Annotated in this window: 52 protein-coding genes, 4 pseudogenes, 2 riboswitches and 3 other annotated features (1 of these 61 running past the window's edge); of the genes and pseudogenes, 16 read left to right on the top strand and 40 right to left on the bottom strand. The window is 27.9% G+C overall.

The annotated features are described in order from the left end of the window. Positions 1-23 carry the 5' portion of a pur operon repressor gene (gene purR / locus ACUN06_RS00605; RefSeq protein ID WP_291732607.1) on the bottom strand. 793 nt of this gene lie to the left of the window's left edge, so 23 of the gene's 816 nt are visible here — the first part of the coding sequence; it begins with the start codon at positions 21-23; its stop codon lies off the left edge, out of view. A gap of 281 nt (positions 24-304) precedes the next feature. Between purR and murC the strand changes: the two genes are divergently transcribed. Both murC and ACUN06_RS00595 read left to right on the top strand, forming a co-directional pair. After that, positions 305-1681: a UDP-N-acetylmuramate--L-alanine ligase gene (gene murC / locus ACUN06_RS00600; RefSeq protein ID WP_291732609.1), complete on the top strand. Its 1377-nt coding sequence runs from the start codon at positions 305-307 to the stop codon at positions 1679-1681. A gap of 211 nt (positions 1682-1892) precedes the next feature. Then, positions 1893-2711 carry a purine-nucleoside phosphorylase gene (locus ACUN06_RS00595; RefSeq protein WP_291732611.1) on the top strand — a complete coding sequence of 273 codons (819 nt, stop codon included), beginning with the start codon at positions 1893-1895 and terminating at the stop codon, positions 2709-2711. Positions 2712-2849: 138 nt separating this feature from the next. On the opposite strand, the gene ACUN06_RS00590 is transcribed toward ACUN06_RS00595, so the two are convergent. Continuing rightward, positions 2850-3926 carry a M24 family metallopeptidase gene (locus ACUN06_RS00590; protein ID WP_291733962.1) on the bottom strand — a complete coding sequence of 359 codons (1077 nt, stop codon included), beginning with the start codon at positions 3924-3926 and terminating at the stop codon, positions 2850-2852. 179 nt (positions 3927-4105) lie between these two features. On the opposite strand from ACUN06_RS00590, the gene ACUN06_RS00585 reads away from it, so the two are divergent. After that, positions 4106-4807, top strand: a complete 702-nt coding sequence (locus ACUN06_RS00585) for a metallophosphoesterase family protein (RefSeq protein WP_291733958.1) — start codon at positions 4106-4108, stop codon at positions 4805-4807. A gap of 146 nt (positions 4808-4953) precedes the next feature. On the opposite strand, the gene ACUN06_RS00580 is transcribed toward ACUN06_RS00585, so the two are convergent. Further along, the gene (locus ACUN06_RS00580; protein ID WP_412192616.1) at positions 4954-5586 is read right to left on the bottom strand and encodes a cytochrome b5 domain-containing protein; all 633 of its coding nucleotides are present in this window, start codon (positions 5584-5586) and stop codon (positions 4954-4956) included. A 98-nt stretch (positions 5587-5684) separates the two neighbouring features. Continuing rightward, positions 5685-5920: a binding site (T-box leader), on the top strand. Positions 5921-5991: 71 nt separating this feature from the next. Here ACUN06_RS00580 and asnS point away from each other — a divergent pair. After that, positions 5992-7386, top strand: a complete 1395-nt coding sequence (gene asnS, locus ACUN06_RS00575) for an asparagine--tRNA ligase (protein ID WP_294126309.1) — start codon at positions 5992-5994, stop codon at positions 7384-7386. A gap of 227 nt (positions 7387-7613) precedes the next feature. Here asnS and nrdG read toward each other — a convergent pair whose 3' ends face one another. The 4 genes from nrdG to nrdD all read right to left on the bottom strand — a co-directional run bounded on the left by nrdG (position 7614) and on the right by nrdD (position 14042). Then, entirely contained in the window at positions 7614-8123 is a 510-nt protein-coding gene (gene nrdG / locus ACUN06_RS00570) for an anaerobic ribonucleoside-triphosphate reductase activating protein (protein WP_291733950.1), read from the bottom strand. A gap of 23 nt (positions 8124-8146) precedes the next feature. Beyond that, positions 8147-10432: a hydratase gene (locus ACUN06_RS00565; protein ID WP_294369152.1), complete on the bottom strand. Its 2286-nt coding sequence runs from the start codon at positions 10430-10432 to the stop codon at positions 8147-8149. Between the two features lie 2 nt (positions 10433-10434). Beyond that, positions 10435-11604 carry a homocitrate synthase gene (nifV, locus tag ACUN06_RS00560; protein ID WP_294126306.1) on the bottom strand — a complete coding sequence of 390 codons (1170 nt, stop codon included), beginning with the start codon at positions 11602-11604 and terminating at the stop codon, positions 10435-10437. A gap of 329 nt (positions 11605-11933) precedes the next feature. Further along, positions 11934-14042, bottom strand: coding sequence for an anaerobic ribonucleoside-triphosphate reductase (nrdD, locus tag ACUN06_RS00555; protein ID WP_294369154.1), 2109 nt, complete (start codon positions 14040-14042; stop codon positions 11934-11936). Between the two features lie 233 nt (positions 14043-14275). Here nrdD and ACUN06_RS00550 point away from each other — a divergent pair, with 233 nt between their 5' ends. From ACUN06_RS00550 to thiT, 4 genes are all read left to right on the top strand, one after another. After that, complete coding sequence (locus tag ACUN06_RS00550) at positions 14276-15121, top strand: DegV family protein (protein WP_331892797.1); 846 nt, start codon at positions 14276-14278, stop codon at positions 15119-15121. A gap of 3 nt (positions 15122-15124) precedes the next feature. After that, a complete protein-coding gene (locus ACUN06_RS00545; RefSeq protein WP_291733941.1) occupies positions 15125-15580 on the top strand; it encodes a PadR family transcriptional regulator in 456 nt (151 codons plus the stop codon). An 87-nt stretch (positions 15581-15667) separates the two neighbouring features. After that, positions 15668-15871 carry a hypothetical protein gene (locus ACUN06_RS00540; protein ID WP_291733939.1) on the top strand — a complete coding sequence of 68 codons (204 nt, stop codon included), beginning with the start codon at positions 15668-15670 and terminating at the stop codon, positions 15869-15871. 22 nt (positions 15872-15893) lie between these two features. Next, positions 15894-15993: riboswitch (TPP riboswitch) on the top strand. A gap of 57 nt (positions 15994-16050) precedes the next feature. Continuing rightward, the gene (gene thiT, locus ACUN06_RS00535; protein WP_449389964.1) at positions 16051-16698 is read left to right on the top strand and encodes an energy-coupled thiamine transporter ThiT; all 648 of its coding nucleotides are present in this window, start codon (positions 16051-16053) and stop codon (positions 16696-16698) included. A 47-nt stretch (positions 16699-16745) separates the two neighbouring features. Here thiT and ACUN06_RS00530 read toward each other — a convergent pair whose 3' ends face one another. The 8 genes from ACUN06_RS00530 to metG (ACUN06_RS00495) form a co-directional block, all read right to left on the bottom strand. Next, a complete protein-coding gene (locus ACUN06_RS00530) occupies positions 16746-17570 on the bottom strand; it encodes a hypothetical protein (protein WP_291734328.1) in 825 nt (274 codons plus the stop codon). Between the two features lie 161 nt (positions 17571-17731). Further along, on the bottom strand, positions 17732-18907 hold the full coding sequence (locus ACUN06_RS00525) for a DUF7922 domain-containing protein (RefSeq protein ID WP_449389963.1): 1176 nt from the start codon (positions 18905-18907) through the stop codon (positions 17732-17734). 110 nt (positions 18908-19017) lie between these two features. After that, on the bottom strand, positions 19018-19860 hold the full coding sequence (gene rsmA, locus ACUN06_RS00520) for a 16S rRNA (adenine(1518)-N(6)/adenine(1519)-N(6))-dimethyltransferase RsmA (protein ID WP_291734334.1): 843 nt from the start codon (positions 19858-19860) through the stop codon (positions 19018-19020). Beyond that, a complete protein-coding gene (rnmV, locus tag ACUN06_RS00515) occupies positions 19861-20415 on the bottom strand; it encodes a ribonuclease M5 (protein ID WP_291734346.1) in 555 nt (184 codons plus the stop codon). Positions 20416-20582: 167 nt separating this feature from the next. Next, positions 20583-21632 carry a G5 domain-containing protein gene (locus ACUN06_RS00510; RefSeq protein ID WP_291734336.1) on the bottom strand — a complete coding sequence of 350 codons (1050 nt, stop codon included), beginning with the start codon at positions 21630-21632 and terminating at the stop codon, positions 20583-20585. Between the two features lie 228 nt (positions 21633-21860). Then, positions 21861-22646 carry a TatD family hydrolase gene (locus ACUN06_RS00505; protein WP_449389962.1) on the bottom strand — a complete coding sequence of 262 codons (786 nt, stop codon included), beginning with the start codon at positions 22644-22646 and terminating at the stop codon, positions 21861-21863. A gap of 354 nt (positions 22647-23000) precedes the next feature. Next, positions 23001-24629: a methionine--tRNA ligase gene (gene metG / locus ACUN06_RS00500; RefSeq protein WP_294398761.1), complete on the bottom strand. Its 1629-nt coding sequence runs from the start codon at positions 24627-24629 to the stop codon at positions 23001-23003. Positions 24630-24788: 159 nt separating this feature from the next. Then, entirely contained in the window at positions 24789-26732 is a 1944-nt protein-coding gene (gene metG, locus ACUN06_RS00495; RefSeq protein WP_301953699.1) for a methionine--tRNA ligase, read from the bottom strand. Between the two features lie 257 nt (positions 26733-26989). After that, positions 26990-27227: a binding site (T-box leader), on the bottom strand. Positions 27228-27413: 186 nt separating this feature from the next. Between metG (ACUN06_RS00495) and ACUN06_RS00490 the strand changes: the two genes are divergently transcribed. After that, positions 27414-27911, top strand: coding sequence for an FUSC family protein (locus ACUN06_RS00490; RefSeq protein ID WP_449389961.1), 498 nt, complete (start codon positions 27414-27416; stop codon positions 27909-27911). A 395-nt stretch (positions 27912-28306) separates the two neighbouring features. Here the strand turns inward: ACUN06_RS00490 and ACUN06_RS00485 are convergent, their stop codons facing one another. The 5 genes from ACUN06_RS00485 to ACUN06_RS00465 all read right to left on the bottom strand — a co-directional run bounded on the left by ACUN06_RS00485 (position 28307) and on the right by ACUN06_RS00465 (position 33386). Beyond that, complete coding sequence (locus ACUN06_RS00485) at positions 28307-30022, bottom strand: Na+/H+ antiporter NhaC family protein (RefSeq protein WP_291734386.1); 1716 nt, start codon at positions 30020-30022, stop codon at positions 28307-28309. Between the two features lie 116 nt (positions 30023-30138). Further along, a riboswitch (Lysine riboswitch) is annotated at positions 30139-30315 on the bottom strand. A 73-nt stretch (positions 30316-30388) separates the two neighbouring features. Beyond that, positions 30389-31645 (bottom strand): aminopeptidase P family protein, encoded by a 1257-nt coding sequence (locus tag ACUN06_RS00480; protein WP_294369178.1) that lies wholly within the window; start codon positions 31643-31645, stop codon positions 30389-30391. Positions 31646-31675: 30 nt separating this feature from the next. After that, positions 31676-32116, bottom strand: a complete 441-nt coding sequence (locus tag ACUN06_RS00475; protein WP_291734382.1) for an ACT domain-containing protein — start codon at positions 32114-32116, stop codon at positions 31676-31678. Positions 32117-32267: 151 nt separating this feature from the next. Beyond that, positions 32268-32792 carry a spore maturation protein gene (locus ACUN06_RS00470; protein ID WP_291734380.1) on the bottom strand — a complete coding sequence of 175 codons (525 nt, stop codon included), beginning with the start codon at positions 32790-32792 and terminating at the stop codon, positions 32268-32270. 18 nt (positions 32793-32810) lie between these two features. Then, complete coding sequence (locus ACUN06_RS00465; RefSeq protein WP_449389960.1) at positions 32811-33386, bottom strand: nucleoside recognition domain-containing protein; 576 nt, start codon at positions 33384-33386, stop codon at positions 32811-32813. A 181-nt stretch (positions 33387-33567) separates the two neighbouring features. Between ACUN06_RS00465 and ACUN06_RS00460 the strand changes: the two genes are divergently transcribed. Beyond that, positions 33568-33753 carry a hypothetical protein gene (locus ACUN06_RS00460; protein ID WP_291734377.1) on the top strand — a complete coding sequence of 62 codons (186 nt, stop codon included), beginning with the start codon at positions 33568-33570 and terminating at the stop codon, positions 33751-33753. Positions 33754-34202: 449 nt separating this feature from the next. Here the strand turns inward: ACUN06_RS00460 and ACUN06_RS00455 are convergent, their stop codons facing one another. Together ACUN06_RS00455 and ileS are read right to left on the bottom strand one after the other, a co-directional pair. Continuing rightward, on the bottom strand, positions 34203-35201 hold the full coding sequence (locus ACUN06_RS00455; RefSeq protein ID WP_291734376.1) for a LacI family DNA-binding transcriptional regulator: 999 nt from the start codon (positions 35199-35201) through the stop codon (positions 34203-34205). 178 nt (positions 35202-35379) lie between these two features. Continuing rightward, positions 35380-38490 carry an isoleucine--tRNA ligase gene (ileS, locus tag ACUN06_RS00450; protein ID WP_449389959.1) on the bottom strand — a complete coding sequence of 1037 codons (3111 nt, stop codon included), beginning with the start codon at positions 38488-38490 and terminating at the stop codon, positions 35380-35382. A 92-nt stretch (positions 38491-38582) separates the two neighbouring features. Beyond that, positions 38583-38827 (bottom strand) — a binding site (T-box leader). 334 nt (positions 38828-39161) lie between these two features. Here ileS and ACUN06_RS00445 point away from each other — a divergent pair. After that, positions 39162-39374, top strand: a complete 213-nt coding sequence (locus ACUN06_RS00445; protein ID WP_291734373.1) for a (2Fe-2S)-binding protein — start codon at positions 39162-39164, stop codon at positions 39372-39374. 76 nt (positions 39375-39450) lie between these two features. Here ACUN06_RS00445 and ACUN06_RS00440 read toward each other — a convergent pair. After that, positions 39451-40450: pseudogene (locus ACUN06_RS00440) on the bottom strand (IS1182 family transposase); the annotation flags it as partial. A 599-nt stretch (positions 40451-41049) separates the two neighbouring features. Between ACUN06_RS00440 and ACUN06_RS00435 the strand changes: the two are divergent. Then, the gene (locus tag ACUN06_RS00435) at positions 41050-41487 is read left to right on the top strand and encodes a globin domain-containing protein (protein WP_412345116.1); all 438 of its coding nucleotides are present in this window, start codon (positions 41050-41052) and stop codon (positions 41485-41487) included. A gap of 42 nt (positions 41488-41529) precedes the next feature. Here the strand turns inward: ACUN06_RS00435 and ACUN06_RS00430 are convergent. Further along, positions 41530-41829, bottom strand: a pseudogene (locus ACUN06_RS00430) (transposase); the annotation flags it as partial. Positions 41830-41849: 20 nt separating this feature from the next. Here ACUN06_RS00430 and ACUN06_RS00425 point away from each other — a divergent pair. Further along, positions 41850-41984: a hypothetical protein gene (locus ACUN06_RS00425; protein ID WP_291734604.1), complete on the top strand. Its 135-nt coding sequence runs from the start codon at positions 41850-41852 to the stop codon at positions 41982-41984. Between the two features lie 227 nt (positions 41985-42211). Here the strand turns inward: ACUN06_RS00425 and ACUN06_RS00420 are convergent, their stop codons facing one another. From ACUN06_RS00420 to ACUN06_RS00385, 8 genes are all read right to left on the bottom strand, one after another. Then, a complete protein-coding gene (locus ACUN06_RS00420; protein ID WP_221697797.1) occupies positions 42212-43141 on the bottom strand; it encodes a 1-phosphofructokinase family hexose kinase in 930 nt (309 codons plus the stop codon). A gap of 76 nt (positions 43142-43217) precedes the next feature. Beyond that, complete coding sequence (locus ACUN06_RS00415) at positions 43218-44072, bottom strand: tagatose bisphosphate family class II aldolase (protein WP_195954068.1); 855 nt, start codon at positions 44070-44072, stop codon at positions 43218-43220. A gap of 13 nt (positions 44073-44085) precedes the next feature. Then, positions 44086-45513, bottom strand: coding sequence for a 6-phospho-beta-galactosidase (gene lacG, locus ACUN06_RS00410; protein ID WP_195954067.1), 1428 nt, complete (start codon positions 45511-45513; stop codon positions 44086-44088). Between the two features lie 53 nt (positions 45514-45566). Next, positions 45567-47243 (bottom strand): lactose/cellobiose PTS transporter subunit IIB, encoded by a 1677-nt coding sequence (locus ACUN06_RS00405; RefSeq protein ID WP_195954066.1) that lies wholly within the window; start codon positions 47241-47243, stop codon positions 45567-45569. 48 nt (positions 47244-47291) lie between these two features. Beyond that, entirely contained in the window at positions 47292-47606 is a 315-nt protein-coding gene (locus ACUN06_RS00400; protein WP_195954065.1) for a PTS lactose/cellobiose transporter subunit IIA, read from the bottom strand. Positions 47607-47645: 39 nt separating this feature from the next. Continuing rightward, complete coding sequence (gene lacB / locus ACUN06_RS00395) at positions 47646-48164, bottom strand: galactose-6-phosphate isomerase subunit LacB (protein WP_291734593.1); 519 nt, start codon at positions 48162-48164, stop codon at positions 47646-47648. A gap of 11 nt (positions 48165-48175) precedes the next feature. After that, positions 48176-48601, bottom strand: a complete 426-nt coding sequence (gene lacA, locus ACUN06_RS00390) for a galactose-6-phosphate isomerase subunit LacA (RefSeq protein ID WP_291734596.1) — start codon at positions 48599-48601, stop codon at positions 48176-48178. A 2-nt stretch (positions 48602-48603) separates the two neighbouring features. Then, a complete protein-coding gene (locus ACUN06_RS00385) occupies positions 48604-49371 on the bottom strand; it encodes a DeoR/GlpR family DNA-binding transcription regulator (protein ID WP_291734598.1) in 768 nt (255 codons plus the stop codon). Between the two features lie 461 nt (positions 49372-49832). Here ACUN06_RS00385 and ACUN06_RS00380 point away from each other — a divergent pair, with 461 nt between their 5' ends. Together ACUN06_RS00380 and ACUN06_RS00375 are read left to right on the top strand one after the other, a co-directional pair. Continuing rightward, positions 49833-51392 carry a glycosyl hydrolase 53 family protein gene (locus ACUN06_RS00380; RefSeq protein WP_449389958.1) on the top strand — a complete coding sequence of 520 codons (1560 nt, stop codon included), beginning with the start codon at positions 49833-49835 and terminating at the stop codon, positions 51390-51392. A 189-nt stretch (positions 51393-51581) separates the two neighbouring features. Continuing rightward, positions 51582-52370: a subtype B tannase gene (locus tag ACUN06_RS00375; RefSeq protein WP_449389957.1), complete on the top strand. Its 789-nt coding sequence runs from the start codon at positions 51582-51584 to the stop codon at positions 52368-52370. Here the strand turns inward: ACUN06_RS00375 and ACUN06_RS00370 are convergent. The 6 genes and pseudogenes from ACUN06_RS00370 to ACUN06_RS00345 all read right to left on the bottom strand — a co-directional run. Further along, a complete protein-coding gene (locus tag ACUN06_RS00370) occupies positions 52350-52460 on the bottom strand; it encodes an IS3 family transposase (protein ID WP_442879620.1) in 111 nt (36 codons plus the stop codon). The genes ACUN06_RS00375 and ACUN06_RS00370 overlap by 21 nt on opposite strands. A 50-nt stretch (positions 52461-52510) precedes the next feature. Continuing rightward, positions 52511-52666, bottom strand: coding sequence for a hypothetical protein (locus tag ACUN06_RS00365; protein WP_449389956.1), 156 nt, complete (start codon positions 52664-52666; stop codon positions 52511-52513). Between the two features lie 356 nt (positions 52667-53022). Continuing rightward, positions 53023-53380: pseudogene (locus ACUN06_RS00360) on the bottom strand (transposase); the annotation flags it as partial. 101 nt (positions 53381-53481) lie between these two features. Continuing rightward, positions 53482-53733, bottom strand: a complete 252-nt coding sequence (locus ACUN06_RS00355) for a GIY-YIG nuclease family protein (RefSeq protein WP_449389955.1) — start codon at positions 53731-53733, stop codon at positions 53482-53484. Between the two features lie 53 nt (positions 53734-53786). Further along, positions 53787-53951, bottom strand: a complete 165-nt coding sequence (locus tag ACUN06_RS00350) for a hypothetical protein (RefSeq protein WP_294369611.1) — start codon at positions 53949-53951, stop codon at positions 53787-53789. A 37-nt stretch (positions 53952-53988) separates the two neighbouring features. Further along, a pseudogene (locus ACUN06_RS00345) lies at positions 53989-54504 on the bottom strand (ABC transporter substrate-binding protein); the annotation flags it as partial. Between the two features lie 622 nt (positions 54505-55126). Here ACUN06_RS00345 and ACUN06_RS00340 point away from each other — a divergent pair. Continuing rightward, a complete protein-coding gene (locus tag ACUN06_RS00340; protein ID WP_291734496.1) occupies positions 55127-56302 on the top strand; it encodes a class I SAM-dependent rRNA methyltransferase in 1176 nt (391 codons plus the stop codon). 59 nt (positions 56303-56361) lie between these two features. Here ACUN06_RS00340 and ACUN06_RS00335 read toward each other — a convergent pair whose 3' ends face one another. Then, positions 56362-57078 carry a hypothetical protein gene (locus tag ACUN06_RS00335; RefSeq protein WP_449389954.1) on the bottom strand — a complete coding sequence of 239 codons (717 nt, stop codon included), beginning with the start codon at positions 57076-57078 and terminating at the stop codon, positions 56362-56364. Continuing rightward, on the bottom strand, positions 57071-57616 hold the full coding sequence (locus ACUN06_RS00330; protein ID WP_291734492.1) for a sigma-70 family RNA polymerase sigma factor: 546 nt from the start codon (positions 57614-57616) through the stop codon (positions 57071-57073). The genes ACUN06_RS00335 and ACUN06_RS00330 overlap by 8 nt, the downstream gene beginning before the upstream one ends. Positions 57617-57671: the final 55 nt, after the last annotated feature.

Here is a 57671-nt window from a genome sequence, read left to right as displayed (position 1 = left end):
TTATTTCTACTTAATTTTTCCACCAAGCTCACCTTCCTTATTTTCTCAAAAACACAAATTATTTCAACTTCCCCTTATCTAATATTCATATTTTATTCTAAAATCCTTACATTATCAATAGTTTGTTACTTATTTCTTAATTTAAATAACAAAATCCATTCTCTTTTACATTAGTTATTTATTCCTTCAATATAATTTTGTTCTTATTTATAACAAATTATTTTTTATTTTTTGTGTTCAACCTAGCAAATTTGTATATAATTATAAATATATATTATTAACAGAAATTAAAGGGGTTGATATCTTGTCTTTCGATTTAAACACAGATAAAAATAAAAAGGTGCATTTTATTGGAATCGGCGGAGTAAGTATGAGTGGACTTGCTGCTGTCCTATTAACAAAAGGATATAAGGTATCTGGTTCTGATGCAAAGGAATCAGAGGTTTTAAATAAATTAAGAGAAGCTGGAGCTGAAATTTACATAGGTCATAAAAGTGAAAACCTAAAAAATGTTGATTTAGTAGTATATACTGCAGCAATTCCTTCTTCTAACCCTGAAATAATAGAGGCAAAAAATAAAAATATAGAACTTATGGATAGAGCTGAATTCTTAGGTTATATAATGAAAGGACATAAGTATAATGTAGCAGTTGCTGGCACTCATGGTAAAACAACAACAACTTCAATGCTTTCTAATATAACTTTAAGTGCTAACTTAGATCCAACTATTTTAGTAGGTGGAGATGTTGATGCAATTCACGGTAATTTTAAAATTGGAGAAAGTGAATACTTTGTTACAGAAGCCTGCGAATATAAAGCATCATTTTTAAAATTCTTTCCTTATATAGGAATAATCTTAAATATAGATGCAGATCATTTAGATTATTATAGAGATATAAATCATATTGAAGATACTTTTAAAAAATTCTCTGATTTAATTCCTACTAATGGATATTTAATTGGTTGTGCAGAAGATAATAGAGTTCTAGAAGTATTAAATTATGCTAAATGTAATACTATAAGTTATGGTATTACTAAAGGTGATGTTACTGCTTCTAATATTTCTTTTAATAATAAAGGCTGTGCATCATTTACTGTTTGTAAAAACGGTGAACCATTATTTGAAGTTACTTTAAACACAACTGGTAAGCATAATATTTTAAATGCACTTGCTTCAATTTGTACATCATTGGTTTTAAATATTCCTAAAGAAGCAATTATTAAGGGCTTAAATGATTGTAAGGGAGCTCATAAAAGATTTGAATATAAAGGTGAATTTAATGGTGCTACTATAATAGATGATTATGCTCATCATCCTGTTGAAATTAAGGCTACACTTGCTACAGCAAAACTTATTAAACACAATAAAACTTATTGTGTATTCCAACCACATACTTATACTAGAACTAAAACTCTTTTTGATGAATTTACTACATGTTTTGGTTCAGCATATGAATTAATATTAATGGACATTTATGCTGCCCGTGAAAAGGACACTGGATTAGTATCTTCTAATGAACTTGGTGATGCTATAAGAAAAACAGGAATGAACTGTATTAATGTTCATAGTCATGAAGAAGCAGTTAACTACTTATCTTCTAAAGTTGTTCCAGGAGATTTAATCCTTACTGTAGGTGCAGGTGATGTTGTTAAAGTAGGAGAAATGCTTTTAAATAAATAACTAAGTTAGTGACAAGGGGAGTAAGTGGCAAGTGACAAGTTGAGGATGAAATTCCTTGGGGAATTTCTGAGAATATATTTTCTTAAATTCAGCCTAAGCTGAATTTATACCTAAATTATAAACTACTAACCATAAACTACAAACTAATTTCAGCCTAAGCTGAATTTATACCTAATAAATAATACAATATATAAAAAACGAGGTGATTTTAATGGATTTATTAACAAAAATTAAAGCTTCTGCTGATTTTATTTTAAAGCAAAGCAAATATAAACCTGAAATTGGATTAATACTTGGCTCTGGATTAGGATCATTAGCTGATTCTATAGAAAACCCTGAATATTATAACTATAGTGATATCCCAAACTTCCCAACTTCTACTGTAGAAGGTCATGCTGGACGTTTAGTAATAGGTACACTTGGAAATAAACAAGTTATTGCTATGCAAGGAAGATTTCATTATTATGAAGGATATTCATTAGATAAAGTAACTTTTCCTGTAAGAGTAATGAAATTATTAGGTATTTCAAAACTTATAGTAACTAATGCTTGTGGTGCTGTTAATGAAAACTTTAAAGTTGGAGACTTAATGGTAATCACAGATCATATTAATTTTTCTGGTTCAAATCCTTTATTTGGTCATAATTTAGATGAATTTGGTCCTAGATTCCCAGATATGTCACAAGCATATAATTTAGAACTTAGAAATAAAGTTTTAGATGCCGGCAAAGAATTAGGAATTAATTTACAACAAGGAATATATGTAATGTTCTCTGGACCTACATATGAAACTCCTGCTGAAGTTAAGTTTGCTAGAATTATGGGTGGAGATGCTGTTGGTATGTCTACTGTTCCAGAAGTAATTGTTGCAAATCACTGCAATATTAAAACTGTTGGTATTTCTTGCTTAACTAATATGGCTGCTGGTATATTAGATCAGCCATTAAATCATGAAGAGGTTATTGAAACTTCTGCTAAAGTTAAAAATGATTTTATAAAATTAATGAATAGAGTAATTGAAATTATATAAATCAAATAGGGGCTGTCGCACTAAAACTTTTATACACAATATATTGTTTTAAAAAATAAAAATTAATACAATATATTATAGTATTTATTCTTAATGCGACATCCCCCTTTTTCTATACACTTAAAATAAAATTTAAAATTATAATACAGTTATTTCTTTAGTTACAGAATTTAATACTTCACAACCATCTTTAGTTACAAGAACTAAATCTTCAACTCTAACTCCAATATTATCTTTTAAATAAATTCCTGGTTCAACTGAAAATATCATTCCAGCCTTAACTTCATCATCATTTACTGAACTAACATTTCCAAAATCATGAATTTCAATTCCTATACTATGTCCAGTTCTATGAGTGAAATATTGGCCATATCCAGCATCTGTAATTAAATTTCTTGCTGCCTTATCTATATCTGAAAATTTAACGCCTTCTTTTATTATAGAAATTGCCTTTTCATTTGCACTTTTTACTATATTATATACATGGGCATGTTCCTTGCTTGGTTCCTTACCTATAAATACAGTTCTAGTCATATCTGAGCAATAATTTTTATATACTCCTCCAATATCTAAAACTATACTATCACCATTTTTCACTTTATCTTTACCTGTTCCATGATGTGGATCTGCTCCATTAGGGCTTGTTGCAACTATTGGTGGAAATGAAAAACCAGATGCTCCTTCTTCCTCATAAAGTTCTGCTAATAAATTGGCATAATATTTTTCTGAATAACCTTCTTTTAAATTACTCCAAAGCTTTAACATTACTGAATCATTTATTCTTGAAGATTCCTTCATTAATTGAATTTCCTCTTCATCTTTTATCATTCTTAATCTATCAATTATAGGTGAAGAATTTAAAAATGCCTTAACAACATTTCTTCCCATTAAATCTATTAAAAAATGTGATGGTAAATTCTTATCTATCCCTAAAACTTCACCACTTCTTACGATTTTTTCTAACTTATCAATTGGATTTTCAATATCGTCATACCATACTATTTCTATACCCAAATCTTCATGAATTGGGAATAGCTTATTTACAAGGAATTTATGATTTCCATTAATATCTAAGTATAATGCAATTAATCTTTCTCCTGAATGAATCATTTTTCCTGTTAAATAAAAAATTGATTGCGCTGAAGTTACAATTAATTGTGGAATTTTATTTTCTTCCATATGCTTTAAAACATTTTTAAGTCTTGAAGTCTTCATTCTTTGCCTCCATGTTGTATTTTAATCTTTTTATTTTTATCATAACTTAATTTTCTTATATTATCCATAATATTTATAACTTGTATCGTCTTTTTTATGCTTATAGTGATATAATTAATTTATAAAATTAACTTTAATTTTAAACTACACATAAATTTTAAAAATGGAGGCTACTCATAATGAAAATAGCAGTTATGTCAGATATTCATGGAAATATATATGCATTAATGAAAACACTTGAAGATATAGATGAACAAAGGGTTGATAAAATAATATGTCTTGGAGATTTAGTAGGATACGGTCCTCATCCTAATGAAGTTATAGCATTAATAAGAAGAAGAGAAATTCCTTGTATAAGAGGAAATTATGATGCCTCTGTAGTAGATGGTGATTTTACTTTTATTAGAAATACAGCTATTAATTCTTTTGCATTACCTTGGACATGTGAAGAGGTTAGAGTATCTAATAAATACTATCTTGCTTCTCTTCCAACTTCATTAAAATATACCTTTAATGGTATAAATATTCTTTTTACTCATGGAAGTCCAAATGCAATTAATGAATATCTTTTTGAAGATGCTGAAAATACAAAAAAAGTAATGACTGAATACGAAGGTGATGTATTAGTATGTGCTCATACCCATATACCATTTACTAAGAAATTCAATAATAAAACTTTAATCAATGTTGGAAGTGTTGGAAAACCAAAGATAGGTAAGCCTAACCCAACATATACTATTATTGAAATTAAAGACAACGGAGAAATTGTTGTACAAGTTAGATACTTAGAATATGAATATAAAAGAATTATGAAAGATTGTACTATGTTAAACTTTCCAACAGCAATTACATCATCATACGAAACTGGAAAAGAATCTTAATTAGTTTGGAGTTTTTAGTTTGTAGTTAGTAGTTTAGGTGGAAACTCCTCAGGGGTTTTTCTAAATTATATTTTCTAAAATTCAGCAACAGCTGAATTTTTTCCTTAAGTACTAACTCCTAACTACTAACTATTCACTCCTAACTCCTAACCATTCTCAATTTTGCCTACAATCTTTAATTTTTTTAAAATATTTTTTTCACTTTTATGACAACTATTGAAATACTCTGTTAAATCTTTTCCTGCTGTTAATCCATAATGCCTTCCATTAAACCATTGTTTTATTGAAGTAACATCATAAACTCTTCCATTAATAACAACATAAGCTAAAGTGCCATCCTTTCCATCAAATTTAGATATTTCCTCCATAGTATATCTTTTTAATTCATATTCCCTATTATCATCTTGCCTTTTTTTATCACATTTATTATGCTTTTGTTTTGATTTTTCTTTATGCTTTTTGCACTGCTTATCTTCTTTGTCTTTTTCTTCTTTTTTACATTTAATTTGATTTATATTTATATTTTCATTTCCTATTATTTTATTTCCTAAATCCCCTATTTTTTTATCTAAACCATTAACTTTACTTTCTATGCTATCAATTTTCGTTACTTCTTTAATCTTGTTAGATTCCTTATTTAAATATTCACTTATTTCATCAAAAACTTTTTCCATTACCTTAATTATAGTTTCACAATACTCCTTAGGATATGTTTGTAATAAATTCTTTAGTTGATTTATTTCACAATATTTTTGTTCTAAAAAATCCTTTTTATACATGATTTCCTCCTAAAAACCTTCTTTAAATATATATTATGAAATTAAGTTGCAAATGTTAGCAAAGTATTGTAAAATCATATTAATAAAATTTCAAATATTTATTAACTGTGATGAGAAGAGTAACTTTTGAAGATAGTTTTAGCGAGTAAGGGATGGTGTAAGCCTTATACGATATCAATTGTGAAGAACATCTCTGAGTTTCTAACTGAACTTTAAGTAAATATTTATTTGCTTAAATATTAGGCTTAGACGGCTAAATGTCGTTATTAATTTACTAAGTGGCCTTTTTAGGCAATTTGGGTGGTACCACGTAAGTAATCCTTTCGTCCCATATATTTTTGGGAATGAGAGGTTTTTTTATTTTCTATTTTAAATTATTAAACATTTTATTAACAGGAGGTTATTATGGAAAAAGTAGTTTTAGTAAAATCACTTTATAGAAACACATCAGAATATCTATCTAAAGAAGTAGCAATTTCTGGTTGGATAAGAACTCTTAGAGCTTCTAATGCCTTTGGATTTATTGAAGTAAATGATGGGTCTTTCTTTAAAAATATTCAAGTTGTTTTTGATAACAAATTAGAAAACTTTAAATATATTTCAAAGTTACCAATTAGCTCATCAATAAAAGTTATTGGTACTTTAGTTGAAACACCAGAAGCTAAACAACCATTTGAAATTCAAGCAAAAGAAATTATCATTGAAGGAATGTCTGATTCTGATTATCCATTACAAAAGAAAAGACATACTTTTGAATACTTAAGAACAATTGCTCATTTAAGACCAAGAAGTAATGCTTTTTCTGCAGTATTTAGAGTTCGTTCAGTAGCTGCTTATGCTATCCACAAATTCTTCCAAGATCAAGGTTTTGTATATACACATACACCTATCTTAACAGGAAGTGACTGTGAAGGTGCAGGTGAAATGTTCAAAGTTACTACTTTAGACTTTGACAATATTCCAAGAACTGAAGATGGAAAAGTTGATTATAAGGAAGATTTCTTTGGTAAAGAAACTAATCTTACAGTTTCAGGACAATTAAATGGTGAAACCTTTGCTTTAGCATTTAGAAATATTTATACATTTGGACCAACTTTCAGAGCTGAAAATTCAAATACAGCTAGACATGCTGCTGAATTCTGGATGGTTGAACCTGAAATAGCATTTGCTGACTTAGAAGATGATATGGAATTAGCAGAAAATATGTTAAAGTATGTTATTAAATATGTTATGGATGAATGTCCAGAAGAAATGGCATTCTTTAATCAATTTATTGAAAAAGGTTTATTAGATAAATTAAATAACATAGTAACATCAGACTTTGGAAAAATTACTTATACTGAAGCAGTTGAATTATTAAAGAACTGTGGTAAATCATTTGAATATCCAGTTGAATGGGGAATTGACCTTCAAACTGAGCATGAAAGATATTTAACTGAAGAAATATTCAAAAAACCTGTATTTGTTACTGATTATCCAAAGGATATAAAAGCATTTTACATGAGACTTAATGATGATGGAAAGACTGTTGCAGCAACTGATTGCTTAGTTCCTGGAATAGGTGAAATCATTGGTGGTAGCCAAAGAGAAGAAAGACTTGATGTCTTAAAAGCTAGAATGGCTGAATTAGGTCTTAACGAAGAAGATTACTGGTGGTACTTAGAACTTAGAAAATATGGTGAAACTAAGCATGCTGGATTTGGATTAGGCTTTGAAAGATTAATAATGTATATCACTGGTATGTCAAATATCAGAGACGTTATTCCTTTCCCAAGAACAACAGGTCAATCTGATTTCTAATATATAACAAAGTTATGGTATTAGCAGATAAAAATCTGATAACCATAGCTTTTTTCATTTTCATTATAAATATAAATATTAAAATAAATTCTATAATATTTAATTATTTTTTAATATTATGTATAAATAAATTAATAATGGTTAATAATTATAATGTAAATATAAAACCTGTAATATACAGGTTCCCATCCCCCCATTATTAAAAAAAGCGCTTATTGCGCTTTTTTTTATAAATTTAAAACTATAATCTGTCCTAAAGCTAAACTTTTATTTACATCAATTATTCTTTGATTAGATGAACCTCTAAATTTTAATTCTTCTTTTTTATTATTAATTTCAAATTTTCCATCAACTAATACATCTATATTATTTAATAATTCTCTTATATCCTTATTTTCCTTCATCTTATCTAATAATTTTTCAAAAGTATATCCAGTATAACACCATATATTTAAACCTTTATTTTTTAATATTTTTGCCATATATGAAAAACTATGAGCTTGCTCTATAGGATCGCCACCACTAAAAGTTACACCAGTTATCATTGGATTTTCTAATACATCTTTTATCAGTTTATCAATTTCCAAAACTATGCCCTTATCAAAGCTATGTGTCTCTGGATTAAAACAGCCCTTACAATTATGTTTACATCCTTGTGCAAAAAACACTCTTCTTATTCCAGGTCCATTTACAAGACTTTCATACGCTATTCCTGCAAGTCTCACAGTTTTCTTCATATTAAATAACCTCCAAAAGAATTTTACACTTTATAGTAGTTAATTAAACATCCTTTTAATATAATTTTTCTTTCATCATCAGTAAGTTCTCCTAAATTAAATTGAATTTCTTTCATTGATTTATTAACTATATATGCCTTTATAAAATTATTCTTAGTTTTAATTGCCTTTACTATATTAGGTATAAATATATAATCTCCATTTTCAAAACATGGCTCATCTTTATAAATTAAAGGTAACATACCCCAGTTTATTAAATTAGATTGATATCTTTTTGTTGCATATTCTTTAGCAATATTAGCCCATCCACCTAATACCTTTTGACATGAGGCTGCTTGTTCTCTCGCTGATCCATCACCTGGTTTAACTGCATAAATTGTACTACCTATTCCTGTATTTTCATTATTTATATTTGTATATTTCTCATTAATTAAAGTTAATATTGCTTCTAATTCATTCACAGCATCAATTGGTGATTTATTTGATATTCTTGCTTTTTCTGCTTTTTGAATTTCCTTAGCTTTTTTAACATACTGTGGATCCTTACGAGATAATGTAAATTCTGCTAATGCTAATGGATTAGAACGATAAGAAGAAGTTTCTCCTGATGGTATAAGCTCATCTGTTGTAGTAACTGGATCATGAATTACTGAAACAACCTTTAATAATAAATTATCCGTTAAAGCTGACATCTTAGGCCAATCAACAATATTAGGTCCAAATTTAATTTTTACTGATGAATCTGCCTTTCCAACACCATAATAAACACGATTTTTATATATAGATTTATCAAAATAATATTTTGGTTTTGTAAAATTAACATCAACTTCTGTTGCAGGAATTAAATATCCCTTATTAGCTGCAGTTGCTGCAATAGAACGCGCATCCATCAATGCAACCGAAGCAATTTGTCCATTAGTTATCTTAGAACCTTCTCTATTTGGGAAATTTCTTGTTGAATGTCTTATACTTAATCCATTATTAGCTGGAACATCTCCTGCTCCAAAACATGGTCCACAAAATGCAGTACGTACTGTAGCCCCAGTTTCCATTATATCTGCAATTCGTCCATTTTTAACAAGTTCCATAAATATTGGCTGAGATGCAGGATAAACACTTAAAGAAAATTCATCACTTCCTATTGAAGAACCCCTTAAAATATCAGCTGCATCACAAATATTTTCAAATCCTCCACCTGCACATCCAGCAAGTATTCCTTGCTCAACATAAAGCCTTCCATTATGAATTTTATCTCTTAATGTAAATTTAACCTTATTATCTAAACTTATTCCTGCCTTTCTTTCAACATCAGCTAATATTTCACTAAGATTTGAATTTAACTCTTCTATGCTGTAAACATTACTTGGATGAAATGGCATTGCTATCATTGGCTTAATTTTAGATAAATCAACATAAATCATTCCATCATAGTATGCTACACTTCCTGGATTTAATTCTTTATATTCATTAGGTCTTCCATGAATATTATAAAATTCTTTAATTTTATTATCTGTTTTCCATATAGATGATAAACATGTTGTTTCTGTTGTCATAACATCAATGCCAATTCTAAAATCAGAACTTAAATTATCAATTCCATCACCAACAAATTCCATAACTTTATTATTAACATACCCATTTGCAAAAACAGAACCAATTATAGCTAAAGCAATATCTTGAGGTCCAACACCTCTTTGAGGAGAACCTGTTAAATATACTCCTATTATATCTGGCATATTAATATCATAGGTTTTGCCCAATAATTGCTTAACTATTTCAGGTCCACCTTCTCCAATTGCCATAGTTCCTAAAGCACCATAACGAGTATGACTATCAGATCCTAATATCATTTTTCCACATCCAGCCATCATTTCTCTTACAAATTGATGTATTACCGCTTGATGTGGTGGTACATATATTCCACCATATTTCTTTGCACATGAAAGTCCAAACATATGATCATCTTCATTTATAGTTCCACCAACTGCACATAAACTATTATGACAATTAGTTAATGCATATGGTACAGGAAATTCCTTTAATCCTGAAGCCCTTGCTGTTTGAATTATTCCAACAAAAGTAATATCATGAGATGCTAATTTATCAAATTTTATTTGTAGCTTGTCTTTATTTTTTGATACATTATGCTCATTTAAAATATTATAAGCAATTGTATTTTTTCTTGCTTCTTCTTTATTAATACACTTATTTCCTAATTTATTTTTTAAAATTAAATTAATATCATTACAATCTTCTATAATTTCTTTATTATTAATAAGATAAACACCCTTTGAAAATAATTTTATCATCTCTAATTCTCCTTATTATTTTCTTCCTTTAATCGATTATATTCCTTGTAAAGCTTTACTAGCTCTTTATCAAATAAAGTTCTTTTTAATCTAACTGAAGCTGCTCTTACAAGTTCTAAAATTCCCTTTGCTTCTTCATCTGTTAAATTAATATTGTACTCTTTAAATTTATTAATTATCCCAGCTTTTCCTGAATGTTTACCTATTACAATTTGTCTTTGTAATCCCACTACATCTGGATCAAATGCTTCATAATTTTTAGGATTCTTTATTGCTCCATCTGCATGAATCCCAGATTCATGAGCAAACATATTTTCACCAACTATTGCCTTCCATGCTGGTAAAATCCTTCCTGATGCCTGTGCAACATATTGAGAAACCTCTCTAAACATCTTTTTATTTACATCAGCCTTGTAACCATAAAGATATTCTAATGCCATTAATACTTCTTCCAATGCAGCATTTCCAGCCCTTTCACCTAATCCATTTACAGTTACTCCAACATGACTTGCTCCACCTAAAATTCCTGCAATTGCATTTGCTGTCGCCATTCCAAAATCATTATGAGTATGCATTTCTATATTAAAGTTGGTTTTCTTATATATTTCTTCAATATCCTTTCTTAAAGAAAATGGTTCTTTTATTCCTACTGTATCACAATATCTAAATCTATCTGCACCTGCTTTTTTTGCTTCTTCAATAAATTTAATTAAAAATTCTTTATCTGCTCTAGATGCATCTTCTCCATTTACAGACACATATAAACCATTTTTCTTTGCAAACTCAACTGACTTAATCATATTTTCCAACACCCATTCTCTTGATGTTCTTAATTTATGTTTTATATGAATATCAGAAACAGATACTGATATTGCAACTGCATCAACTCCACAATCTATAGATTGTTCAATATCTGAAATGACTGCTCTATTCCAAGCCATTATACTTTTATTATTATTTCTTTTTACAATTTGCTTAATTGCCTTTTTTTCATCTCCTCCCATTGTAGGTATTCCTACTTCTAATTGATCTACCCCAAGATCACTTAGCATATCTGCGATAATAATTTTTTCTTCATTTGCAAAAACAACACCTGCTGTTTGTTCGCCATCTCTAAGGGTTGTATCTACTATATACACTTTTCTATTATCATCATCACATCTAATAGCCATTTTTTTGCCCCCTTTAATTTTTATATAAATACATATAAAAAAAAACACGCATTAAATCCCATTATTTTCTATATTATATTTATTTTTACATTTTATCATATCAACACTTTTTTCTCAATATATACCATTATAAAAATTATTATTTTTTCTAAAAATTGCAAGTATAATATTTATAAATTCATTTTAAAGTTATATAAACCTCATTTTTTTACATCTAACAATCATTTTGCAATTTTTTATTTTTTTCTTTCACATAATAATAAATGCCCTTAAAGTTGCTATCTATAAATTAAAATAACATCATTAAAAGCATTTAATAATTATATTATTTAATAATTATTTTTATAATTTCCAGTATGTGATCTTCTATCTAATCTTTCTTCATATTTTCCTGGCCCAAATCTTTCATCTAAACTTAAATATCCAGTTACCCTAGATATACCTTGAATACTTTTACTATTACATTTTGGACATGAATTTAAATTATTTTCAATACTAGTTCCACATTCTTTACAATATCTAATATGAAAATTAATTCCTATATAACTTATATTAGTTCTTTTATATGCATAATTTATAATTTCCATAATTACTTCTGGAGATGGTGAATCATCTAACTCTATATAAGAAATATGTCCTGCATTACAAAGTTTATGATAAGGTGCTTCTATATCAATTTTATCTTTTATTGATATATTATAATTAACAGGAATATGAAAACTATTAGTATAATATTCTTTATCTGTAACTCCTTTTATAATTCCATATATTTTTTTATCCTTTTTTATAAACTTTCCTGATAATCCTTCTGCTGGTGTTGCATAACAACTCCAATTTAATTGTGTTTCTTCAACTAATTTATCTGTATATTCCCTTATAAATTTAATTATCTTTAGTCCCAAATTTCTTGCTTCATCTGTTTCCCCATTATGTGATCCAATTAATGCATATAGAGTTTCTGCAAGACCTATAAATCCAATTGCCCATGTTCCTTGTTTAAGAATTGGCTCTATAGAATCATCAGGCATTAAATCTTCTGACCCCCTCATCAAACCTTGCCCCGCTACAAAAGGTAAATCTTTAACTTTTAATTTTTTTAAAATACTATATCTATGAAGCAAAGCTTCCTTTGCCAATGTTAATCTATTTTGTAATATTTCAAAAAATTTATTTATATCTTTATTTGCTTCTATACCTATCCTAGGAAGATTAATTGTTATTGGTGCTATATTTCCCCTTCCTTTACATCCTGGTTCTCCATTAACATTTTTCATTAAATAAGTCCGACATCCCATTGTTGCTGGAATATACCCTTTATCATAATATTCCTTATTAAAATCAGCATCTATATTCATAAATGTTGGATTCATTCTCTTTGATGCAACTTCACATGCAATTTTAAATAAATAGTAATAAGGATCATCTTGCTCCCTATTAACTCCTTTTTTAACTCTAAAAATTATATTAGGAAATATAGGTTGTTCACCTTTTCCTAATCCCTTTTCATATTCCCTTAGAAATATTTCACAAATTAATGCTGCATCATTTGAATTTGGTATTCCTAAGTTTACAGATGAAAAAGGCACTTGTGAACCTGCTCTTGAATGCATTGTATTTAAATTATAAACAACCCCTTGCATAGCTTGATGAATTCTACTTCTTAATTTTTTTTCTACTAAATCATCTAACCTTTTTTCTTCTATTCCTAATTCTAATAACTCCTCCCTTATTTCGTTTCTTGTAGGTTCAATAAATTGTGCCATATCATTATCAAAATCAGGATGTGATTGCCCCCCAAACATATCATTTTGAGTTGATTGTAATAATATACATGATAATTCTGCTGCTGTTTCTATTCGTTTAGGTGCTTTTATCGTTCCATAACCAGTATTAAATCCTCTACTTAAAACTTCTCCAGTAGGTATATGCAAACAATTCGTAGTCAAGTTATATGAATCAAGGTCATGAAAATATAATTCTCCTAATTCATGCGCTTTAGCTAAATGCTTGGGCATATTATAAAGATTATGCCACTTATTAGACTCTGATGCTATCCTTAATAATTTAGAACTAAAATTATTTCCAACATTAGCATTATCTCTATCAGTTTCTACTCCTATTTTTTTTATAACTTTCATTAAATCAGATTTTATATCTCTAACCCTAGTTCTTTCTCTTCTATATGCAGAATAAGCTTTTTCAATATTTGTATGTCCACTATCAACTAATGCTTTTTCTACTAAATTTTGTACTTCTTCTACTGATACTTTTTCTTTTTGAGATTCTTCTATATACTTTATTACTCTTTGAATACAAATTAATACTTCACTTTCTTTTAATGACTCTCCAACTTCATTACTTGCTTTTTTTATTGCATTCCTAATTTTATCAGTATTAAATTCAACCTCCCTGCCATCTCTCTTAACTACATATAGCATTTCCCCGCCTCCTATACACAATATATTGTGTATTTTTTTATATACATATACATTTTACCTCTACTCATTTTACTTGTAAATATTTTCCTGGAATTTACTTTAAATTTTCTTATTTTTATCCATATATTTAATCAACATTATCAATATTGATAATATTAACATTATCACTATTGATAATGTTATCTTATATGATATACTAATAATATAATTTAATTAATCGGAGGATTTTTTATATGCAAAAAATTGCTTTAATTACAGATAGCGCATGCGATCTTGATTTAAATACATTAAAAGAAAATAATATTAATTTATTACCACTTAGAATAATTTACTCTAATGCTGAATATAGAGATAGAATAGATATTTCTCCTTCAGAAGTTTATAAAAATTTAGAAAATGAAATTCCTAAAACATCTTTACCTAGTGCTAAAGATACTGAAGAAATTTTAAATAAATTAGAAGAAGAAAGTTATACTCATGTAATTTGTATTTCAATTTCTAGTGGACTTTCAGGAAGTTATAATGCTTTAAGATTAGCTTTAGAAGATCATCCAAACTTAACTTCTTTTGTTTATGACACCAAAATATTAGCTTATCCTCAAGGTGAAATAGTATTAGAAGTTGCAAAGCTTATAAGAGAAGGAAAAAGTTTTAATGAAATAGTTTCTGAAATACCTAATATAAGAAAAAGAATTACTGGTTATTTTACACTTAATACATTAGAATATTTAAAAAAAGGTGGAAGAATTGGAAGACTTGCTGGAACAGTAGGTGAACTTTTAAATTTAAAACCTATAATAACTACAGATGAAAATGGAGTATATTATACTGTTACTAAAGTTAGAGGAAGAAAACAATCTTTATCTAAAATGACAGAATTATTAAAGGGCTACCTAGAAAAATGTAAATGTGAAGTTGCTGTTTTACATGCAGGATGTGAAGAAGAAGCTATTAAATATATGGAAGCTATAAAAAACTTACCAAACATATCATCAATTAAAATTGCAGAAATAAGTCCTGCACTTGGTGTTCATTCTGGTCCTGGATTATTTGGTTTTTCAGTTAAAATGGATAAATAAACTATGAGTGATTTTGATTTTAATAACATAAATGACCTTAAAACTGAGGAAAAAAGATTATATGAAGAATATAAAGCAAAACTTGCAGAAATAAAAAAAGTACAAAAGGAAAAAGAAGCTGTTGGTCAAGTTTTTACAAAAGGTCTATTACCAATTTATGTACTTCATATTTTAAAATCAGGCCCTACAAATGGTAACGAAATTTCCACAAAAATTTCAGAAAGAACAAATGGACTTTGGACTCCTAGCACCGGTGGAATATATCCTTTATTAAAAAAATTAGAAAAAGAAGGATTAGTAATAGGACAATGGAATGATCCTAAAAAAAAATTCCAAAAATTTTATTCACTAACTCCTTTAGGTGAAAAAGAATTTGATAATAGAAAGAGTTTACTAAAACATAAAATTGAAGAATCTTTAATGGTTTTTCAAATTGTATATAAGGATTTATATTTATAAAAATGCACTTAGATATTATTTCTAAGTGTATTTTTATTTAAATTTAAGGGTAAACTAATAAAAATTTATTAGGATGGTGTTAAAATTATGAAAGGTATGATATTAGATTATACAGGTAATGATGCTTTTATCTTATTAGAAGATGATTCTATCATAACCATTCCATTAACTTCATTTGAAACTCTTATACCTTTAGGTACTAATATAAGTTTAACTAATTTATTTAATAAATCTACAAATACAAATTATAAAGCAATCCAAAACATTAATAAAACTGTTGACTTTCTATAATTTTTTACCTAAAATTAGTATATAAAGTTGCTAGGGGTGCCTAATGCTGAGAGATGAATTTTCATCAACCCTTTTAACCTGATCTGGATAATTCCAGCGTAGGGAAGCTATTATAGAATAAAAAAATATATATTCTATTATTGTGGTACCCTCTTACGCAAATAAGGAGGTATTTTTTTATGTCAAATTTTCTATCAACACTTGTTGAAAATTTAAAAACTATTTTTAGCAACCCATTAACATTAATTACATTATTTGGTTGTGCTATCTTATTAATTGCATTTATAAAATTTAAATCTTTAAAATTAAACTCAAAATTAATTGCAAGAATAGGACTAGCTATTGCTTTAGCATTCATATTAGATATGATTAAAATTTATTCTCTTCCCAACGGTGGTGGAAGCATTTCTTTAGGAAGTATGATTCCAATAATGATTATTTCCTTCGTTTATGGCCCATCTGTGGGATTATTTACTGGTTTCCTTTTTGGAGTATTTAAATTAATATTAGATCCATATATATTAAACCCTATTCAAGTTCTTTTTGATTATCCATTACCTTTTATGGCTGTTGGAGCTGCAGGATTTTTTAAGAATAAATACTTAGGGGCAAGCATTGGTATGATGTTGCGATTTATTTTTCATTTTATTTCTGGTGTTGTATTCTTTGGTTCATATGCACCTGAAGGTATGTCACCAATAGTTTATTCTTTAACTGTTAATGGATTAGCTGTAGGTGGAGAATTATTAATTTGTTTAGTTTTGTTAGCATTTTTACCAATAGAAAAGTTAATTAAAATTCTTAAATCAAATATAACTACTGCATAAAAAATACACCATATAGCTTTTTTGAGCTATATGGTGTATTTTTATTTTTACCATCCACTAGGCTTATTTTCTAAAACATCTATATTCCATTCCTTAAATTCATTAACTGCTACAACATAATACTTATTTTCTGTACTTTCTCTTTTATTATTTACTGTAATCAATGTTTTAAAATTACTACTATCATAACCTCTATTTTTTACTGTAATAACTATATCAAAATTAGGTTCATTATTATTTACTAGTTCTATATTAGGAGATATTTTTTTAGCTTCTGCTAAAAACTTATTTAAATCACTAGAAAATACATATTTTAAACAATCAATATCACCACTTATATTTACTCCTACATTATAATCTTTTAAACTTTGATTTTTATTTACTATTTGTAATACTTCTAATATAGTTTGATAATAAATATAATCAAAATCTCTAGGCTTTCTAATAAAAGATAAATTCTTTATTATTACTTCATCAAGTCTCTTAGAAACTGAAAATACATTATCATCATTATAAAAATTACCATCTTCAGTTCCTACAACATAATTAAATTCTTTTATTTCATCTCCTAAATCAAATTCAAACTTATAATCTGGGTCTAAACTTGATTTATTTTCACTTACCTTTGCTCTAGATAATATACTATATATTTCCTTAATAGCACTAGCCTCTGTAACTATAAATTTAAATCCAGTATCTCTTGTGCTTTGAATACTAATTTGTTCTATATCATTTGAATTTAAATATTCAAAATAATCATTTTTTAATCCAAGCTTTTCTTCGATCTTTTCCATAATTGTACAGCCCGAAAAATTAAAAATTAATATTATTAAAAATATAAATAAAATATAATTTTTTAATGTTTTTGACATTTGTATCTCCTCTAAATTCCAATTAAAATAATAGGAGAAGCATAAGCTTCTCCTAATAAAGATAATTATAATACTTTATTCCAATATTAGCAAATTAAATTGCTATATTAATCTTTAATGAATATTTAAATATGTTATTTAATTTATTATGTTTTCCTTGATTATTTCATTGGGACAACCACTGTTGAATTTTTAAAATCATAAAACATTAACCAGCAACCATTATTAGCATTATTTTTAATACTTACCCAAGTTACAAATCCTGTACGTCCATCATAAGGTTGTTCATCCTTATCTTTCTTTCCTGGCACTCCATAAATAATATGTTTTAGATTTCCCTTTGAATCACATTTATATCCAATCATAAAAAATCCATACTTTTTAATATATGGGTAATAATTTAACATTGGATAATAAGCTAATGTATATTTATTATAATTATTCATATTGCACATTTCACGCAAATCATTAACTGGCACTTTATACCATTTTGTATATTTTAATTCATCTATACTATCAGTATCCCTTTCAAACCCATCTACTATTGATTCAAAATATTCACCAATACTACCTCTTATTTTACCATTTATAGGATCAAATTCTTTATTTGCTTCAATCTCATCTTCATAATCTTCAAATTTACCTCTTAAATTTTCCTTAGGTTCATTTTCTTCAATTATTTCTGATTCTTCAGATTCTGCAAATTCTTTTTTGGTCTCTTCAGGTTCTATTTTCACTTCAACTTCATCTCTTATAGGATTTTCTATTATAGGCTTTTCTTCCTCTTTAGCTTCATTTTCACTTAAAGATTCTTCTTTAACTTTTCTCTTTTTAGAATCGTTCTTTTTTATCTCTTTCTTAGAATCCTTAATTATATTAGATTTTGTACTTCTAACATCTCTAGTTTTAACAATTGTATATCCTTTCCAATTATCAGTTGGTTGTTGCCCGTTCAAAAAACCGCACATTACGAAAATTGGACTATCATTATTCATTTTAACTATTGCTGCTCCACTTATTTTATCAAAATCTAAATTTAATCCAGCAATATTGGAAACATTAAATTCCTTTGTTACTTCACCTTTTCCTTTATCTGTTACTTCTAAAGGACCTAAATTTACAATTTGCTTTATATCCTTTTTAGAGCAAATTAATACCATGTAATATTTATCATTATCCTTTTTAAGATTTTGAGCATAAAAAGATATTTTACACTTATCTCCTTTAGCTTCTATCTTAGAATATCCAGATAATGTTTTATCCTCAGAATTTGCATAGCCTCGTTCATCTTCTTGCAAAATCACAAAGTTTCTATACAATCTATTATTACTTGCCATTCTCTAGAACCCCCACTTTATATTAATTCCATATATTATATGTTTGGCATTATAAAATATGTTATTATTTTTATTGGGTTCTATTGAACTTTATAATATATTTTAATTTTCTATAAAATTTCATTAATACAATTTGCAAGATTTGCAAACTCTTGAATAGATAATGTTTCCCCTCTTCTCTTTGGATCAACTCCAGCCTTTTCAAATGCAAGTTCTAACTTTTCCTTTGCTGGCCCAATACTCTTAACTCCATTCCATAAAGTTTTTCTTCTCATATTGAAGGAATTTCTTATTATATCAAAAAATAATTTTTCATTATCAACCTTAACCTTTGCTTCACTAAGCTTATCTAATCTAATTACTATTGAATCAACCTTTGGTCTTGGTATAAAACAAGTAGGTGGTACTTTTCTTACAATACTTGTATTACAATAATATTGAACTAATAAAGAAAGTGCACCATAATCTTTATTTCCTGGCTCTGCATTCATTCTTTCTGCTACTTCCTTTTGAATCATTATTGTTAAAGATTTAAAATTATATCCATCCTTAAGTAATTTAACTATTATAGGTGTTGTAACATAATAAGGTAAATTTGCAACTAGCTTTACACTTTTCTCTTCTCCTATTACTTCATTAAAATCAACTTTTAATGCATCATTATGTATAAGCGTAAAATTAGGATTATCTCCTAACTCTTGTTCTAATATAGGTATTAAATCATTATCTAATTCTATTGCTACTACTTTTTTTGCTTTTTTTAATAATTGAGCAGTTAATGTTCCTACCCCTGGTCCTATTTCAATTACTAAATCTTCACTATCAACTTCAGCTCCGGCAACTATATCTCTTGGTACTGAATCATCTATTAAGAAATTTTGTCCTAAACTTTTTGAAAACTTAAAATTATATTTTTTAACTAATTCAGCTGTTTTTACATCTTTTATATCCATTTACTTCTCCTTTTCCAGTTCTTTATCTACAAATTTAATTGCTTCTATAAACTCTTCTTTTGTTATTCCATAATTATTTAATCTAGATAACATTTGATTTGCATTTCCATATCCAATTCCTAATTTATTTCCTAATTTTATTCTTCTAGCTTTTGCATTAGGATCTCCATTTAACCCAAAATAGAACATGTCTTGGGCATCAAAGGTTTCAACCTTTTCTTCCAATGTTATCTTTGCTCTATTTAATGCTTCAATAATAACTTCTGGAGTTGCATTTTCAACACCAATATCATCATCTTTAATTCCATCTTCTTGAGAAATATATGCATGCTTTATTCCTGGTACTCTTTTTGCAATTATTTTTCTTATTTTTTCTCCTGCAAAATCAGGGTCTGTTAATACTATAACTCCCTTTCTTTTTTGCGCTTCTTTAATTCTAGCAATTACTCTTGCATTTATTCCAAATCCACCTACGGCAATCATTTCTGCATCAACAGCTTTTTTTACTGCTGCAACATCATCTTTTCCCTCAACTACTATAACCTCTTTAATCAAAAGAATCTCTTCCTTTCCTTTATTATCTCTTATTAATTTATCCTTATATTCATATAATGTCAAACTTTTGCCCATTACCTTTTTATTTTCTTAAAATAAATTTTTTATAATTAATGTATTTTTATAAATATTAAAGGAGGCTAGTCCAATACTAACCTCCCTTAATATTACCATTCTCCTGGATATGCTAAAATATAAACTGGAACATTATATTTTCTACCCCATGATCTACATTCTGATTCTGAATTAAGAAATACATCTATTATATTACCCTTAATTAATCCTCCTGTATCAGAAGCAATGGCTTTACCATAACCCTCAACATAAACCAAACTTCCTAATGGAATTACTCTTGGATCAACAGCTATTGTACTTATTCCTGCTGGCTTATAACTAGGTACAGTTCCAGTTGCTGTAATACCATCTCCAGCATAAGCAGTAGATTCACAATAAATTAAATCCTTGTATTCCATGTTGCCATCTCTGCTAGCAAATACTCTTCTAGTGCCTTGTGCTATAATTTCATTTACAGGCTCTTTAATAACCTTTGATTGAACTACTTCTCTAGATACTTCCTTGCCATCCTTTTTCACAACTTTGTAAGTTATTTCTTTTTGACCAGCTTCACCAGCTTGTCTTATGTCTTCATTATTTATATCTAAATTTTCATCTTCTTCAACTACTGTTTCATAATTAATATCTTCAGTAGCAACTTCATTTGTTATTTCTACTTTAACTAATTGAATTGTAAGATTATCTGATATCTCAGTATCTAATGAAGGTGTTATTTCATCTATTTCTTCATTAAATTCAATTCCCTCTGCTCTAAGTTCTTCATTTTCAGATTTAATCATATCCTTTATAGTATCTTCAGCAGTTTTTATAACAATTGTTTTGTTAGCAACTACCATTTCAACTTCTACAGCTCTCTTAATATTAATAATATCTTTTGACGATATTTTTTCATCTAAAGCTGGTTGTACTTTGTCCTTAGGAGCAATTTCTATTCCTTTTTCTGCAAGTATGTCTTTAACAGTCCCTTTGTATGTTATAAAAGCTTCTTTTTTTCCGTCAACTATTATTGTTATGTTTTTTCTCATGCATATAAGTGTTACTATTAATGTTATTAATAAAGCACTTACAGCACCTATTATTATTTTTGCCTTAGGACTATTAGTAAAATTGTTTTTTAAGTTTTCCTTTAAATTTTCAACCATCTACATTTAACCTCCTCTGGCAAGAGCGACCATTGAATTATATAAACAATTCTTGCTTTTGTCAAATTTCCTACCCTCCACTTGATAAAATGTATTTTTAATTTAATAAAATACATTTTTAATATTAATTTAAATAAAAATAAATAATGGCGTTTTGTTTTTTGAAGTTGTATAGATATTAAATGTAAATTAAAGTAATATTTTACAATTATTAATATTTATTTTACTTTATTTTTTATTATGAATCAAGTTATAGAAATTGTCATTTACAGCTAAATTAACTTCTTTTGAAGAAATCCCCTTTATCTCGGCTATTTTTTCTATTATATATCTTATATAATCCGATTTATTCCTTTTTCCTCTATTTGGTGCAGGAGCCATATAAGGACAGTCTGTTTCAACTAATAATCTTTCTAGAGGTATTCCTTCAACCACTTCACATATTTTTCTAGCATTTTTAAATGTTACAACTCCTGTGATTCCAATATAATACCCTAACTTTACACATTCTTTTGCAAATTCAAGACTTCCTGAAAAACAATGAACTGTTCCCCTAACATTTGGAAACTCCTTCATTATCTCTAATGTATCTCCATGTGCATCCCTATCATGAATAACAACAGGTAAGTTTAATTCTTCTGCTAATTTCATTTGCTCTCTAAATACTTTTTTTTGAATATCTCTTTCTGGATTTTCATCCCAATAATAATCTAATCCAATCTCTCCTATAGCTAAAATTTTCTTGTTTTCATTTACTAATTTAATTATTTCATTTTTTACATCTTCATTATAATCATTAGCATCACTTGGATGAATTCCTAATGCTCCATATATAAAATGATGTTTTAATGTTAATTCATTAGTAGTTTTTAAACTTGTCTTCGAACAAGCACAATTTAAGATACCAATTACTCCATCATTTTTAATTTGTTCAAGTACAGCTTCTCTATCTTCATTAAAAGCATCATCATCATAATGTGAATGAGTATCAAATATCTTATATTCAAAGTTCATATAAATAATCTCCTCTTTTTTTAATTTTAATCATATTTTTATTATACCAAAATAAACAAAAAAACTCAGCATAAGCTAAGTTTTCTAAAGTTACTATACAAAATAAAAACCACTGTAATAATTTATCTTAATTGTATCTAAAACAAATAAATTGAAATATAAATTATTTTAATATGTATTCATAATAATACTTAATATTTTATTCAGAATTTTGACACCTAAATGACACAATTAGGGTTTATTATAATATTTGTAAAGTAGTTAAAGCATTATTATTTACCCCTAAAACCATCTTGTAAAGTTGGTTTCCTAGAGTTATTCGTCCCCCAAATCAAATAACTCTAGGTTTTTTTATTAAATTTTATTTTCTTTTAATCTTGCTACTTCTTCACTAGCTCTTTTCTTATCAATTTTAGTGAAAAGTATATCACATTCTCTAATTATTCCTTCTTTTTTTTCTGTAAAACTCCAAATACCATCTTTTAAATCAAGTGATTGTTTTATTTTTTTACAAGTATTTGGCATAAATGGATATAATAAATTTGATAAATTAACAATAATTTGAATACAATTATAAATAACATCCTTACACATTGAAGGATTTAAGCTCAGTAAATCCCAAACCTTATTATTATCAAAATACTTATTTCCTTTTTTACATAAAGCCATTATTTCATTTAAACTTTCTTTAAAATGACCTTCTTCAATATTATCTCCAATATAAAAATATAAATTTAAAATTTCATTTTTTAAATTTTCTTCTATATTTCCTTTTGGTATTCTATTAGCATAATTTTTTCTTGAAAATGATAATACTTTATTTACAAAATTACTTAACTCATTTACTAAGTATCTATTATGTATATTTATATATTCTCTCCAAGTAAAATCAGTATCTTTATCTTCTGGAGAATTTAATGCCAAATAATATCTAAAGCTATCTACATTGTATCTTTTACAAACATAATCTGCCCAAATCGCCCAATTCTTCACTGTAGAAAATGGCTTTCCTTCAAGTTTTAAATGTTCACCTGATATTAATCTTAAATTTGGATTTTTTATACCAAGTCCAGATAAAATTGCGGGAAATATTACAGTATGGAACGGTATATTATCTTTTCCATGAATAAAATAAATTCTAGAATCTTCACCTTCCCAATAATCCCTATAATCTTCTCCTCTTTCTTTAAGACATTTCATACTTGCAGTTAAATATCCCATAACAGCTTCTATCCAAACGAATATTTTTTTATCTTCATAACCATCTAATGGAACATCAACACCCCAATTAAAATCCCTAGTTACTGTTCTATCTCTTAAACCTTCATCTAAATATCTTTTTAGTATTCTCTTAGCATTTTCTCTCCATCCATCTTGATTTTCATACACTCTTTTAACATCTTCTTCAAACTTTGATAAAGCAAAAAATAAATGTTTTGTTTCTTTTAAGACAGGCCTTGAATTGCAAATTTTGCATCTTATATCTAATAATTCATTAATTTCAAATTCCCCATTGCAATTTTCACAATCGTCACCAGTTGCTTCTTCACCACAATGTGGACATTTTCCAACAATATATCTATCAGCCAAATATTCATTACATTTTTCGCAATATGCTTGTTCTACATTTTTTTCATATATATAGCCCTTATTATATAGCTCTAATATAAATTCCTTAACCTTTTCTTCATGAAATTTTGAGTGTGTCTTTTCAAAAATATCGAAAGAAAATCCCAATGATTTAAAACACTTTTGAAATTCTGCATGATATTTTTTTACTGCTTGTATAGGCATTATTCCTTCTTCTTTTGCTTTAATAGTTACAGGTGTACCATGGCAATCAGTTCCTGAAAGAAAAATAACCTCATCTCCCATCATTCTATGATATCTTGCTAATATATCTCCTGGAAGTAAAACTGCAATTCTTCCTAAATGTAGTGGTCCATTTGCATATGGCCATGCATTTCCTATAATAATATTCATTAAAAACACCCCCTTTTAAATTAGTGGCAAGTGACAAGTTAGTGTAGAAACTCCTTAACGGAGTTTCTGAAAATATATTTATTAAATTTAGCATTTGCTAAATTTATACCTTAACTTGAAACTTATCACTTGAAACTTGAAACTAAAAGAAGCTATTAACTATCTTACAACGCTTCCTGTTGGTAGTTCACCTGGATTTACTAAGTTTAATACGCTATCATCATCTGTAGCTGCTGCAATTATCATTCCTTGTGATAATTCTCCTCTTAAAGTAACAGGTTTTAAATTAGCAACTAAAACTACATATTTACCTACTAATTCTTCTGGTTTATAATGCATTGCTATTCCTGAAATAATCTGTCTTTCTTCACCATTTAAATCAACCTTTAATTTTAATAATTTCTTAGCTTTTTTAACTGGTTCACATTCTAATACTTTAACAACTCTTAAATCTATTTTTTCAAAATCCTCTATAGTTATTTCTTCTTTAATTGGTTGCATTTTATATTCTTCTTTTGGTTTATTAGCTTCTAATTGAGCTAATCTCATAGCTTCTAATTCCTCTAAAGTCTTAACAACATCTATTCTTGGGAATAAAGCTTCACCTTTTTTAACTTCAGTTCCTGGAGTTGTTCCATCAAATCCTAATAATGAATCCCAAGTTGTTGTAGTGATATTTAATTGTTCATTAATTTTTTCACTTGTACTTGGTAAGAATGAAGATAATAATACAGATGCAAATCTTAAAGCTTCAGCTAAGTTATATAAAACTGTACCTAATCTTTCTTTCTTTTCTTCATCTTTTGCAAGAATCCAAGGAGTTGTTTCATCAATATATTTATTAGCTCTTCCTATAAGATCAAATGTATATTCTAATGCTTCTGGAATTCTTAAGTTATCAATTGCTTTTGTTATCTTAACTGGAGTTTCTAAAGCTAAAGTAATTAATTCATTATCAATATCTTCTTTTGCAGTTGGTGCTGGTATTATTCCATCAAAATATTTTTCAATCATTGCAACTGTTCTTGATAATAAATTACCAAGGTCATTACAAAGATCTGAATTAATTTTCTTTATAAATATTTCATTATTAAATAATCCATCTGCTCCAAATGGAATTTCTCTTAATAAATAATATCTAACTGCATCAACACCAAATTTATCAACTAAAACTACTGGGTCAACAACATTTCCCTTAGATTTTGACATTTTTCCACCATCAACAAGTAACCATCCATGACCAAATACTTGTTTTGGTAATTCTTCACCTAAAGCCATTAACATGATTGGCCAATAAATAGTGTGGAATCTTAAAATATCCTTACCTATTAAATGAACATCTGCCGGCCAGTACTTTTTAAATAATTCATCATTTTCAGTTCCATACCCTAAAGCAGATATATAGTTAGATAATGCATCTATCCAAACATAAACTACATGCTTTTCATCAAAAGTTACTGGAACTCCCCAATTAAAGCTTGTTCTTGATACACAAAGATCTTGTAATCCTGGTTTTAAGAAGTTATTAACCATTTCATTTTTTCTTGATTCTGGTTGAATAAATTCTGGATGCTCATCAATATACTTCATTAATCTATCAGCATATTTACTCATTTTGAAGAAATAAGCTTCTTCCTTTGATTTTTCAACTGGTCTTCCACAATCAGGACAATTTCCATTAACTAATTGAGTTTCTGTCCAGAAAGATTCACATGGAGTACAGTATAATCCTTCATAAGAAGATTTATATATATCACCTTGATCATATAATTTTTTAAATATTTTTTGAACTGTTTCCTTATGATAATCATCAGTAGTTCTTATAAATTTATCATAACTTATATTCATCATACTCCATAGTTCCTTAATTCCAGCAACTATTTCATCAACGTGTTCCTTTGGTGTTATTCCCTTTTCCTCAGCTATTCTTTGAATTTTTTGACCATGTTCATCAGTTCCTGTTAAGAACATAACGTCATATCCATTTAATCTCTTAAATCTAGCTAAAGCATCGGCAGCTACTGTTGTGTAAGTATTACCAATGTGTAATTTAGTTGATGGATAATAAATTGGCGTAGTTATATAATATGGTTTCTTTGTCATTTTTCTTCCTCCTCTTTAATTAGTCTTTAGATAGTTTGTAGTTAGTTTGTAGTTAATGATGGGGATGTCGCATTAAGAATAAATACTACAATATATTGTATTAATTTTTATTTTTTAAAACAATATATTGTGTATAAAAGTTTTAGTGATATAGCCCCTTAAAAATATATTCTTATAAAATTCATCCTAAACTGAATTTTTTCCTTAACTACTAACTCCCAACTATAAAAACGTCTCTATATAGGCATTTATGCCCATATAGAGACGTTATATACGCGTTACCACTCTATTTTATATTTATCTCACAATAAATATCTCATTAGGTGACTATTATCACCTTGCAATATAACGGTTGCTACCGTATTATCCTAACTTATATAAGCTCAGATAATCAACTCCAAGACCATCTTCATCAAGTTCAGTACCGCTAGCTTTCACCTATTCTAACTCTCTTTAGATACATTCCAAAATTACTCTTCTCTTCTATGTCTTTATTAATTTATAATATTCTAAAATGTAAAAACTGTCAAACCAATTTCTATTTATTTTATTCTTAACTTTATTATTTCCTAATCTTTTTAAAATCTTCATAATTATTAAAAATACTATAAAACTTGTTAATAACTAGTGAAATCTACAAATTTCTTAGTTATAATATCTAAGGAGATAGGAGGCTTAATTATGAAAAATTTAAAACTACCTAAAATTGGACTTAGAACAATAAAATCTGGTATAGCTGTTTTTATATGCTTAGCACTATTACCTAGTGAGCCATTCTTTGCGTGTCTTACAGCTATAATATGCTTGCAAGACACTGTATATAACTCAATTCATATGGGTATAAACAGAGGTGCTGGAACTATACTGGGAGCTTGTTTTGGTTTAATATTCTTATTCTTTTTTAGAACACTAGAAAATTATATTAGCAATCATTTTATTTCAAAACTACTTATATACATAATTATTTCTCTTGGAATTATTTTAATGATTTATTTATGTAATATTTTAAAAAGACCTGGAGCTATAAACATAACTTGCATAGCATTTTTAGGAGTAACTACTGCACATGCATATAGTGACCCTTTATATTATGCAACTAATAGAATAATAGAAACATTGCTTGGAATAGTAATTTCAATATTAGTTAATAAACTTATAACTCCACCACCCCATAAATAATAAAAATATCATTATTGGCTCATCTTTTATTAGATGAGTTTTTTATTAATATCATTGAATAAAATAATGTTAGCAATATCAATGCTTATGATGCCATTAATCACTTCAGTTTAAATTCATTACATAAAAATTTATATGCTCATGGAAATGCTGCTAATAATACATTAATACAAGTTGCAAGTTCAATTGGAACTTCTATTATAATAACTTTAATGAGTAAGGTAAGTACTTCCTCTAGATATACATATACAGCAAAAACTCAAGTTCATGGAATTAATGTTTTATTTTTTGCTAAAAAGGGGCTGTACACTAATTATTTAGTGCAACAGCCCCATCTACAACTACTAACTACAAACTACTAACTAGAAAAATTCCTTTTTTATTTTACTTATTACTTAAGCTTCTTCAACCTTTTTACCAAATAATTGAACCCCTATAAATAATGCTATTAAGGAAAGTGGTAATACTACATATACTGGCACTCCAAATCCTGCTGGAATATATCCAAATAATATAGTTATTATAGCAACAAATACTGAATACCATATTTGAGTTTTAACATGTTCAATATGATTACATCCTGCTCCCATTGAAGAAAGTATTGTTGTATCAGATATTGGTGAACAATGATCCCCAAAAATAGCTCCTGTTAATACTGCACTTGTAGAAACTACTACAAATGACATATCTGGATTTATTGAATAAGCTAATGGAATTGCAAGTGGCATTAATATACTCATTGTTCCATAAGCTGTTCCTGTTGAAAATGAAATTACTGCTCCTAAAACAAATATTAAACTTGGTAATAAAAATGCTGGTATTGCTCCCTTTAATACCTCAACTAAATAATATGCAGTTCCAAGTTCTTTAATTACAGATCCTAATGACCAAGCTAATATTAATATAACACCTGTTATTATTAATCCTTTCATTCCATCAACCCAAACTTCAATAGCTTCACTTAAAGTAAATATCTTCTTTGCAACACCCATGCCTATAGCAACTATTGACGCAAATAATGCAGATTGGAATAATGCTATTGATGAATCCGAAGCAGCAAATGCTTCCATTATTCCCTTAAATGAAAATGGTGAATTCATCATAATTTCTTGTGCTGTTGATGGTTCGCCACCCATTATTGTACTATATCCACTATAATAAAATGCTATTAATGCAGAAATTATTAATGCTCCTATTGGAATAATTGCATTCCATATACTAAGCTTAATTCCTTCTTTTGGTTCTAATTCATCCATTTGAGATGATGATTCAGCTGCAATTTCTTCACTTAAATTCTTACTTTTATTTCTTGCCGCAATTTCAGCTTTTCTCATTGGTCCAAATTCTTTTAATGTTAATGCTGTTATTACTATAAACGCAAGAATTAATATGTTATAAAACCTATATGGTATTGTTTTAAGAAACACTCCAAATCCACTTTCATCTATGCCTATAGAACTAAATGCATCTCCAATTAAACTTACTTCTAATCCAATCCAAGTAGAAATAATAGCAAGTCCAGCTACTGGAGCTGCCGTAGCATCTATAATGAATGCTAATCTTTCTCTTGACATTTTCATTTTATCTGCAACTGGCCTCATTATTGGCCCAACAATTAATGAATTTGCATAATCATCAAAAAATACACATAATCCTAAAAGCCATGTAGTTAATTGTGTGCTTTTTACAGTTTTCGCCTTTTTAGCTAATGCTTCTGCTATAGCCTTTGCTCCACCCATTTTTGCAACTAAATTAATTATTCCTCCAATTGCTAATACTTGAAGAACTATTCCAGCATTCCATGGATCAGCTAATGAATTTAATGCTCTATTTACAAAATCTAAAAATGCATGTATAAAGGCTTCAAACACATTATATCCTGAAAGGCTAATTAAAAAACTTCCCGATAAAATTCCTATAAATAATGAAATAACAACATTTTTTGTCATAAAAGCTAATATAATTGCTACTAATGGTGGAAGCAATGTCCATAATCCAAACTTATCTGAATTTCCCACAACTACTTCGACTTCTTCTGCAAATGTGATTGATGTTGAAAAAATAAATATCAACATCGTAAGTAATAATACTTTATAACTCCTTTTTTTCATTTTCTTTCCCCCTATTTGTATAAAAGTGAATACTAAAAGCACCTTAACACACAAAAAAAGACCTTGAGTTAACACTCAAGGTCTTTCATATGCAAAAAAATACAATATTACAAGTCTTAAATGATAGCTCAACACAAAAACATTTTTGTGACAGTAATACATATATTTTATGTATTCCCAGCTATACAACCTTAAAGCATCAGTTGTATGCTTCGGCGATTGATCCTTTCTTATTGAATCATAGTGCTTTCCTCATCAATAATACTATTAACTATCGCGCCTCTACCCTAATTTATTCACTTTTGTTATTTACAAATATATTATATAATCTATTTAATATATTTTCAATACAATTTTATATATATATTATTTGGTAAACTTATTCATAAAGTTTTCAATATCATCCACACTCTTTATAATATCACTAGATAAATTAATAACCCCTTCATTTGTTACTAATATATCATCTTCAATTCTAATTCCTATACCCTCTTCTTGGATATATATTCCTGGCTCTACTGTAAATACAACTCCTGGTTCAAATATAATATCTCTATGAGGTGTTTCAATATCATGAGTATCCATTCCTAAACTATGTCCAATACTATGATAATAGTATTTTCTAACTTCACTTTTATCCTTTATTAAGCCAAGTTTTATACATTCTTCTGCAATTAAATCTGTTGCTTTTTCATTAATATCTTTATATTTCATTCCAGGCTTAATTAAATTTATTATTTCTTCATTAACTTTTAAAACAGAATTATATACTTCTTTTTGTCTTTCAGTAAATTTTCCACTTATAGGGAAAGTTCTTGTTATATCAGCATTGTAACAATTATATTCTGCACCTAAATCAAAAAGAATTAAATCTCCATCTTTTAACTTTGAATTATTTTCTACATAATGTAATGTTGTAGCATTTTTCCCTGCTGCTGCTATTGTTGTAAAAGCCAAATCTGTTGCGCCCTTAATTTTACAGTTAAAATCAAAATATGCTTCTAATTCATATTCCTTCATACCACTACGACATTCAGTCATTAATTTTTCAATTCCACTTTTAGTTATTTCTATAGCTTTCTTTATTTTTTCAACTTCTTGTGGTGATTTTTTTAATCTTAATTCACCAATTTTGCTATAAATATTATTTACTCTTATTTGTGGATACTTATTCATCATCTCATTTGCAAACTTATGTGAAATAGTTCCTTCTGTATCAGCACTCATTCTTTCTAAATCTAAATAAAGATTAATTTCATCTTTCATAGTTATCATTTTATGAATATCTGAATTAAATTGACTTTTAAACTTCACTTCATCAACATCTGTAATTTCTTTAGCTTCTTCTTTCCTTAAACTCTTTCCTATCCACTTTTCTAATTCTAAATCTATATCTTTAATATAAAATTTAGAAAATTTCATTCCATTAATTTTTGACATAACTAATATATGTTCTTCTTCTTTTACTCCTGTTAAATAATAAAAGTTCCTATTTGGAGTAAATGGATAAGTTTGATCTCCAGTTTTTTGAATTGCTTTTCCAGCAAATAAAATTACAATTGAGTTATCCTTAATTTTATCTAAAAGATTATTTCTATTAAATTTATAAATATTTTTTTTCATAGCCCTATCTCCTTGTAAATTATTTTTTTATTATTCTGCTGCTAATAATTTAACACTTCTAACATTAGGTAACGAATTTAATCTTTTAGCTAATTGACTTATACTTTTTTCCATATGAGAAATATCTATAGTAACAGTAATATTAGCTGATAAGTTTATTGGTATATCTTGATTTATTGTTAATATATTTCCCTTATAAAATGCAATACAATCAAGTACTTTAGATAATGTGCCAGATTTATGTGTCATTAAAATTATTAGTGTAACTTTTTTTGACTGCATATCCTGTCCCATTGGAAATACATCATCTTTATATTTATAGTACGTACTTCTGCTAATTCCAACTAATTTTATAGCTTCACTTATATCTTTTGCATTGCCAAGTTCAATATTCTCCTTAACTTCAATTACCTTTTTAAATATCTCTGGTAATGATTTTTCATTTACAATGTAAAATTTATCTTCCCCCATAATCATTCTCCATTCGATTTTATTTTAGTAATATTATACAACCAAAAAATTTAAATTCCAATAGAATTCCAATTTTCTTTTCAGATTTATGCAATTGAATAAATATTTTTGAATCACCTTTAATATTTTACATTATATTTTTTAAATAATTTTAAAGAATAAAATTTTTTACCATTAGTATTGCCATAATAATAGCAGTCATATCAGCCATTATTGCTGCCCAAACTGTATGCCTTGTTTTCTTTATTTTAACAGCTCCAAAGTATACAGTTATAGTATAAAATATTGTCTCTGTAGTTCCCATAATTACTGAAGCAACTAATCCAATTGGAGAATCAGCTCCATAACTTTTTAAAATATCAGTAAAAACTCCCATTGCTCCACTACCTGAAAGTGGCTTAATTAATACTAATGGTACAATTTCTTTAGGCAAATCTATTAACTTACAAAGGGGTGAAACTGCATTATTTAACATATCTAAAAGATTTGATTCTCTAAATATTTGAACTGCAATTATCATAGCTAAAAGATAAGGAAAAATATTAACACAAACCTTTAACCCTTCTTTAGCCCCTTCAATAAACCATTCATATACTTTTCTACCTTTTATCATTCCATAAGTAATAATAATTAAAACTATTATTGGAATAATACTCCTTGTTATATAACTAAACACTAATATCACCTCATAAATTTAAAAATACCTTTGTAAAATCTTACAGCAAATAACCCCAACAATAGCTGCTGTACCAGTAGATATTATTGCAGGCAATATTATAGCTCCAGGATTTGTAGAACCTGCTGCTGCTCTTATAGATAATACTGTTGATGGAACCAATTGAATACAAGCAGCATTTAACACTAAAAATAAAGCCATATCATTGCTTGCTACACCTTTCTTAGTATTTAATCTATCCATTTCTTCCATTGCTTTAATTCCAAAAGGTGTTGCTGCATTTCCAAGTCCCATCATATTTGCTGTTATATTCATAACTATAGCTCCTAATACTTTTTCATCCTTAGCTGCATCTTTAAATATAATCTTTAATATAGGTTTCATAAGTTTAGCTAACTTTTCTGTAAATCCACTATTTTGAGCAACTTTCATAACACCACACCAAAAACACATTAATCCAACAAGTCCAATTATAAATGTAACTGTAGAGTTAATAGAACTTATTATTGCATTGGACATTCCTTCACCATTTCCAGCAAATATACCAATTATTAATCCAAAAAAAATCATTATAAACCATATATAATTAATCATATTTTCCTGCTCCTTTTTATAATTTACTTTACAATATATGCCTTGCAACCTATTTTTATTAGTGATAGGATAAAGATATTATCATAAGTGAAATTCTATTTTTTGAATTTTACTTCACCTTCAAGAATACTTAGAAGGTATTCCATATAAGTTTTATTTACCCAATAAAGGAGATACATAAATGAAAGAATCAAACTTAAAACTAGCTCAAAAAGATATCGATGAAGCATTAAAAGCTGTTGAAGAAATGGAAAGCTATATTAACGAAGGAAAAGAAAAAAATAATTTATTAAAAGAAAAATTTATTACTTTAACAGAAAAAGTTCAAAAATTAGAAAATTTACTTAGAACAGAAGGAATATTATAAAAGTATTAAGGTTGTATTTTTAATTAAACGAAAATTTTAACAATTGAACTTTTAAAATAAAAAAAGAACTATATGAAATTGAATACTTACATTCAATTTCATATAGTTCCGTTTATTTTAGTTACTAAAAAGTAATTATAATAATACTTTTACCCATATTCTCAAATTCCCATTAATTTTACCTATACCTAATTGATTGTGTACCCAATTTTAGATATAATTACCTTTTAGTAAACGTTGCCAAATTTATTTTTATTATATCATGTATATTTTTTTAATTCAATACTTTTCTTGAAATTGATTACAAACTTCCCTTTTTATATTATATAAATCATAAAAGGGCTGTCACACTAAAATTTTTATACATAATATATTGTTTAAAAAATAAAAGTCAACACAATATATTGTAGTATTTATTCTTAATGCAACATCCCATTTATATAAAAATACTATTTTGTACTTTCTCTATTAATTATTTTGTAATCTAAAACATATTGATCTTGTTCTATAGGTTTATTATTTAACATCTTAATAAGCATTCTCATTGCAACAGATCCCATATCATAACTTGGTTGTCTTACTGTAGTTATTTTTGGATAGAAGTAAGAAGAAACAGCATTGTCATTAAATCCAATTACACTTACATCTTCTGGTACTCTTATTCCTTTTTCTCTTAAAGCATTAATTACCCCTATAGCAATTTCATCAGATGAGCATACTACTCCATCAAACTTTTTACCACTTTCTAAGAACTTTTCTACTGCTTTATATCCGCTCTTAACTTTTAAATCCTTAAAGAATTCTAAATCTTCATCAGATTTTAATCCATTTTCTTGTAATGCCTTTTCATATCCTAAATGTCTATCACCCCAGGCATTAATTGCACCTTTATTAACTCCAACAAAGGCAATATTTTTTAATCCTCTATCAATTAAACTCTTAGTTACATCATATGTAGCTTTAACATTATCAATAATTACACTTGGTAATCTTCCTTCTCTATCTTTTGATTCTGCAAGTACTGTTTTTAAATCTAATTCATTTATTATATCTAGAGTTTCTTCTTCTAAAGATGAACTCATATATATAACACCATCAACCATTTTTTCTTTTAATACTCTTAAGTAATCTTTTTCCTTATCATAATCAAAATCAGAGTTGCATAATATTACGTTATAATCATAAATATTTGCAACATCCTCTGCACCTCTAACTATTTCAGGATAAAATCCACTTGAAATATCAGGAACTAATATTCCTATTGTTTTTGTTCTTTGTGTTTTTAAACTTCTTGCAACAATATTAGGTCTATACCCTAATTTTTTAATTGCATCTAAAACCTTTTTCTTTGTATCTTCATTTACGACATCTATATCATTTAATACTCTAGATACTGTTGCTATCGAAACGCCAGCTTCCCTAGCAACATCTTTTATAGAAGTAGCCATATTTAACATCACTCCATTTTTCTATTTAATTATTAATTATACCTTTTCTTCCTATTTAATACAATAATTCTAATTACTTTTTATATTCAATAATTAAGTTCTTTTTATTTATAATAATATCTTTTGAAAAAAGAGTAGGAATTATTACTTAATCCCTACTCTTTATAAAAATCATTAATTATCTTACAACTTCAACAGTCATTTTTAAGTTTTCACCATTAATAACTGTATCTGAATAATCAGCTTCTGTATTGTAAACTATTTCTTGAGTTAAGGTTTCTTTCTTTATTACTTCTGCATACTTTTTAATAACTGTTAATAAAATATCATTATCTGCAACATATAATTTTATTTTATCTGCAACCTCAAACCCTTTATCTTTTCTCATATTTTGAATCTTAGAAATCATTTCTCTTACATGACCTTCTTCTCTAAGTTCATCAGTAATATTTGTATCTAAAACAACACCAATTGAGCCTTCACCAGCAAATGCATATCCTTCTAGCCCTTGCATAGTAACTAATAAGTTTTCATTATTTAACTCAATTTCATTTCCATCAACATTAATAACTACTACTTCACCATTTTGAATAGTTTGAGCTAATTCCATTTGATTTCTAGCAGCTATTTCTTTTCTTATTACAGGTATTAACTTACCATATTTCTTTCCTAGTACTGGAAGGTTAGGCTTAATTTCAAAGTTAACATGTGTAGAAAGATCAGCTCCAAATTCAACTTCTTTAATATTTAATTCATCAGTTATTATATCTCCATAATATCCTGGTAATGAATCAGTAGAAACAAGCATATTTGAAAGTGGCTGTCTATTCTTAATATTAGCTCCATTTCTTGCACTTCTTCCTAACTTAACAATAGTATAAGCTAAGTCCATTTCCTTTTCTAAATCCTTATCGATAGCCTTTTCATCAACTTCTGGCCATCTGCATAAGTGAATACTTTCTGGTGCATTTTCATCTAATCCAACAACTAAGTTTTGATAGATATTTTCTGTTATAAATGGAACAAATGGTGCTGCAACTTTAATAACTGTTGTTAATACTTTATATAATGTTACATAAGCTCCTATCTTATCATCTGTTAAATCCTGAGTCCAATATCTTCCTCTATTTCTTCTTACATACCAGTTAGATAATTCATCTGTAAATTCTTCTATATCTAAAGCTGCTTGTGTTATTTGATATGAATCTAACATAGCTTCAACATCTTTAACTAAAGTATTTAATTTGGACATAATCCATTTATCCATTACATTTTCTGATACGAAATCAGCATATTGTAAAGGATTAAATTGATCTAACTCAGCATATAATACATAGAATGAATAAACATTCCATAATGTACCCATGAACTTTCTTCCCGCTTCTCCAACATCATCTATAGAGAATCTTGTTGGTAACCATGGTGCACTTGCAGTATAGAAATGCCATCTTGTTGCATCAGCACCTTGTGCATCTAATACATCAAATGGGTCTACTACATTACCCTTAGATTTTGACATCTTTAAGCCCTTTTTATCAAGAACGTGACCTAAAACTATACAATTTTCAAATGGGTTTCTATCAAATATTGCAGTAGAAATTGCAAGTAAAGTATAGAACCATCCTCTTGTTTGGTCAACAGCTTCTGATATGAATTGAGCTGGATAGTTTTGTTCAAATAATTCCTTATTTTCAAATGGATAGTGTAATTGAGCAAATGGCATTGATCCTGAATCGAACCAACAGTCAATAACTTCATTAGCTCTAGTCATTTCTTTTCCACACTTTTCACATTTTAAATGAACATTATCTATATATGGTTTGTGTAATTCTATATCTTCTGGAACATTAATTCCCTTATTTTTAAGTTCTTCAATACTTCCAATACATTCTTTATGACCGCATTCACAGCTCCAAATCGGAAGTGGAGTTCCCCAATATCTATCTCTTGAAATACCCCAGTCAATAACATTTTCTAAGAACTTACCAAATCTACCAGTTCTAATGTTATCAGGATACCAGTTAATCTTGTTATTGTTTTCTAAAAGCTTATCTCTTAATGTTGTCATTGCAACAAACCAGCTTTCCTTTGGATAATAAAGAAGTGGTGTGTCACATCTCCAACAATGAGGATATGAGTGTAAATATCTTTCTGACTTAAATAATTTATTATTTTCTTCTAACCATTTACAAATGCTTTCATCACATTTTTTAACGAACTTTCCAGCCCATGGAGTGACTTCTTCTACGAATTTACCTTCTCTATCAACTAAGTTTATGAAAGTAATTCCATTAGCTTTAGCAACTAAGCTATCATCTTCACCATAAGCAGGTGCTATATGAACCACACCAGTACCATCTGATAAAGTAACATAATCACCATGAATAACTTCAAATGCTTTTCCTTCTACTTTACCAAAAGGCATTAATTGCTCATATTTAGTTCCTAAAAGTTGAGTTCCAGGGAATTCTCTAGCTATTTCATAATCTTCACCTAAAACTTTATCTGCTAAATCTTTAGATAATATTAATATTTCATCTCCAACTTTTGCTTCTATATAAGTATAAGCTTTGTTTATACATAAAGCTAAGTTTGAAGGTAATGTCCAAGGAGTTGTTGTCCAAGCTAATATATATTTGTTATCTTCTCCTTCAACTTTAAATTTAGCTACACAAGTTAAGTCCTTAACATCTTTATATCCTTGTGCAACTTCGTGAGATGATAATGCAGTACCACATCTTGGGCAATATGGCATTACTTTATGTCCTTCATATAAAAGACCTTTATCCCACATTTGCTTTAATGCCCACCAAACTGATTCAATATATGAATTATGGTAAGTAACATATGGATTTTCCATATCAACCCAATAACCAATTTGATTAGTCATCTTTTCCCACATACTAACGTAAGTAAATACACTTTCCTTACATTCTTTAACGAACTTTTCAACTCCGTATTCTTCGATTTGCTCTTTTCCTGAAATACCAAGTTTCTTTTCTATTTCAAGTTCTACTGGAAGACCGTGAGTATCCCATCCAGCCTTTCTAATAACCTTATATCCCTTCATAACCTTGTATCTTGGGATTATATCCTTCATAACTCTTGTTAAAACGTGCCCAACGTGTGGTCTACCGTTTGCTGTTGGAGGTCCATCATAGAAAGTGAAATATTCACCATCTTGATTCATATCAAAATTCTTTTTTATAACATTTCTTGCAGTCCAAAGGTTTGTTATTTCTTTTTCAAGTCCAACAAAACCATTTGGTAATTCAACTTTATTGTACATAGGAATCTCCTTTCTTTGTGTTTATCAACTATTAAAATTATTCTCTTAAAGACGTATTTTAATCCTATTTTTAAACAAAAAAAACTTCATCCCAAAAGGACGAAGATAATTCGCTATACCACCTAAGGTTATTAAACCCATAACTATTCTATGGGTATTAATTCAGATACTTTTATATCCTATCTCTTAACGCGAGCACACGTGATAGCTTAATTGTTTAAAACTTTCAGCCTCAAACTCCTAGGTGATTTTTCTTTAATTTTCTTATGATTTCACACCAACCAATCACTCTCTTAAAAGAATAAATTAAAGTACTTATCCTAATCATAGTCTTTAATGAATTTATTATATCTTATTAAATATCAATTTGTCAATTCAACCCCAAATTTTATTTATCTTAAAGCTTAAATACTAAAAATGACAAGTGAAATATTCTTTGGTAACTTATACTTTAAATTATACAAACAAGCTTTAAATGATGTAGAAGAGCAATTTAAAATTTATTATGAGATAAGATAAAATAACAATTATTATTTAATGTTGACTATTTAATGTTGACTATTTTAGTATGATATGATTTAATATAATTGTTGAAACGTATTACGCAAAAAATTAATTTAAATAATTAATTTTTATGTTTCCTAATATCTTTATATTTTGGAGGATCTATTATGGAGAATAATTTAAATTCTGATATTCTTGATAAAATTACAAAAACTTGTACATGCAAATCTATATCTAGAGCTACAATTAAGGAAGCTATAAAAAATGGTGCCAATACTATTGATGAAGTTTCTAAAACAACAGGAGCTTGTACTGGAAGTTGCCATGGATTTAGATGCAAATCAAAAATTGAAGATTTAATTAAAGATTCTTTAAAATAATACCCATCCCCTTAAACTCCCATATAAAATTTAAACCACTTACATTGTAAGTGGTTTTCAGTTTGTTGAAAAACTCCTTATATATTAGTGCAACATTATTGGGACAAATATATATGTCTTTATCATAATCATATATATACTTATTCTTTGTATACATTCCTTTTTTATGAGGAGAACGTCTATATGCAACAACAGGTATTATATCTCTATCTATTATTCATTTAAAAATAGGATTAGTTGAATATCCTGCATTTAAACCAAGATACTTAGGTTTTATATTAAATGTTTCTTTAATTCTATCTATTCTCTTTAGTATTGGTTCGCTATCGCTGACGTTACCAGGGGTAACATGAACATGCATAATTATATTATTTTTACTATCTACAGTTCTATGGTCTAAATAAAAAAAGCCTTCGGGTTTATTATCTCTCATCATATATCCACTATCAGGATCAGTTGTACTTTTCTTAATTTCTTTTGTTTCTTTTTTGAACTTTCTTGGTTTTAAAGGCTTTTTATTATGATTCTCTCTATCTTCATTAACATCAATATCTAACTGTTCTATATATTCCTTAGGAGTTACGTCTACTTCAACTTTTTCAAACTTTCTTTTATTAGCATTTGCTTTTATATGAGTTGAATCAGAATAAAGAATTTTACCTCCAACTAAATCTTTTTCCATAGCTTGAAAAACTATATTATCAAATATTTTCTGTGGAATATCACTACCTTTAAATCTTCTAATTCTATTCTGACTTATTGTAGATGAATCTGGAATTTTCTCTGTAATTGAATATCCTAAAAACCATCTATATGCTAAATTTACTTCTATATCTTTAACTAACTGCCTTTCGGAGCGTATGCCATAAAGATATCCTATAAATAACATTTTAAATAATACTACTGGATCAACAGCTGGTCGACCATTTGTATGACAATACAAATCCCTAGTTAAATCCCTAATGAATGAAATCTATATATTTATCAATTTTCCTTAATAAATGGTCTTGTGGGACTAATTCTTCTAACATTACTACTTCTATTTCACTTTGTGCTTCTTTTCTTTCGTTTATCATTAATAAAACCTCTATGTAATAAATTTATATATTTTAAATTATATTCCATATTTGGATAAAAACAAAGACTGCTGACACTTTGTCAACAGTCTGAAAAAGTGTTCTTCAGGAACACTTTTAGTTTTATTATCCTTTTTAATAATATCTTCTTTTATTTTTTTAACACCTAGTATTTCCTTAGTGTTATCATTATTTTCTTTTATTTTTATATATTGTCTTTTTTTATTTTTAATTTTTCATCTTCTGAAACTCTTATCTGTATTAATTCTTTTTTACTCATTTATCTACATCTCCAACACTAAATTGTAATACTTGTAATTACAATATCATAGCTCTATAAGAAAAATTAGTCGGACTTTAGGGCATATGCCCTACTTTAAAAACATAAATTTAGACAAAAAACTATATGCAAATTTAAATTTTTATTTAGAAAAGTTTTTGTACTAAATAACAATAATTCATCAATAAATTTAACATTTTTTAACAAATCAAAACTAAATTTATATTGACTATAATAAAAAAATAAATATAATTATATTGTAATAATAATTATTAATAAAAAATTATTATCAAATTTTTGTTGAATTTAGGAGGATATTATGTTAGATAAAGAAACAATTGATATAATAAAAAGCACAGTACCTACTTTAAAAACTCATGGCATGGAGATAACAAAAACATTTTACAAAAATATGTTTGAACAAAATCCTGAAGTAAAACCTCTATTTAATATGGATAAACAAGAATCAGGAGAACAACCTAAAGCTCTAGCTATGTCAATATTAGCAGCAGCCCAAAACATAGACAATCTATCTGCTATAATGCCAGTAGTTAAAAGAATTGGATCTATCCATTGTAATGCAAAAGTTAAACCTGAACATTATCCAATAGTAGGAAAACATCTATTAGGTGCAATAAAAGAAGTTTTAGCTGATGAAGCTACTGAAGATATTATTAATGCATGGGCTAAAGCTTATGAAGTTCTTTCAGAAGTATTTATAAACAACGAAAAAAAAATATATGCTGAAATAAGTTAAAAGGAATATTCTATTTAAATAGAATATTCCTTTTAACTTATTTCAGTTTGTTGAAAAACCCCCTGTTAAAAAAGCAGAGGGTTTTTTGTTTACTAGTTGTGGATAAAGTTTGAAATACATAATATAATTAAAATTACTAATATAATATGAAAATAACAAAGATAGTCTTGTTGCTATCTTTTTCATATTCTGTACTGCTGCAGTTAGCAGACATTGTTCGGACACTTTTTCATGTCCACGGAAGCGAGCATAGCGAAGCCCATGCAGATTTTTTGAATCTGCGAAGCTTCGCTCAACCGTTTCTTTTCTTCTATTGTAAATACCTTTTCCCTTCTCGGTTTTAAGAAAATGATGATAGTTTAATGAAAATGCTATATCTAGCCGTTGAACGTGTAGCAAGGAAATGGACCAGAGCTTATGCTGATTGGGATTTAGTTATTAATCAATTAAATATTATTTTTAGTGATATTTTAGATGAAAAAAGAACCTTAAATTAGGATAAACCTAAAATAAAGTTCTTTTGATATTTTCCCTAGCGTATATTATTCCTAATAAGTAGGAATAATATACATATAGGGTAATATTTAAAATGTCAATAAAACCTATATTTAGACAAAACTAAATAAAATTTAAATTTTAAAAATCACTCATTATTTCCAAGAGGAAATTCAGAATACACAAAATTATTTACAGGCTCCACCTAAATTTGAAATACAAATACCTACTATTCCAAAACTTCTATTCTAATTTTATCTATTAATTCATCAACAATCTCTTTCCTAACACTTCCAGTTTCCTTCTCCATAGCATTAGCGGTTCCACAAGCTGAAGCCAATTTCAATACATCATTTATATTATAATTTCTTGCTAATCCAATAGCTACACCTGCAACATACGAATCACCTGATCCAACAGGATTAATTGCATTAACCTTAGGTACCGTTACCTTATATATCTTATTATTAAAACCAACTATTGAGCCTTCTTCACCTAAAGATATAACAACAAATTCTATTCCCTCATTATGAAAGTATCTAATTTCATTTATCGCATCATTAGTACATTCTATTTTTCTACCAGTCAATGCTTCAATTTCATCTCTGTTTGGCTTTACAAAATAAGGTTTTCCTTTAACACCATTAACTAAAAGTATCCCACTTGTATCTAATAACACTTTCTTGTTCTTTTTATTAGCTATTTCTATTAATTCTCTATAAAATCCAGTTTCAATATTTTGTGGTACACTACCTGAAATTACTATAATATTCGCACTTTCACTTAGTTTATTAAACTTTTCTATAAAGTTCACTCGTTCATTATTATCAATAATTGGTCCTGGCTCAAGTATTTCTGTTTGTATTAAATCATTAGTTATTATAGCTAAACACTCTCTTGTATCACCCTTAATTTTTACAAAGTCAGATTTAATTCCATAATCCTTAAGCTTTTCCTCAATAAATTCTCCTGTCTTCCCGCCTAAAAAACCAGTTACTATACATTCTTCATCTAATATTGTAGCTACATTAGCAACATGTATTCCCTTTCCACCAGGTGTATTCTCCACTGTTGTAGCTCGCATTACTTCTCCTTTATCTAACTTTTCCATTTCATACCTCTTATCTACAGATGCATTTAAATTTATTACTAATATCATATATACCTCCAATATTTTCCACTTTAATACTTTTTATAGAAAAAGGCCGTGCATTTACTGCAACAGCCTTTTCCTACTAGTATCTATTCATACTTCCACACACTTCAATCTTATTCTTAACTATTTCCTTCATAGCTAGTTTCCCTGGTGTCATATATTTTCTTGGATCACTTTCACCATTATGTTCATCTAAATATTCTTTTACTGCCTTTGCAAAAGGAATTTTTAAATCAGTAGCAACATTTACTTTACATATTCCTAATGATATAGCCTTTTTAACTAAATCATCTGGTACATCAGATGCTCCATGTAAAACTAAAGGAATATCTACCTTTTCTTTTATCTCTACTAATCTTTCAAAGTCTAATTTAGGTTCTCCTTTATACAAACCATGAGCAGTTCCAATTGCTACTGCTAAAGAATCAATATTAGTTCTACGTACAAACTCTGCAGCATCCTCAGGATTTGTATACATTGTATCTTTTTCATCAACAACTAAATCATCTTCTCTTCCACCAAGCTTACCTAATTCAGCCTCTACTACTACATCATATCTATGAGCATAATCTACAACTTCTTTAACTGTCTCAATGTTTTTTTCAAATTCCATTTTAGATGCATCTATCATACAAGACTTAAAGCCTAAGTCTATATTCTTCTTAATAGCATCAACATCTTCAAAGTGATCTAAGTGAATAGCAATAGGAACATCATATTTAGTTGCTGCAACTTCAGCCATTGCTTTAATATAATCTGGCCCAGCATAACTTTCTATTGTGGATGGAGTTCCTGCTACAATAACAGGAGACCTCATTTCCATTGCAGTTTCAACAACCACTTGCAAAGTTTCTAGATTATGGATATTAAATGCAGGCACTGCATATCCTTCTCTTTGAGCCTTTAAAAGCATTTCCTTAGTAGATAATATCATTTACACCATCTCCTTAATACCTTATTTCATTTAAATCAACTAATCTTTTTTCTTCTGACATTTTCTTAAACCAATAAGCACTTTTCTTTGGATATCTTTGTTGAGTATTAAAATCTACATAAAATAGACCATATCTTTTATTAAATCCATTGCTCCATGAAAGTACATCCATAAGTGACCATATAAAGTATCCCTTTACATTTACCCCTTTTTCTTTAGCTTCTAGTATAGCTTTTAAATGTCTTGCTACATAATCAATACGAGGAGTATCCTCTATTTTTCCATTTATAAATTCATCTTTATATCCCATTCCATTTTCAGTTACATATATCTTTTTATAGTTAGGATAATCATTTTTAATTTTTATTAACATATCACAAAGCCCTTGAGGGTAAATTGGCCAATCCCATTCAGTTGTTTCTACTTTAGGATTATTTACACGTGCTCCTACGCCTTTAAGTGCAAAAATGCTTGTCCCTTTTTCTCCATTACCATTATGATATATATTACTTTCACCTTCGTAAGCTTGTAAGAAATGACTTGAATAATAATTCATTCCTAAAAAATCTATTTTTTCAGATGCTGATTTAATAATCTCTAAATCACCAGAATAAATCTTAAGTTCACCATGATTCTTATCCATAATTTCATTAATAACTTCCATAGTTTCTTTAGAATAATATCCCTTAAAATTAGAATCTAGCATAAATTGATTAGATAATACATAATCTAATTTTGCAGCTCTAACATCTTCTGGAGAATTAGTAATTGGATATTTACCTTCTAGAGTATGAACTATTCCTATTTCTCCATTTAGATTCATACTTTTATATAATTCAATAACTTTACTATGCGCTACCATCATATTATGCATAGATTGTATAGCTTTAGGAATATCATACTTTATGCTTGGTGGAAAATTACCAATTATATATCCATTTTGAGCTACTGCCCATGCTTCATTAAATGTTATCCATTTAGTTACCCTATCTCCAAAATTATCAAAACACACCTTAGCAAAATTAACAAAATGATCAATATTATTTCTATCTAACCAATCACCATTTTTGAATAATTGTAATGGTGTATCGAAATGATGCAAAGTAACATACGGCTCAACGTTATTAGCTATACACTCATTTATTAAATTATTGTAATACTCTATTCCTTTTTCATTAACCTCTCCTACACCTTTTGGTATAACTCTACTCCAAGAAATAGACACTCTAATTCCATTTATTCCAAATTCATTTGATAATTTTATATCCTCTTTATATTTATGATAAAAATCACTTGCTACATCTCCATTAAATTTACTTTCTGGTCTATTTAAATACTCATCCCATATACATGGTCCTCTTCCATCATCTTTTGCTCCACCTTCTGCTTGATATGCAGCTGTTGCCCCACCAAAGATAAAATCGTCTCCAAAGTTATACATATTCTTTTTTCTCCTTTTACACTCATAGTATGATATTTACTTTGTTTCTAAAATTAATTATTTATTATATCTAATGCAAATTTTAATGCTCCTAATGAATCTCTTGTTAATTTTACATATTCTACTCCAGAAGTAGTGGCTGATTTTACACCTTTTGCACTACAATCCTTCTCTAATTCCTTATACATAGATGCCATTTGAGGAGCTAAAATTATCAAATCATAGTCTGTTATAACTTCTTTATGTTGCCCATATGCCATTGCAATTGATTCTAATTTTATATTCTTCGCTTTTGCACCTTTTGAAATAGAGTTTGCTAACATACTGCTTGTTGCTCCACTAGCACAAAGCACTAATACACTTAACTCTTTATCTGATTTACTAGCTATATCTATTTCTCTTACTGCTGCAACTTCAGCTTTTACTTCTTCTTCAGCATTTTCTATAATTACATCTGCTCTTTTCTTTGCTTCTTCTTCAACTAACTGTGCATCATATACCTTAAAGAATGGATAATACATTGCAAAATCAATTACTAATAATAATGGTGCTAACACAAATGATAACCCTGCAAATCCAGTTCCTAAAATTAAACCAATTGTTCCTGGTGTTGTCCAAGGTAAAGTATAAATAAAGCTGTTCATTCCTAATACCTCAACGAAGAATTTAAATATCCATACATTAAATATAGGAGTCAATATAAATGGAACAAAGAATATAGGATTTAAAACTATAGGAGCGCCAAATAATACTGGTTCATTTACTGCACATAATACAGGTATAAATGATGTTTTCCCTAAAGCCTTAAGTTGCTTTGATTTAGCCATAAATGCAAACATTGCTGTTAACATTAAAGTTGCTCCAGTTCCCCCTAAAGTAGCAACAAAATATGATGTACCATGTGTTAAAATATTGGTAGCTTGTTCCCCAGCTTGTACAAGTTGTAAGTTTGCCTCAATATTCGCAATGTAAATTGCTGTTACAGCGGGTTCAACAATTGAAGGTCCATGAATTCCAACAAACCAAAACATAGCCATAGCTCCATAAATAATAGCTACACCCAAATATCCATCTGCTGCTGTAAATAATGGTTGAAGAACCTCTAAAATCCATGCACTAAAACACATTCCTGCAAAATTAGTAAATACTATATCAAATAGCCAGAAAAATAATACACAAATTGATAACGGAATTAAATCAGCAAAAGTTTGAGAAATATTTTTAGGCACTTCATCTGGCATTTTTATAGTGACATTATTCTTTACACAAACTTTATAGATATTAGGTACTATAAATGCAACAATAAATCCTGCCAATAGACCCTTTGTTCCCATATAAGTGGTTGATAAACCACCTTCAATAGTTTCTACACTTACTAATAAGAAAGAAATTATTGCTACAATCATTACTGATACAATATTTATTTGCCTTGTTTTAGGTAATTTATTATTAAAGTTTTCTGCTAAACTCTTAGCTATTGTTGCTACCATAAGTATAGATAATATTCCCATTGAATAGTTATAAGCTTTCCATAATGCAGTATCTACATCAGCCGGCCAATAATACCCAAAAATATTTGGTACACATGCTACTAAAATGAAAAGACTTGAAAATAAAACTACTGGAATACAACTTACAAAACCATCTCTTATAGCTCTTAAATAAGGATTTCTTGAAACCTTTTCAAAAAAAGGCTTCATTTTTTCAATTAGACCTATTAATTTGTTCATCTATATCTCCCCTTACCAATTTTTCAATACCCAATTACACTTTTTATACTATCCTATTTTTTTTGCCAAATTTACAAAGTTTTTAACTATATCTCTTAATAACATTACTGTCATTAAATGATCCTGTGCATGTACCATTAAAAAGCTAACATCTACTTTATTTCCTGCCGCTTCCATTTGTATCATATTAGTTTGTACTTTATGAGCTTCATTTATTAACTCTGATGCTTCTTCTATTAATTTTTCTGCTTCTCCAAAATTGCCTTCATTTGCATAATTTAACGCTTCTACATATTTAGATCTTGCATCTCCTGCATAAGCTACTATTTCAACTGTTATTAATTCTAATTCTTCTGGTGTCATAATTTAACCCTCCATTATTTTTATTCTTATTTTTATTTTTTAATCGTGATATTCTCCTCTATCCCACTTTTCTAAAAATTCATCAAAGAATTTTTCATTACCAAATTGCCCTTCTTTTGCTACCGCAATTGAATCAATCTTTTCAATTATTTTATTATCTGCTTCAGTTGGCTCAAATTTAGTTTCTAAAAATGCATCAATTATATTCTCCATTAGTCCTACTCCAGTAATTCTTCCTCCAAACCCCAATATATTGGCATTTAAATGTTTCCTTGCATATACTGCTGAGGATATATCCCTTACTAATGTTGGTCTAGTACCTACAACTTTAGCTGTAGATGCTGTAATTCCAACACCAGTTCCACAAAGGACTACACCTAAATCAGCTTGTCCACCAACAACTTTCTCAGCTGCTTTTTTACCATATATAGCATAGTGAGTTCTTTCATTATTATAAGTACCACAATCTATAACTTCATGACCCTTTTCCTTTAAATATTCTACTACATGATTTTTTCTATCTGTAACAATATGATCACACGCAACTGCTATTCTCATCTTTAATCCTCCTATAACATTTTATTCAACATATCTACTCTTATTTGATGTCTACCACCATCATATTCTGATTCTAAATACGAATCGACTATTCTTTCAGCTAATTTTTCTCCAATTATTCCTGATCCTAAAGCTATTACAGATGTATTATTATGACCTATTGTCATATGTGCTGAATGCTCATCAGATACCTCTGCACATATTATTCCTTTATGCTTATTAGCAGCCATAAATGATCCTGCGCCAAATTCATCTATTAGTATTCCCCTATCTCCTTCATTACTAAGTATTCCTTTACAAACTACATGAGCTGAATCGACTAAATCCATTCCATCTTCTGTTTTATCAATCACTTGATATCCTTTACAGATAAGATATGATTTTAGGTGATTCTTTAAAGATTCACCCATTTTATCTGACCCTATTAATATTTTCATTTTTATTCCCCCTTTATACTACAAATTATTTTACAATAATTAGAATACTTATCTTTTAATTCTTTATCTAAACATTCATTAGTAACCAATGCAGTAATGTCCTCTAACTTATATAATGTATAGAAGTCTTCTTTTTCAATTTTGCTACAATCACACATTAAATACCTTTCCATTGAATTATTAATTATAATTCTTTGGCTTTCACCTTCTTCTTCATTAGATGTCATTATATTATTATCTGAAATACCATTAGCACCAATAAACGCCATTTTAACTCTTATTTTACTTAAAGTTTCATTAGCAAAGGCTCCAACAAATGTACTTGTTTTCTTTCTTAATCTACCGCCAACTAATATGACATCAAATTTATCATCATCTTTGAACTTTTCAAAAATATTAAGGCAATTAGTTATAATTTTTACATTTCGAGCTTCAATATAATCATACATATACTCAGTTGTTGTTCCTGGCCCTATATATATATTATCATTATCGCTTATTAAACTTGCTGCAATCTTGGCCACTTCTATTTTGTGTTGAGTATTTATACTCCTCTTTTCATTTGGTGAAAGCTCCTCGAATCTTATATATTCCTTAAGCCTTGCACCACCATGAATTCTTATTAATAATCCCTTATCTTCTAAAAATCTTAAATCCCTTCTTATTGTCATTTCAGTTGCTGCAAGCTCATCTGTTAAATCTGCAACCTTAATAATTCCACTCTTATTTAGTTTTTCTAAAATGAACTGATGTCTTTCTTCTTTAAGCATATTTTTTCACCTCCGATGCTTGCTTTTGTTTGTATTTGTTTGTTTTTTATCTTTTTTGTTTATATTTTTATTATATACTTATTTCCTTTTTTTTCAATAAATTTATTTGCTCATATTTTACTTAATTTAGGTATTCATTTAAATTATATCAGTTTTACTCTTTATTACTACCAATTACTATATTTTCCTATTACTTTCTTTTTAATACATTAATTTCTTATTTATATTTGTTTTAAATTAATATTTTTTCTTTGATTATGTTTACATTTAATATTTTTACTTATAAAATATATTTAAAGACGTCTTTTATTCTTTTTAACAAAATAGGATTTGCTATATTAATTTCTAAATTACTTAATAAATATATTTAGCTTATACACAAAAACAAACATTTTCAAACACATCTTATAAAGTTCTACCCTATTTTGAAAATTCAATTTATTTTTCAGGAGGTAAAGCTTATGTTTAAAAATTTTCTCAAGATTATTTTACTGGTGATTACTTCATTATTCTTGTTGACTTCTTTTAATAACTCTACTAAAAGTATTTCTGCATCTGCTTATTCTACTATTTCTAAGGGTGCTGATATTGGATGGATAAGTCAGCTTCAAGATAATGGAATATCATGGGTAAATGAATCTGGAATTACTGAAAATCCATTAAAAATACTTAAAGACCAAGGGATTGATTCTGTTAGATTAAGGGTTTTTGTTAATCCTCCTACAAGTGCTCAATGGACTAAAAACGATGGTACTACTTGTTTATTAGGCTATGCTGATAAAGATAGTGTAGTCGAAATGGCTAAACAAGCTTCTGATTTAGGGCTAAAAATAATGATTGACTTCCATTATAGCGATCATTTTGCTGATCCTGCTTATCAGGACATCCCTGAGGAATGGTCCAATAATTCATTAGAACAACTCAAGGAAGATGTATATAATCATACTTACGAGGTTATGACTTCCCTTGCTAATGCTGGTATTTATCCTGAATGGGTACAAGTTGGTAATGAAAATAATTCAGGAATGCTTTGGCCCTACGGCTATATCTGGAATGGAAGTAGCACTCCTGATGTTACTAACTGGGTATCATTCATAAATAAAGGTTATGAAGCTGTAAAAAAAGTTAGTCCATCATCAAAGGTTATTATTCATTTAGCAGAAGGTCATGAAAATGAATTATTTAGAACCATTTTTGATTCCTTAACTACTGCAGAAGCTAACTATGATGTTATTGGTATGTCTTATTATCCTTATTGGGCCGATATGGATTATAAAGATAGTATTGATGAATTATCTTATAACTTAAACGATATGGCTTCTCGTTATAATAAGGAAGTTATGGTTTGTGAGGTTGGTGGTTTAGATAGTGATGAAACTGAAAGTTATAACCTAATTAAAGCTGTTATTAATGCTGTTATGGAAGTTCCTAACAATAAAGGTTTAGGCGTCTTTTATTGGGAGCCTGCAGTTACCTCCTCTGTTCTTCCAGATGAATATCCTTTAGGTGCTTGCAAAGAAGTTTCTACTAATACTCTTAAATTTACAACGGCATTAGATGCCTTTAAGACTATTAATAGTTCTTTTCCTAATACTGATACCAATTATAAAATAATAAATAGATTAAGTGGAAAAGCCTTAAATGTTTCTGGAGGCTCTTCTGATAATGGAAGCACAATAGAACAATACACTTATTACGGTTGGGATAGTCAAAAATGGAGGCTAATTTCTACAGGAGATGGCTATTATAAAATTCAAAATGTCGGAAGCGGAAAAGTTTTAGATATATCATCTTCTTCATTGTATGATGGTGCATCCTGTGTTCAATGGCAAGATAATAATGGATATAACCAACAATGGAAATTTAATAGTACATGGGATTCTTATTATACACTGGAAAATAGAAATAGTAGTAAAATACTAGGATTGCAATATGATTCTCGAGAAGAATTAATTCCAACAATTCAAACTACTAATACCGAAGCTTGGTCTCATATGTGGATATTAGTAGAGGTAGATTAAATTTATGTAATATAAATAAATCAAAAATCATATGTGTTTTTAATAATTTCACATATGATTTTTTTGTTTTACTTTTGGCAATTAAATATATTCCTAATTGGAATATATCCATTTTACAAATTGAATTGCTTACTTTCCCATAATAATCTTAAAATTATATAAAAGAATATTATTGAAAGGAACCATAAAATGAATTACGATTTAAAATTTGATGATAAAAAATATACTATAGAAACAATAACTTTAGATGAGAAAAAACTAAAATATCGTGCATTTGAAAACATAATATATGTTAAGAATCCAATAGACCCTAACTTTCAAAAACTAAGTATATTTGTACCTGAAACTTATTATGAAGGAAATTCAATAGGAAACTATAATTTAAACACTGCACCAATCTTCTCCCCAAATAAAGTAGCTGGCTATATGCCAGGAGCTCCTGAAAAGCCTGGTATCAACAAATTTATTAACAAGCCCAATGCTACTTTTTATGCACTTTTACACGGATATATCGTAGTTTCTCCTGGTGCTCGTGGTAGGTTATTAAAAGATAAAAATGGTAAATTTACCGGAACTGCTCCAGCATGCATTGTTGATTTAAAAGCCGCTGTACGTTACCTTCATCATAATAAAGACATTATTCCTGGTAATGTAGAGAAAATAATTTCTAATTGTACTAGTGCTGGTGGAGCCTTATCTGCACTTCTTGGTTCAACAGGAAACCATCCTGACTATGAATCATATTTAAAAGAATTGGGAGCAGCTGATGAAAGAGATGATATTTTTGCAGCATCTTGTTATTGTCCAATTACAAATCTTGAAAATGCAGATAAGGCCTACGAATGGGAGTTTTGTGGAATAAACGACTATCATAAAATGAAATTTGAAAGAATTGAAGAATCTCGAAAACCCAAATGGTCTTATGTCAATATTTTGGACACAAAAAGTCAAACTTTTTTATGCTGCACTTCTAGCTAATAATTCACATTGTTCTGGTGTCATGTAATTAATAGAAGAGTGTATCCTTTTTCTGTTATACCAACCTTCAATATATTTAAATATAGCTATATTGGCTTCTTCGAAGGTACGATATGTATTTCTATAGATTTCTTCCTTCTTTATTGAAGAGCTGATTTTAATTCCTCATTTTCTAGTTCTCTTGCAGATTTAGTTTTATCAAAAGATTTATAATATGTGCTTCTGGCTACGCCTAGAACGGTACACATAGTCTTAATATCATGTTTGCTTTTATTATTATTTATAAATTCTATCACTTCATCTAATTTCTTGTTGCAAATATGGCCATAGCTTTTTTTAATATTTCATTTTCTTCTTTAATTCTTGCCATTTCTTTTCTTAAAGCTTTTACTTCTTTTAATGTCATAACTTCATTTTCATCTATTTTAATTTCTTTTACGTCTTTTATCCAACCGTTAATTGTTGATTTTGCAATGCCATATTCGTAGACGATGCTCTGCTAAGCTCATTCCTGATTTAAATAACTCTACTATCATATCCTTATATTCTTGATCGTATCTTCTGCCCTTTCCCATAATGGACACATCCTTTCTTAACTAAATATTATTTTAACTTAGTTCGTCTTAATGTGTCCACTACTTTATACTAACACCATATCAGTATCTTTAAATCTTCTAATTCTATTCTGACTTATTGTAGATGAATCTGGAATTTTCTCTGTAATTAAATATCCTAAAAACCATCTATATGCTAAATTTACTTCTATATCTTTAACTAACTGCCTTTCGGAGCGTATGACATAAAGATATCCTATAAATAACATTTTAAATAATACTACTGTATCAACAGCTGGTCGACCATTTGTATGACAATACAAATCCCTAGTTAAATCCCTAATGAATGAAATCTATATATTTATCAATTTTCCTTAATAAATGGTCCTGTGGGACTAATTCTTCTAACATTACTACTTCTATTTCACTTTGTGCTTCTTTTCTTTCGTTTATCATTAATAAAACCTCTATGTAATAAATTTATATATTTTAAATTATATTACATATTTGGATAAAAATAAAGACTGCTGACACTTTGTCAACAGTCTGTAAACCACTTACATTGTAAGTGATTTTTTTATTAATTCTAATTTTTCTTTTCTTTTTAATTGTTTTATAGCATATTCCCTTTTCATAGCACTTATTTTGTCATCAAATTCTTCAAAATAAACTAATTCAACAGGCAATCTTGCTTTAGTATATTTGGCTCCCTTTCCATTGGAATGAGCTTTTATCCTTTTTTTTAAATCATTTGTCCATCCGGTGTATAAACTATCATCATTACATTTTAATATATATACAAAATTCATTTTTACTTTACCTATTAATAAATTTATTTTTTATAATAACATTATAAACTATATTACATATATTTAAAATTTATAATTAACCAATCAATAATTCCTCCTTTATTTTTTATGTTAATTATTAATAAAGCTCCTAATATCATTCCTAATGCACCAACTATTAATAATATACTCTTTATATTTTGAATAGTTTGCTCCATATTAAATCTTGATATTATCAATGAAAATATTCCAACAAAAAATATTATTAAAATAGCTTAAAACTTCTGATTCTGCTAACTCAGCCATACTTCCTAAATACATAACTGCAACCCTATCAGAAATATGTTTAACCATTGATAAATCATGTGCTATAAATAAATACGTTAATCCTACTTCTTTTTGTAATTTAATTAAAAGATTAGCTACTTGTGCTTGTATTGATACATCTAAAGCTGATATAGGTTCATCACAAAGAATAAATTTAGGTTCTACTGCTAATGCCCTAGCAATTCCTATTCTTTGTCTTTGCCCACCTGAGAATTCATGAACAAATCTATTAGCATGTTCTCTATTTAATCCAACTAAATCATATGCTAAAAATGCATATCCAAATCCATTATCAGGATTTAATATTCTCATAAATGAATCAACATAGTTTTGAGCTACTACCGGCTCACCCTCTGACCACTTAGTTTTTCTTAAATGGAATGTCCATGTAAGTCCATCTTCTGATGTTTCCCAACTTTCTGCTCCTGCTGGTACTAATTTATCCCCACTTCCATCATTTTCAATTCTTACTAATCCTTCTTGAACTGCAGTAAGAATAGATGAACTTTGATTATCAGTACAATCATTAGCATCTAAAGTTGCAACCTCAAAATATATAGTATTTAAAACTTGTTCATCATCTAACTTTTCATTTGATGAATTATTAGATGAAGCATTACCTGTTTTACTTATATTTCCATATCCAGCTACACTTTATAGCATAGTAGCTGATAGCAATACTGCAAGTATTTTTCTTTTCATAAAAATTTCCCCCTTTTTTATCTTAAAAAATTTATATAATTATCTATAAAGTTTATAGAAATTAACCCCAATTAAATTAAATTTAATTTATTACATTTTATTACATTTAATATATTGTTAAATATATCACATTTTTTATTAGGTCAATTATCTGTTTAATATTTTTTAACACTTTCTTCTTAAAAATTATTTTCTATTCATATATTTTAAAGTTTATATTGTTTAAAATATAAATATGTTAGTTAAGAATTAATATATCACCAAAATCCTTATTATAGAATTTCTTACAAAATAGTACATTTATTTTATAAACAAAAATTGCACTGTTTTTAATTAGTTGTGTTATAATCTTATGAGAATTAATAGAAAAGGAGCAAATAATATTATGTCATGTAAATTTTTCTTACATAAAGGAAAAAACAAAAAAGCTGAACAAGGCCGTCCTTGGATATACATAGATGAAATAAATGAATATGATGGCGATTATGAAAATGGTGATATCGTTGAAGTTTATAATCATAAAAACTACTTCATAGGTAAGGGATATATAAATGATAGAAGTAAAATAACTATCAGAATAATGACTAGAGATATAAATGAAGAAATTGATGAAGATTTCTTCAAAAGAAGATTTGCTGCAGCATGGGATTATAGAAAAACTGTAATTGATACATCTTCTTGTAGATTTATATTTGGTGAAGCTGATTTCTTACCTGGATTAACAGTAGATAAATTTGAAGATTATTATGTAATTCAAATTTCTACTTTAGGAATGGAGAAATATAGAGACCTAATAGTAAAAATCTTAGTTGAAGAATACGGTGCTAAAGGTGTTTATGAAAGAAGTGACATAAAAACTAGAGAAATTGAAGGATTAGTGCAAACTAAAGGTTTCTTAACAGAACCTTTTGATACTAATGTTGAAATTATTGAAAATGGTGTTAAATACATAGTTGATTTAGAAAATGGTCAAAAAACTGGTTTCTTCCTAGATCAAAAGGAAAATAGAGCTGCTATGCATAGAATATGTAAGGGAAAAGATGTTTTAGATTGCTTTACTCATACTGGTTCATTTGCATTAAATGCTGGAATTGCTGGTGCAAAATCAGTTCTTGGAATAGATGTTTCTCAACATGCCGTTGATTGTGCTACAAGAAATGCAAAATTAAATAACTTACAAGATACTGTTAAATTTGAATGTCATAATGCTTTTAATGTTCTTGGTGATTGGTCAAGAGAAGGAAGACAATATGATGTTGTTATTTTAGATCCACCAGCATTTACCAAATCAAGAAATACAATAAATGCAGCAATTAGAGGATACAAGGAAATTAATCTTAGAGGATTAAAAATGGTTAAGCCAGGTGGTTATTTTGCAACATGTTCATGCTCTCATTACATGAATGAAGAACAATTAAAGAAAACAGTTCTTGAAGCTGCTCATGATGCAAGAAGAACCTTAAGACAAGTTGAAATTAGAACTCAAAGTTCAGATCATCCAATTCTTTGGAATTCAGATGAATCATACTATTTAAAGTTCTTTATATTCCAAGTTGTATAAATTAATTAAAAGTGACGATTTTTATAATTGTCACTTTTAATTATATAAATTTATATTTTTTAATAATCACAGTAAGGTATATCCTTTTCATTATAATTTAAATCATTATAAACATTCTTTAATCTTTCATTATCATTTAAATCTATTTTGTACCACTTATCGTCTATAATCATAATATCATCCTTAATTATAATATTATGATTAACTCCAATACCATTAGTTTGAATTAAAAAGTCCCAATTATTTATATCTTGTTTTTCTATTTCTTTCTTAGAAGTATAATTTATAAAATCTATTATTTGTCTTATATCATCTCTTTTATCTATAGTTTTATATTTATTAATGTTATCCATAAACTTAATAATTACCTTATTTATATTATTATAATCTATGAAGCTATCATTTATATTAATGTTGGACTCTAATTGTTCTTCTACACTTTCGTTACTTGAATATTCTCTTATACTTCCAGATTCAGCGTTATTATAACTAACCATACTTGAATTATTATCCATTTCACTACTCATTCTTATTAAATCATTAGTTGTTTCATTATTATTTTTATTGGTTACTAATACGGTTAAACTGATAAATGCAAAGCATGCTGCTGTTATCCATATATTTTTATTGAAATACCATTTTTCTTCTTTTTCTAAATTTTTTTTATCTAAGCTTTCAAGAGTTTCTTCAATTTTATCTTCAAATGATTTTGGTAAAATAAATTTTTCACTTTCCATTTCAACTTTATTGTTTAAATACTCATCAAATTTATCCATGAAACTCCTCCTTTAACATAGTAAATAATCTCTCTTTTGCCCTCGACAATCTTGATTTTACAGTCCCCTCTTTAATTCCAAGTACCTTTGCAATATCCTTATATTTTAAATCTTCAAAGTAAAATAAAATAGTTATTGTTCTTAAATCATCATCTAAGGAATTAATTGCATTATGTAATGTTAAATCCTTATATGTATCATTAACTTTAATTTTAGAAAAATGATCTTTTTCAAAAGCAATTTCTCTTTGTCTCTTTTTATATAAATTATTACTTTCATTTATAACTATTCTTATTAACCATGTTTTAAAGAAATCATCATTTTTTAAAGTTTTTATATTTTTATATGCTTTTAATATTGCTTCACTAACTGCATCTTCTATATCTTCTTCCTTAGTTAATATAGACTTAGCTATCCTATATATTGCTACTTTATTTATTCTAATTAAATTACAAAATGCTTCTTTATCACCATATTTTGCTTTTCTTACTTGCATTATCAATTCTTCTTTATCTTGTTCATATGCTGAGACCTTCAAACCATTCTCCCCTTTCTTTAATTAGACAAACCCTCATTTAAATTTGTTCCATATT

The sequence above is a fragment of the Clostridium sp. ETTB3 genome, assembly GCF_053571985.1.
This window is presented reverse-complemented; position numbering and strand designations above follow the sequence as displayed.

Excerpts from the sequence above, each read along its gene's own strand:
- ACUN06_RS00375 (WP_449389957.1), top strand. The coding sequence starts at position 51,582 with ATGAATTACGATTTAAAATTTGATGATAAAAAATATACTATAGAAACA.
- ACUN06_RS00550 (WP_331892797.1), top strand. The coding sequence starts at position 14,276 with ATGCAAAAAATTGCTTTAATTACAGATAGCGCATGCGATCTTGATTTA.
- asnS (WP_294126309.1), top strand. The coding sequence starts at position 5,992 with ATGGAAAAAGTAGTTTTAGTAAAATCACTTTATAGAAACACATCAGAA.
- lacB (WP_291734593.1), bottom strand. The coding sequence starts at position 48,164 with ATGAGAATAGCAGTTGCGTGTGATCATATTGTTACAGATAGAAAAAAT.
- ACUN06_RS00490 (WP_449389961.1), top strand. The coding sequence starts at position 27,414 with ATGAAAAATTTAAAACTACCTAAAATTGGACTTAGAACAATAAAATCT.
- ACUN06_RS00525 (WP_449389963.1), bottom strand. The coding sequence starts at position 18,907 with ATGGCAAGTAATAATAGATTGTATAGAAACTTTGTGATTTTGCAAGAA.
- ACUN06_RS00445 (WP_291734373.1), top strand. The coding sequence starts at position 39,162 with ATGGAGAATAATTTAAATTCTGATATTCTTGATAAAATTACAAAAACT.
- ACUN06_RS00340 (WP_291734496.1), top strand. The coding sequence starts at position 55,127 with ATGTCATGTAAATTTTTCTTACATAAAGGAAAAAACAAAAAAGCTGAA.
- ACUN06_RS00595 (WP_291732611.1), top strand. The coding sequence starts at position 1,893 with ATGGATTTATTAACAAAAATTAAAGCTTCTGCTGATTTTATTTTAAAG.
- thiT (WP_449389964.1), top strand. The coding sequence starts at position 16,051 with ATGTCAAATTTTCTATCAACACTTGTTGAAAATTTAAAAACTATTTTT.
- ACUN06_RS00485 (WP_291734386.1), bottom strand. The coding sequence starts at position 30,022 with ATGAAAAAAAGGAGTTATAAAGTATTATTACTTACGATGTTGATATTT.
- ACUN06_RS00405 (WP_195954066.1), bottom strand. The coding sequence starts at position 47,243 with ATGAACAAATTAATAGGTCTAATTGAAAAAATGAAGCCTTTTTTTGAA.
- nifV (WP_294126306.1), bottom strand. The coding sequence starts at position 11,604 with ATGGCTATTAGATGTGATGATGATAATAGAAAAGTGTATATAGTAGAT.
- ACUN06_RS00545 (WP_291733941.1), top strand. The coding sequence starts at position 15,125 with ATGAGTGATTTTGATTTTAATAACATAAATGACCTTAAAACTGAGGAA.
- ACUN06_RS00480 (WP_294369178.1), bottom strand. The coding sequence starts at position 31,645 with ATGAAAAAAAATATTTATAAATTTAATAGAAATAATCTTTTAGATAAA.
- ACUN06_RS00420 (WP_221697797.1), bottom strand. The coding sequence starts at position 43,141 with ATGATATTAGTAATAAATTTAAATGCATCTGTAGATAAGAGGTATGAA.
- metG (WP_301953699.1), bottom strand. The coding sequence starts at position 26,732 with ATGACAAAGAAACCATATTATATAACTACGCCAATTTATTATCCATCA.
- ACUN06_RS00455 (WP_291734376.1), bottom strand. The coding sequence starts at position 35,201 with ATGGCTACTTCTATAAAAGATGTTGCTAGGGAAGCTGGCGTTTCGATA.
- nrdD (WP_294369154.1), bottom strand. The coding sequence starts at position 14,042 with ATGCTATATGTAGTTAAGAGAGATGGCAGGGAGGTTGAATTTAATACT.
- ACUN06_RS00425 (WP_291734604.1), top strand. The coding sequence starts at position 41,850 with ATGAAAATGCTATATCTAGCCGTTGAACGTGTAGCAAGGAAATGGACC.
- ACUN06_RS00435 (WP_412345116.1), top strand. The coding sequence starts at position 41,050 with ATGTTAGATAAAGAAACAATTGATATAATAAAAAGCACAGTACCTACT.
- lacA (WP_291734596.1), bottom strand. The coding sequence starts at position 48,601 with ATGAAAATATTAATAGGGTCAGATAAAATGGGTGAATCTTTAAAGAAT.
- rsmA (WP_291734334.1), bottom strand. The coding sequence starts at position 19,860 with ATGGATATAAAAGATGTAAAAACAGCTGAATTAGTTAAAAAATATAAT.
- nrdG (WP_291733950.1), bottom strand. The coding sequence starts at position 8,123 with ATGAAGAAAACTGTGAGACTTGCAGGAATAGCGTATGAAAGTCTTGTA.
- metG (WP_294398761.1), bottom strand. The coding sequence starts at position 24,629 with ATGAATATTATTATAGGAAATGCATGGCCATATGCAAATGGACCACTA.
- ACUN06_RS00590 (WP_291733962.1), bottom strand. The coding sequence starts at position 3,926 with ATGAAGACTTCAAGACTTAAAAATGTTTTAAAGCATATGGAAGAAAAT.
- ACUN06_RS00355 (WP_449389955.1), bottom strand. The coding sequence starts at position 53,733 with ATGAATTTTGTATATATATTAAAATGTAATGATGATAGTTTATACACC.
- ACUN06_RS00415 (WP_195954068.1), bottom strand. The coding sequence starts at position 44,072 with ATGATATTATCTACTAAGGAAATGCTTTTAAAGGCTCAAAGAGAAGGA.
- ACUN06_RS00400 (WP_195954065.1), bottom strand. The coding sequence starts at position 47,606 with ATGACACCAGAAGAATTAGAATTAATAACAGTTGAAATAGTAGCTTAT.
- ACUN06_RS00380 (WP_449389958.1), top strand. The coding sequence starts at position 49,833 with ATGTTTAAAAATTTTCTCAAGATTATTTTACTGGTGATTACTTCATTA.
- ACUN06_RS00465 (WP_449389960.1), bottom strand. The coding sequence starts at position 33,386 with ATGATTAATTATATATGGTTTATAATGATTTTTTTTGGATTAATAATT.
- ACUN06_RS00475 (WP_291734382.1), bottom strand. The coding sequence starts at position 32,116 with ATGGGGGAAGATAAATTTTACATTGTAAATGAAAAATCATTACCAGAG.
- ACUN06_RS00385 (WP_291734598.1), bottom strand. The coding sequence starts at position 49,371 with ATGCTTAAAGAAGAAAGACATCAGTTCATTTTAGAAAAACTAAATAAG.
- lacG (WP_195954067.1), bottom strand. The coding sequence starts at position 45,513 with ATGTATAACTTTGGAGACGATTTTATCTTTGGTGGGGCAACAGCTGCA.
- ACUN06_RS00530 (WP_291734328.1), bottom strand. The coding sequence starts at position 17,570 with ATGTCAAAAACATTAAAAAATTATATTTTATTTATATTTTTAATAATA.
- ACUN06_RS00585 (WP_291733958.1), top strand. The coding sequence starts at position 4,106 with ATGAAAATAGCAGTTATGTCAGATATTCATGGAAATATATATGCATTA.
- ACUN06_RS00505 (WP_449389962.1), bottom strand. The coding sequence starts at position 22,646 with ATGAACTTTGAATATAAGATATTTGATACTCATTCACATTATGATGAT.
- ACUN06_RS00460 (WP_291734377.1), top strand. The coding sequence starts at position 33,568 with ATGAAAGAATCAAACTTAAAACTAGCTCAAAAAGATATCGATGAAGCA.
- ACUN06_RS00540 (WP_291733939.1), top strand. The coding sequence starts at position 15,668 with ATGAAAGGTATGATATTAGATTATACAGGTAATGATGCTTTTATCTTA.
- ACUN06_RS00510 (WP_291734336.1), bottom strand. The coding sequence starts at position 21,632 with ATGGTTGAAAATTTAAAGGAAAACTTAAAAAACAATTTTACTAATAGT.
- ACUN06_RS00580 (WP_412192616.1), bottom strand. The coding sequence starts at position 5,586 with ATGTATAAAAAGGATTTTTTAGAACAAAAATATTGTGAAATAAATCAA.
- ileS (WP_449389959.1), bottom strand. The coding sequence starts at position 38,490 with ATGTACAATAAAGTTGAATTACCAAATGGTTTTGTTGGACTTGAAAAA.
- ACUN06_RS00565 (WP_294369152.1), bottom strand. The coding sequence starts at position 10,432 with ATGATAAAATTATTTTCAAAGGGTGTTTATCTTATTAATAATAAAGAA.
- ACUN06_RS00335 (WP_449389954.1), bottom strand. The coding sequence starts at position 57,078 with ATGGATAAATTTGATGAGTATTTAAACAATAAAGTTGAAATGGAAAGT.